Source organism: Lysinibacillus sp. NPDC093688 (genome assembly GCF_050280145.1).
GTDB classification, from domain to species: domain Bacteria; phylum Bacillota; class Bacilli; order Bacillales_A; family Planococcaceae; genus Lysinibacillus; species Lysinibacillus xylanilyticus_B.
Window position 1 is genome coordinate 1 of record NZ_JBNNUX010000023.1, and the last position, 57,671, is coordinate 57,671.

Here is a 57,671-nt window from a genome sequence, read left to right on the forward strand (position 1 = left end):
TCTATCCACGAATTGGGCGGGGCTATCCACGTCTTTGATGGTTCTATCCACGAATTGGGCGGGGCTATCCACGTCTTTGATGGTTCTATCCACGAATTGGGCGGGGCTATCCACGTCTTTGATGGTTCTATCCACGACTTTAGCTTCTCTATCCGTCGCTTTGACGATTCTTTCCGTCACTTCGACTATTCTATCCGTTGCTCTGACCATGCTTTCCGTCACTTCTGCCACTTTATCCGTCACTTCGACCGCTTTCCGTCGTTCTGACTAGGCCGAAATATTTCAAAACCATCACCAACTTTTTTCCCCTTCATATTCTATAGAATCAGAACGAATTTTGAGGGGGAAACGTATGGGGATTGAATTTACAGCTCTCCATTGGATTTACGTTGTTTTTATTGTCCTTATCATTGGATTTATGGTTAAACGTCGCGATACCACCCTCATTTGTGTACTAGGCATCTTTATGCTATCAATCTTTGCTACAGGCGATTTAACTGCATCCATTAGTGGTGTTTTTAACAGTTTTATTTATGCCATTACAGAACTGTTGTCGATCATTCTTATTATTTCTATTATCGTTGCCATGAGTCGGGTGATGATGACTTCTGGTATTAATGAGGTCATGATTGCTCCTTTTACAAAAATCATTAAAACACCTGCACTCGCTTATTGGACGATTGGTTTGTTAATGATGTTTATTTCGTGGTTCTTTTGGCCATCACCGGCTGTGGCACTGTTAGGGGCGGTTTTGTTACCTGTTGCTCTACGTGCAGGCTTACCGGCACTTGGAGTGGCGATGGCGATGAATTTATTTGGTCATGGAATTGCTCTGTCGAGTGATTTTGTTATACAAGGGGCTCCGAAGCTGACTGCTGACGCTGCTGGTATTCCAGTCGGTGAGGTAATGTCTGCTAGTATCCCTCTTGTGATTACAATGGGAGTTGTTACTACGTTGGCCGCCTATATTTTTTTACGACGTGATATGAAGCGTGGATCACTAAATCTATATGCTACAAACGATACAAATGAAGACGTAGAACAAGTAACTGCTGAAAACCTGCTGACACTCGGGCAAAAACGCTTTTTCGCAGTACTTATTCCAATCGCCTTTGTACTCGATGTCATTGCAATGTCTATATTAAAATTACAAGGTGGAGATGCAACAGCTTTAATCGGAGGGACATCTGTCTTTATCCTTCTGTTGCTTTGCGTTGTAGCCCACAAAAAACAAGGGCTTGAAAAAACAACAAGCTATTTAATTCAAGGATTCCAATTCGGTTTTAAAGTGTTCGGACCGGTTATTCCTATTGCAGCTTTTTTCTATCTAGGAGATTCCGGATTTACACAAATTATTGGTGATTACTTACCAGCCACTTCACATGGTATCGTCAACGATCTCGGCGTAGGTCTAGCTGCGGTAGTTCCATTAACGAAGGGAATTGCAGTCGTCACTTTAGCAGTAGTTGGCGCCATCACAGGCTTAGATGGCTCTGGCTTCTCAGGTATTTCCTTAGCAGGTTCCGTCGGTAGTTTGTTCGGTAATGCTATTGGTGGCGGTACTGCAACTTTAACGGCTTTAGGACAAATAACAGCGATCTGGGTTGGCGGAGGAACAATCATTCCCTGGGCGTTAATCCCGGCTGCTGCCATTTGTAATGTTAGCCCCTTCGAGCTTGCAAGGCGTAATTTATTGCCCGTAGCGATTGGTCTTATTGTTACAACCATTGTGGCGGTGTTTTTAATATAACATTGTAAAAGCAGGGAACTCTTTTAGTGGTTTCTTGCTTTTTCCTCTTCCACACAACTCCAATGGTATAATTTAACTATATCAATTTAAAAGGTAGGTGATTTCAATGAAAATTTCCTATTGGTGCGGAGATAAAATAAGGTTAAGAGCGCCCAAGCCAGAGGACATTCATATGTTTGAAAATTTAGATGATGATATACTAAAAAACCATGACTCCATCGCTTTTCCTCGGACAAATCAACAAATTGAAGAATGGATCAATGAAATATCAAAAGGGGCATCTACGGAGAGTGATGATTTTTACTGGATTGCGGAGGATACTTCGAACAATGTCGTGGGGACAATTGAGGTTTCTGGATGTGATGCAAAGAATGGGACCTTTGATTATGCTATAACGATATTTCCTTCATATAGAGGAAAAGGATATGCAAAAGATATGATTTTAACCATTTTAAAGCATTATTTCCTTGAACTTCGCTATCAGAAAGCAACCATTTGTGTTTACTCCTTTAACGCATCTTCTATAGCTTTACATAAAAAACTACGATTTGTGGAGGAAGGTCGCTTAAGAAATATGATTTATACAAATGGCACCTTTTACGATGAAGTTTATTTTGGAATGACTAAGGATGAGTTTACTAAAATACACTCTAATTAATAAGAGATGGCTTCTGTACATTGCAGCAGAAGTCATCTCTTTCTCTCTTAACGCTTACTATAATATTTAAGCAAATTTTCATGAAATATCTGTTGTAGTTGATGTTCGCTAATACCTAAAACATAAGCTTCACATATTATTTGTTCGACTTTTATAGAAATTTGTTGAAGGTCAATCCCCTTCGCTTCAGCGGATTTCTTAACAATTGCTTTTGAGTTAGGTTTTATAGCGAGTATTCCCTTCTTTTGAAGCTCCTTGTAGCTTTTATGAACGGTATGAAGATTGAGGTTTGTTTCAGCTGCTAAATCACGAATGGAAGGCAGTGGATCACCATTTTGCAAATTCCCTCTCGCTATTTCAAACAGTAGTTGCTGGGTTAATTGCTGATACAAAGGAATGTTACTCTTTGGATTTATTTTTACATTCAATTGTTTACGTATCCTTTCAAATTCTTTCCTTCAAAAAACATTTTATAGATTACTGTAATTGTACATAGAGTTACAATTACCAAAATAATTAGGGCTGTCATCGCTGGAGAAATATTAAGAGCAAGCAAGCTAAAATGGAGAAGTCCAACAATAATCAATAATGGTAATCCATATAGCAGGCTTATTAATACTGTAGGATTTGATTTTATTGCCTCTGATGGATTAGACCATTCAAGTAATGGGTGCTTTCTATCATAAAGCGGAGACAATAAATTATAAGTAATGACTAATAGTAATGTAATCAATAAATGCAGTCCCGTTATAAAATCGACTCTACCAAATAGCATGTAAATGATATAGCTTATTACAACCGTTATTGTGCCTATGCTTGATGAAGTCACAACTTTTGCCATATAAATCTTTTGTGGATCGAATGGTAATGTCATGCTAGATGCATAGTATTTCCCCTCTCTTGAATAGGGAGTTCCACTAATATTGTTCATACAACTCATGAACAAAACCATATAGACAAAAAGAAAAGATTCATTGTTAACAATCCATTCAGCCTTTAAAATATTCGACTGTACGAGAAAAATGATTGTACAAATTGGCGTTAGAATGATCCCTAAAATAGCTTGCATTTTAAAGTACGGTTCAGACTGAATAATCCAATATTCACGTTGCAAATAATTGACCAAGCTGCTTTGAATATCTCTCCCCCAAACTTTAGTCATTTTTTCTATTCTGCTGACAAGCAAGCCATGTTCATAATACTTAGACGCAATCATTTTTATAGTTGCTTTAAACAATAAATAACATAGTGCGAATAATAAGATAAAACTGATTGCCGTATTTAATGACAAAAGCGTCTCCACCACTGACTGTTGCATTGCAAAACGATAACCTATTTCTAGAAAATCAGAAATTGAAGCACTTAAGGATGATATTGTTGAAACATCTAATTTCACTAAAACAGTGCTGATTGCATGATAATTTTTTATTAGAAAGTACAGGATCGGGCTTATTCCAATACCTACTATAAGCGTCATCCTAACAAGCAAATATACGGATGTATTAATAAATACACTGCGAAAATGATTAAAAATGGACAACACAAATAGAAGGAACAATACAATTAAAACGTTCATGACAAGTAAAAATGCAAGTGATTTTATAGCAACACCTAGCTTAAACTCTATCAGGAATATGAAAAATGTAGGTATTGATAAAATACTTACCGCCATTATCGGTAAAGTTACCCCACTTATAATTTTTGACATTACAACCCGCTTCGCTGAAATGGGCAAATGAGCCAATATAGCAAAATCACTTTGACTAAACACTACCGAAATGGCAAAATACGAAATCAATAAATAGGTCACACCATTTGAAAGAAGAACATTGTAAAATAAATACTCCTCTGGGGTCGCCATGAAATAGATAATGAAGGTAAGTACAAAATACTGAACGGCTACATAAATAAATGCAATAATTAGGAGTACTTGAATTACTGGCTGCTTTGGCTTTGCATAAAAGGATGTTAAAAAGAATTTGATTAATTGCATATTATCCTTCATTAGCTTGTTTCTCCATAAAAATAGTCTCTAAGCTCCCATCGACTAGCAATTTCTCAACACGCTCATGTAAGACAATCTTTCCATCTTTTAAAAACGAAATGGATTGACAAATTTTCTCGGCAACATCTAATAAATGAGTGGAAAAGAGAACTGTCCCACCATTTCCAACGTACTCTTTCATACAATTTTTAAAAGCAACGACAGCAAGTGGATCCAATCCATTTAACGGCTCATCCATAATTAGGATAGGCGGACTAATTGTAAAAGCAGTAATCAATGCCATCTTATGAAGCATTCCATAAGAATACGTTCCCATCGGTTTATAAATACTTTTTTCCATCCCAAAGACGTTAATAAAGTTTTTTAGTCTTTCATCATCAGTCTTTTCATACAGCTTCAAAACAAAATGTATCCAATCATATGCAGCTATATTTTTAAATACATGAATCGTATCCGGTATAAAATAAAACTGCTTTTTATATTCGAATGACTGCGATTTCGCAACATTATTAATCATTATTTTTCCGTAATTTTGTTCTACTAATCCAGCAATACAATTTAATGTCGTTGTTTTACCTGCACCATTCCCACCAACAAACCCCAGTATATCTCCCTTTTCAATTTTTAAATCTACGCCCTTCAAAACCTCATGCTGCCCATACGATTGCTGTAAATTTTGTATCGATAACAATTTCTTCACCTTATTTCATTTAAAATTTCTTTTTCGCAATGAAACTTTGCATAGTAATGATCATCAATACAACTAACAGCAGCGTTACTACAATATTGATGCCAACCCAAGATCCCACATCACCCGACATTAGAATATTTGTTGCATACATACTATTACTAGCAGGATTAACAATGTCTAGTAATGGATGTAGTCCAGCGATAAAACGACAAATTAATAGGCTAACGATACTTATTAGTGCTATAAATGCAGGACTATTAAAAAATGTACTCATCATCGCAACAAACGTTATGATGAATAACAGCCAAACACAATAAAATGCAAAAGCCCACATGGCTTGCGTCATAGGAACAGTAGTAAATAAATACGCTGAATAGCCATAGGACACTGCATATCCAAGAGCCATACATATAACAGCCAAAATATAATGGATGATGATTTTACTATTTAAATAAGAAGATATCGATACTGGCCTTGTTAGGATAAATGCCATCATGCCATTTGCTTTTTCCCCTTGAATAATGCTCATAGTGGCTATGACCAAAATAATAATGCCAAGCTGATCAAACTGAGAATTTAATGTTGAGGCAAGTACCGCCTGTCCCTCCGGATTTGCCATCGTAGGATCAATTATTATACCTTCAATACCACCCGCTGATTGTAAAATAACAGGTAAATAATACATCATAATCGGCTGAGTTAGCCCTAGTAAAATAAATACGATTGGGAGCCAAAATATTTTAAATTCCCTGGCCATTTGCTGTACTTCTTTTTTGCTTAATGCAATAAAAGCACTCATTCTCTTACACCACCAATTCTAAAAATATTTCTTCTAGATTGTCTTGAATACCCACTTCAAATTTAGTAAACATCACTTTTGAATCCAGTCCGTGCTGTATTAGTCGATTAGCATCTGTTTCCAAATTTCCAACATGGATTTTGAAGCCATTTCCACAGCTTTCGATTTTCTTCACATAAGATAATTGTTCAAGCATTGTTAACCACTGAAAATCTGCCTTACGAATCATTAGGAAGATAGCTGATTCTTGATGGCGTTTAAGTAACTCTGACTTCGTAGCATCTTCTATTTTGTGACCATTTTTAATCATCACAAAACGCTCACAAATTTCCTCCGCATCGCTCAATATGTGCGTTGATATTAAAACTGTCGTTTCTTTTTTGATCTCTTTTAATAGATTTAACACTTCTCTTCTCCCTATTGGATCTAGCGCTGATACCGGTTCATCCATAATCATTAAAGCTGGCTTATGCAATAATGCTTGTGCGATGCCAAGGCGTTGCTTCATACCACCTGAAAATGTTCCGACATGAAAATGTGCTTCTTTCCCTAGGCCTACTTTTTCTAAAAGTAATGGAATTTCTTTCTGCAATTCACTTTTTGCTATGCCAGAAAGTGTTCCCATAAAGGACAATGTTTCAAATGCTGTCATCCATGAGAAAAAATTAGGATACTGAGGTAAGTAACCAATTTGATTTCTCATAGATGAAATCTTTTGACCATCAAGAAGAATTTCCCCTTTGTCTGCATTCAGAATGTCGGCAATGATTTGAATTAACGTGGATTTCCCCGCTCCATTTGGTCCAATTAATCCAACACACTCATTAGCATCAATAACCATTGAAAATTCATTCACAGCCGTTTTTTGTTTAAACTTTTTCGTAATATTATTAATTTCTAAGCGCACGTTTATTTACCTCCTTCCTACCAATAATGAAGTATAGAACAGAACCAATTGAATTAAAGAACAAAATAATAATTGTCCACATAAGTATGTTTTCTCGCGTATCTCGGTGCCGATATAAATCGAATAAAGCAACAATGATTAGAACAAATCCTACGAATATAAATGGCAAAATGATTGGAAGTATACTTGCCCAATCCAGTTGTTGTAAATCATCGAAACCATAGTGTAATTTCATTCCTATAACCTCCATTCATTATCATTATCAATAATGATAACAAAAGGCGGTAAAAATTGCATTACCTTTTTACTGTACATCTTAAAAAAATATCTTTAATATATTTTATGATAATGTTCTCACATTGATAACATTTAATTTCTTTCCTTGATACCATCTCATTTTTTTAATAGGAGGATCGGTTTATGCGTAATAAAGCAGAGGTATTAATGCACCCTGTGAGAATGAAAATTTTACAAGCTCTGATGCACGATAAAGAAGAAGGCTTAAGCACTTTGGAGATGATTTCTGTTATTAAGGATGTACCTCAAGCCACTTTGTATCGACACATCCAAATTTTAGTAGATGAAAACATCATAAAAATTGTGAAAGAGCGAAAAGTACGTTCTGTTACAGAAAAATTTTATGCAGTAAATGAAGGAGCAGCAAAACTTAGTAAGGAGGATTGGACACAACTAACTATCAAACAAAAATTAAATTACGTTTCCTACTATCAATTAGCTTTGCTATCCCAATATCAAAATTATTTAGATTCACTTGATGAAGAAGAAAGACTTGCAGATTTAGCAACTTTTTCGCTTATTGATTTTAAGTTAACGAAGGATCAATTTAAGCACTTTGAAAATGAATTAAACGATTTAATAAATAAATACTATAATATGGCCGACTCTAATAAAGAGATTGATACTGAGACAAAAACAATAGCTATAAATATTATTCCAAAACCTTAAGTATTATTTTACGTAAAGAAATGGAGAAGATTTATGAAAAGAAGAAAGTCAGTTGAAAACACAAGAAAATTTATCATGATTATAATTGGCGCCATCATCGCGGCATATGGACTAGAAGCGGTATTAATTCCGAATGATGTCATTGATGGTGGCGTGACGGGGCTTAGTATTATGGGCGCAACCCTCTTTGGTATTCCATTAGGCCTACTGCTCTTTGTATTAAACATTCCGTTTATTTTTATTGGCTACAAACAAGTAGGTAAAACTTTTGCATTGATGAGTACTGCTGGGATTGCAGCTCTATCTATTTCCACAGTGCTTATGCATGATGTTAAAACAATTTTAGGTCCGAATGATCCACTATTAATTGTTTTATCTGGTGGTATGCTACTAGGTGTTGGGATTGGGATTGTCTTACGTAACGGTGGCGCTTTGGATGGCTCTGAAATTTTAGCCGTGTTACTTTCACGTAAGGTTCCGTTTTCAGTCGGGGATATTATATTATTTATTAATGCCTTTATTTTCTTAGGGGCAAGCTTTATTTTTGGCTTAGAGAGCGCACTATACTCAGCTTTAACATACTTTATTGCGAAAAACGTTATCGATATTATCCAAGATGGTTTAGAAAAATCAAAAGATGTTCGTGTTGTCAGTGCAAAATCAGAGGAAATTGGTGATGCGATCCAAGCTCGTTTAGGACGTGGTGTTACATATACAAAAGGGCGTGGCGGTTTTTCCAATGAACCAACTGATATATTAAACTGTGTTATTAACCGTATGGAAGAAAATAAACTAGTATCGATTATTAAAGATATTGATGAAGGTGCCTTCATAGTTATTTCTGATGTTTCAGAGGTACGTGGTGGGAACTTCAAAAAGCGTGATATTCACTAAAGTCTACTACTCACTATCCAAATACAAAAACGCACATTGCTAAATGATTTTAGTAATGTGCGTTTTTATTTTGGCGAATGCTATTTTTTATTTTCTAGCCTTTCTTTTAAATCATTAAAGTCTTGGATTACATCTTCCATTGATAATTTTTTAACTAACGAAATTCCCTTTTGAATAGATTTAGATGCTTCTTCAAATTTATTTGCTTTGATTTGGGCATCTGCAAGGCAATACCAATAAAACCAGGCATCCATTTCTGAAATTTTTTCTTTATAAAACTTTTCGATTACCGGATAGTATTTAGAGTATAATTCTTCGTTATAGACCAACTTTTCACCATTCCATTTTAGTACATCCACTAAATAACTATCGCCAATATACATTTGCCAAATTGCTATACCAACTTTTTGTTTTCCATTCACAAAATCCATTTTATGATAAGGAACATCAGCAATCTTTTGGAATGAGTTATTGATCCATTGGAACACTTGAAGTTCGCTACCCATTGCTGCCCCAATTGTAACACCAAATAAATATTCTTTTGTGCCATCACCAGTAATATCTACCAATCCTGAAAAATCCAAATCGACTCCTTGCATTTTAGTTTCCCAAATCTTTCGCCAATTCGTATTGTGTTTTTTTAGCACTATTGATCCAAACTGAGAAGGGTAATCCTTTGCTTTAATTTTATAAGTAAAGATTATTTCTTTCTGTCCATCGTGGTTAAAGTCATAGAGTTGAATTGGCGGTGTGGAAGAAGGATTTTCAGGGCTTATAAGTGACGCATTCAATGGCATAAATCTGCTAACAATTTTCATTAAGTCTTCTTTCTTGTTCTCGTTAGCGTGAACAAATATTGGATTAAAGTTAACTGCAGAGAGTAGCAATAATGTAAGTAGAATTATTTTCTTCATCAATATGTCCCCTTTTTACAGCCAGATATAACTTCTAGTATTGACGTAATTAGAAAAGAAATTCTTGAATAAACTTGCATAGTGGTTTGATCATCTCAATGTAGAAAACACCTCTTTGAACGTAAATAAAGTTGAAAAAGCACTGGCACCTTCTACAGAATCATTGGCTTCGTTATTGCTGTGCTAGGTGTAACTTTATCCACGTGAATTCGCTCAAAGATATATGGATTCACAGTCATTGCCACTACACATACTAGCAACAACGCATGCTCAAATCCCGACTTAGTTTAATTATGCAATGACGAAGTACAATCAATTGCGTTAAAATATTTTCTAGAGACGATTGATGTATGTGATGAGGGTACTATCCACCATTTTGAGGATTCTAACCATCACTTTGACGATTCTATCCGTCACTTTGACGGTTCTATCCATCACTTTGACGATTCTATCCGTCACTATTAACATCATGATTTAAAAAAGGAGACATAAATGGACTTATTTATCGCAAGTAATCGTCAATTACCTATCCGTTATTACGTCAATGAAGCGATTTGGATTCGTCGCGGTTGCTTAAGTTTACTTCAATTAACGCTGCCCTTTTTTGTAGAAGTAGAAATAAAAGACCCACATCATTTATTGAAAATTACAGAATATGTTCAAGAAGTCCAACAACAATATCGATATACGGAAATTCAAATTGTTATTAAGGACAAAAATATTTTTATGCACTTACAAAAGAGCCTCCCCCACTCTAATGCCAATCATATTCTCACTATTGAGCAACTCATTCACCCATAAAAAAGGTAGCATTGCTTTAATGCTACCTTTCTATTTTTTATAAAGCTGTAACAGGAAGTTCGATGATGAACTGCAGCATACCATCCTTATACTGCGCGTCAATTTTGCCACCATGTAGTTCTACAATGTTCTTAGCAATAGCAAGTCCAAGTCCTGAACCTTCCGCTACATTTGTTCTAGATTGATCTTTTTTATAAAATCGCTCAAATAAGCTCGTTAGCTCTTCGGATGTAAATTCATTACTTTCATTTGCAACACAGATTTGAACCGTATCTTCTTTTCTTTCAAGAGAAACAAAAATCTCGCCGTCACCTGTACTATATTTAATGGCATTCATTAATAAATTATCAAAGACCCTGACAATTTTTTCAGAATCTACTGTAGCGAAGATCCGTTCCTCCGTGAAATTTTTATTGAATGTACGATTGTTTTCCTCTGCTTGCGGAATCAACTCCTCAGTTAACTGATCGAGAAGTTCATTAATACACACCTCTTGTTTCTCAAGGACAATGCTTTCATTCGTTAGCTTCGTATATTCAAATAAATCATCAATTAGGTTTTTTAACTGTTCGGATTTTGAAAAAGCAATCTTTAAATACTCATTATATTGCTCCTTCGTGTCGTACCTTTCATCTCTTAGCAATCGTAAATAGCCCATAATTGAGGTAAGTGGTGTTCGTAGGTCGTGTGATACATTTGTAATTAATTCATTTTTTTGTTTTTCAATCCTTCGTTCCATTTCTATATTTGTCATAATTGCTTCAGCCATATGATTGACGTTCTCTGTTAATAAAGCTATTTCATCTATCCCCTTTTTTTCAATTCGATAAGTTAAATCCCCTTTTGCGATTTCCTTGACCCCCTTTGCTACAGACTCAATTTGTTTCATCTTTCGTTTTGTTAAATAAAAGAATGAAAGGGTAAAAACTGCAATTCCAATTAATAAAGGAACAGGCCCCTCCATGCTTTTAATAAGTATGCCTGTTGGAATACCACTGACAAACAAATATAAATTTTTATCTTCTATAGTTATTGGATAAAAGGCAATAATTTCTTTACGCGATTGCTTGGCTGTAGGTATATCATAATTAAAATTATAGAGTGGATGATTGATTGCAAAATCCATTACCTGACGAATCTTATTATGTACATCAATTTGTTCCTCTTCCGCTTGCTTTGTTTTATACAGAACTTTCCCGTGCTCATCGGTAACTAACACTTTCAGCGCTCGCTCTGTCGATTTCAGTTTTTCATTTTCTGCTTCAATCATTTGCAGTATAGTTTCGACACTATTTTCACTAACAGCTAAATCTGCTGCTTGCTGTGTTTGAAAATTTATTTGCTGCATATCTCCACTGTAGTCAATGGTAGGTGTTGGATTCCCAACATACGGTAGAGTAAATCGTGCAGCAAGTAAACCGAGAAATGCACAAAGAATAAAAGTCGTTAAAAGTTGAATTCTGATACTTTGTCGAACTTTTGTAATGGTATTTACGATAAGTATTTTTAGTTTACATAGTAAGTATTTAAATGGCTTAATGATCTTTCTCAATTTTATAACCTACTCCCCATACGGTTTTAATATATTGAGGATTTCTTGGATTTGTCTCAATTCTTTCTCGAATTTTACGAATATGTACCATTACCGTGTTTTCAGACTGAATAGCCTCTTCCTTCCAAACCTTTTCATAAATTTGCTCAGCGCTCATGACTATGCCTTGATTTCTTGCAAGTAATTCAAGAATTGAAAACTCCCTTGGCGTAAGCTTTACTTTTTCATTGTTGACGATTACTTCATGTGTGTCTGTACTGATTCGCAGATCACCAATTTCTATGTCATTTTCGTTCATCCTATCTAGTCGATTCATTTTGATATATCTACGAAGCTGAGATTTTATGCGCGCAATTAGCTCTAAAGGGTTAAAGGGCTTTGTTACATAATCATCTGCCCCTAATGACAATCCAACGATTTTATCCATATCCTGAGACTTTGCTGACAGCATAATAATTGGCATCTCGGCTATTTCCCTTACCTTCACACACATTTCAATGCCATCCACGTTCGGCATCATAATATCTAGGACAATTAAATGTACTTTATGTTTCTTTAAAAGACTTAAGCCCTCCTCTCCATCACTTGCTTCTAGAACATCGTAGCCTTCATTTTTTAAATAAATAGCAATAAGATTTCTAATCTCTTTTTCATCATCAACGATCAGTATTGTTTCTTTCGTCATCTAATCCCACCAAATTTCAAATTATATTAAAATATCAGATATATTAATCTGAACCATAACGAGGGGTTGATTTCCGTTCCAACTGGGCGCTTTGTTGCTGACGCTTCGCTTTCGCACAGAGCAAAGCTTCCTGGGGGCGTCCGATGAGCCGCTTCGCTGCGCTTCAGGGTCTCGGGCCAACACGATGTTGGTCACGAAGGCGTTATCACAGGATGTGATGGTTTTAGCCTTCGTTCCTCTATCGCTGATCCCCAAGGAGTCGCCCAGTCTCCACTCCAATCAACCTATTTCTATAATATACTTCCTATCAATAATTACACTTCCTAATTTTAACTATTTTTTTATTTTTCGTATATAAAAATAATAAAACCATTTTACGATACCGACTTTAATTTTCGTGTATAAAAATAATAAAAACACCCTGCAATACCGACGAAAGCGCCAAAATATATACCATATTTCGTTGCTAGCATAGAAATATTTTCAATGTGTTTTCCAAAGAACAAACCAAGTGTAAAGTAAATCAATGTCCAAACAAAACCTGCTGTGTAGTAATACAAAGCGTATTTTTTAAACGACATGTTATTCATACCTACTAAGTAAGGAAGTATATGTCTCACTATTGGTATGAAATAGCTTATAACTAAAGCAAAATGACCATACCTATCTATTAGCTCTTTTGACTGTAATAAATATTTAGCCTTTTTCTTTTTCACCAATTTATCAAGTATTTTATGGCCAAACACTTTTCCAAGGACAAATCCTAAGGAAAGTCCTGAAACTGCGCCAAGATAAGTTAGTACAAAAGCTTTCAACACACTCATTTTTCCTAACGATGATAAAAATCCACCACTCATAACAATCATCTCATCAGGAAGGGGCATACCCACGATTCCTAGCCATAAGCTGAAAAATAAAGCAAAATAACCGTATTGCTCAATATATGATAAAAGATCTTGTAATCCCATTAACTAGCCCTCACATTTCCAAGTTTGCAGCTGAGTACATAGGCAGGTGGAAGGTTAATCCATACTCTTTCATGTGAAATATCCTCAAAATAATTTTGAATAAAGGATTTCCTAATAAGTGAATATTGGAATGTAATAAATTCTCCGTCCTCTAAGCATTCCTTTACATTTTGTAAAATACGTGATGAAATGGCAGGATTCAATGATGTAAAAGGTAATCCAGATACGACATAATCAATTTTCTTGATATTTAATGCTGACATATATATGCATAAATTCTCAGCTGATCCATGTATTACGATTATACTCGGCTCATGTTGAAATTGTTCACGAAGCTTGTCACAAAAAACTTCATTATTTTCAATAAGAATTAACTTTGTTGACTGCTCTTTTCTTTTCACTAATTCTTTCGTAAATGAACCCGTACCCGGTCCTAGCTCAACAATACATCGGGCATTTTCAAAACAAATTTGGTCGACCATCTTTTTTGCTAATTTTTTAGAACTAGGTGAAATCGCACCTATCGTTTTTGGATGTTTTATAAATTCAGTAAGGAACGTTAACATACATTTTCTCCCCGATCAAAGTATTATTTGAATACTTTTAATATAAAGAGCATTTCTTAAAGATTTCCGAGGAGATTTCTTAAATTTTTCTTAAGAAACTTTAATCAGTGGGGTTTTCTTTCTTCACCAATCGGGCTTTTCGGACAGTTAACCTCCCACCTCGTTGCTTTAATTTTTTTGTGGAAGTCATGTAGCTGACGCTTTGCCTCGGTATAGATAACCGCTAAAGCGGAGAAAAGGTTTTTAGGTCATTTGTTCTAATAATTATTTCCTTTACAAAATAGTCATACAATTGCTTCCAGTGGAATAGAAACCTATATAGGGAACAATTGATACGGAAAAATAAAGTGGGGTGTAAATGGATGCTTAAACTAAATAATGCAAAAGAATTGGTACTCGGAATGGTACAACATGACCCATTGTTTGTCGTAATACAAAAAAATAAGCCATTAGAAGAAATACTCTACAATGACGACTATTTAGCGCATATTGAGGAAACAAATTATTATTCTACTTCAGAGGTCGCTAGCTGGTTTGAAATAACGGAAGCGAAGCTTCGCTATTACATTAAACCATTCGAACAGTATATTTTTGAAAATGTTACGAATAGCCCAAACACTAATATTCGTTTGAACCTTTCTGCCATCTTACGACTTCGCATGATTTTACTGCTAAAAGATGAGCTCCGTGTCAAAGGCTTAAAACTTTTATTAGGAATTGATGACAATGGTCAACTCATCAAACATCAAATAACTGCAACAACTATGGGTACTGATGATTTAGCTAATAAGGTTGATGTTCTTGGAAATGTTCTTCAGCAAATGATACAAACTGGGCTTTTTAATTTTCTTCCCGATGAAGAACATGGAGCCATGCAAGTGACGATCAATCAAGACTTTCTCGCACAAAAAATTCAATTAATATCCTCGGAATCGAATCTTCAAGTAGAAGAAATTCAAAAAGAAACAGCTGAACTTAAACTAGAAAATGAAAATTTAAAAAAACAAATTTCCGAACTTCAAGAGGAGCATAGCGTAAAGGATATTGTTCAAAAAATTCGTGAGCGTCATATTGAAAATGAAATTTTGTCGACATTACGGACAGAAGCATTACAGCAATTTTCAATAGACAATAAGGCAGGTTATTTCAGAAAAATTTTTCGTTCCCCTCAAATTGAGATGGAAAAGGAGCAATTTGTGTTGACCTATATTTTGAAGCACCTAGAAGAACGTTTAGAAGTAGCACTGAATAATTATTATGGAGAATAAATATCTTCAAGCTATTGTTACATGTAAAATTGTCATCACTTGGCGGAGAACATGAAGGAGTCTTTTTAAAGAAGCCATTCATGTTCTTTTTTTATATCGCATTAGCCATTAGCCCCCACTGATTAGAGTTGCATTGTATAGTAATTTATTTTTTGAAAATTAGCCTTATAATCATTATAAAGAACAGTCGAAGGGGTGAAATGTATGGCAATGATCGAGGTCAATAATTTAACTAAAAAGTTTGGAGATTTTTATAGTGTACAAAATGTGGACTTACAAATCGAAAAAGGTGAAGTGTTCGGATTTTTAGGTCCCAATGGTGCAGGTAAATCTACAACAATTCGGCATTTAATGGGCTTCTTACAGCCTACACAAGGACAGTGTTTTATTAAAGGGTTAGATTGTCGCCAATCTACGGCTGACATTCAAAAATTTGTAGGCTATTTACCTGGAGAAATTGCGTTTATCGATAAAATGACTGGACAACAATTTATTAAATTTATTGCCCAAATGCGAGGGTTAAATGATTTAACAAGAGCTCATGAACTCATGCAATACTTTGAATTAAATGCCACTGGGCTTATTAAGAAAATGTCAAAGGGTATGAAGCAAAAAGTAGGTCTCATTTGCGCATTTATGCATAACCCAGAGATAGTCATTCTTGATGAACCGACAAGTGGATTAGATCCTCTTATACAAACAAAGTTTATCGATTTTATTTTAGCTGAAAAAGAAAAAGGAACGACAATATTCATGTCCTCTCATATGATTGAAGAAATCGAAAAAACTTGTGACCGTGTAGCAATCATTAATGCTGGGAAAATTGTTGCAACGGAAACAATTGCTGACTTAAAAAAACGAAAATCTAAAAAGTTTTTAATTGAATTTCAAAGCGAGCAAGAGCTATCTCGTTTTTTAAGCGAGCAACATACTATAGAACAAATTGGGCCAACACAAGCAATTATAAAAGTTCAGGGTAATGTCCAAACATTACTTCATACATTAGCAGATTATAAAATTATCGACCTCGATATCATTTCACAATCACTTGAAGATATATTCATGCATTACTACGAAAGTGGAGGTGAAGAATCATGAACTTTACTTTGCTCAAACATGAGATGCAAGCTACTATTAAACTTTTTAGTATTATTCTCGCTGTATTAATGCTCTATATCATTAGTATTGTCTATATGTATAACCCTGAAATGAGCAATACTCTTAATAAGCTTACCGAAACAATGCCAGAATTGATGTCAGCATTTGGTATGAGTAACATAGGTAATTCGTTAATTGAATTTCTATCTACCTATTTGTATGGATTTTTATTACTAGTTCTGCCGTTAGTCTTCATTATTATGTTGGCAAATAAACTAGTGATGGGCTATATCGATAATGGTTCTATGGCATACTTAATTGCAACACCGAATACACGTTTTAAAATTGTCTTCACGCAAGCATTTTTTTTAGTTGCTAGTATCTTGATACTGCTCACGGTAACAACTTTGATAGCCATCATATTTTCAGGAATTCTATTTCCAAATGAATTGGATTTACGTGCTTTTTTGACATTAAATATCGGTCTTTTTTCCTTACATTTTGCCATTAGTGGCTACTGCTTTTTAGTATCCTGCAGTAGCAAGGATTTAAGAACCTCTTATGCGTATAGTACAGGAATTCCTATTCTTTTTTATTTAATTCAAGCGCTTAGTAATATGGGTGGTTCTTTAGAAAAGCTTAAGTACTTCACGATTTACTCATTGTTTGCACCTGAAAAATTAATGACTCAAGATAGCTCGTCTCTTTGGATGCTAGGGGCATTGTTTGTAATTGGGATGCTATGCTATATGCTGGCTATTCGTGTTTTTGTTAAACGTGATTTATATTTATAAATGCTAAAGGTAAAAATCTGCTTGCTTTCTTAGAGCAAGCAGATTCTTAGATTTAGAAATATAAAACTTTGTTAAAACTCATTGCTGCAAAGATGCCAAATTACCAAGGAAGCGCAATAACCTAAAATGAATCATGGCTAACTCGTCCACGTTTAAATTCTCATCTCCACTATCTAACCATTCTTGAATAACACCTAAAATCGCGGAAGTTAAAAATGCTTCAAAATATTGCTGAAATTCTGGATCAAGCCCTTCCCCTTGCATAACAGTGATTCTGTCCAAAATATGATTACTAAAGACTTTCTTCATTCTCTTGCTGAAGGCGGGACTCCCCTGCTCCCCTAAAATAATTCGAAAGGCTGTAGCATGCTCTTTAATATATTTAAACACAGCTATAAATGGCTGATAAAGTTGGCCTATTTTTATCGTATGAAAGGCTTCTAGTGGTTGAACGTTTTTTACATAGCTTTCTAGATCATTTAATAATTCTTGCTGCAAATCCTCCATCACTTCAAATTTATCCTTATAATGTAGATAAAAAGTTCCTCGATTAATGTTTGCAGTAATAGCTAAATTTTTTACTGTTACTCTTTCAAAACCTACTTCCTCTATTTGTACAAGTAATGCATGTTTTATAGCTCGTTTTGTTTCAAAATTCATTATATCGTGAATAGACATTTAGAACCCCCATTGTATTATCACTTTATGCCGATTAGTATTTAGCGATGTTGATCAATTATGCCTCGGCATAATTGCGTCTGGAATCGGCTTTGTGCTTAGTCCTGCACGAGGGCCGACACGATGTCGGTCATTTCGGTAATGCCACAGGACGTGGCGTTTTTACCGATGCAGGTCAGTTAGCAGTTATCGCATGGATGCGATGATTTTAGGCTAACATCCTATATTGAACTCCTTTTCGATTCCGTGACATCCGCCAGAGGCTTTGGGCCAACACGATGTTGGTCACTCAGTCGTTGCCATAAGACGTGGCGTTCTTAGACTGAGTTACTCTATTTCAGCGGGTGTTTTGCCACCTGCTGAAAGAAGTTATTTGGTTACCTCAATGATCACACCAATGTAAAATAGTGTTTGTAATTACAGTATTACCTTATTTATCGGCATTCTTCTTTATTTATGTATTGGTCAGTCTTTTTGACTTAGGCTGTCTGATTTCCTCTAGCTCGAAAACGTAAAAATCCAAAATCGCTTAACACTTTTTAGTTATCTGTTTATTGTAATTCCCAATTCACTGCCTTAAAATTTCAGGTATCAACACTGTGTTTAGTAAAGGAGAGATGGTTAGATGGGAAACAATGCAATTTCACTAAACTCCATTGAAAAAAAGTTTCATCAAAAACAAGTAATTGCCCCGCTTTCCTTAGAAATTCCAAAGGGACAGCTAATTGGCTTACTTGGCCCTTCAGGCTGTGGGAAAACGACATTAATTAAAATGATTATGGGAATGATCAAGCCCGATAATGGTCATATTCAAGTATTAAATCATACAGTCCCCCATAAGCAATTACTGACGGATATCGGCTATATGGCACAATCTGATGCACTGTATTTGGATTTAACCGGTGAAGAGAATCTTCATTTTTTTGCTAAGCTTTATCGATTATCAAAAAAAGAGCGTGCGGAACGTGTAAATTATGCTGCAAGCCTTGTTCATTTAACGGATGATTTAAAAATTAAGGTGTTGAATTATTCTGGGGGGATGAAACGAAGATTATCCCTTGCAATTGCCCTTATCCAAAATCCAAAGTTGTTGATTTTAGATGAGCCAACTGTTGGTATCGATCCCGTATTAAAAAAAGAAATTTGGCAGGAGTTAATTCGTTTAAAAAACGATGAGCATAAAACAATTTTAGTAACGACACATGCAATGGATGAAGCAGAGCGCTGTGACCAGTTGGCTATGCTACGTAATGGTCAGATCATTGCACATGGAACACCACATGATTTGAAAGCTCATTATCAGGCTAAGGATTTTGATGAAGTGTTTTTAAAGGCTGGAGGTGAAGCACTATGAGAATCGGCGCAATAGTCACAAGAATAATGCAGCAAATGATACGCGATAAACGTACACTTGCCTTATTATTTTTTGCCCCTCTTCTTGTGCTTTCATTAATGTATTTTGTTTTTAATAGTAATGAACCTGACATGACACTTGTCGTATCAAATGGTCCTGCATCACTAATTGAAAAACTCGAAGAGGCAGATTTTCATGTTATCGAAAAAAATGACTTTTCTATTGCCAGTCTAAAAGATGAAAAATATGATGGCTGGTTAGCTTTTCAGCAAAGTCAATTGAAGCTCACATTATTAAATGATGATCCGTCAACAGCCAAGGCTTTAAAGATGAAACTTTCTCAGGTTTTACAGCCTGAACAATATGCAATGATGAAGTTGACGACTGATTATGTATATGGCGATGAAAATACCGCTATTTTCGATATTTTTAGCCCGATGCTAACAGGCTTCTTTGTTTTCTTTTTCGTCTTTTTAATTACAGGTATAGCGTTGTTAAAAGAACGAACTTCAGGGACTTTGGAGCGCTTACTGGCTACACCGATTAAACGTTCTGAAATTGTTGCTGGTTATATGATTGGCTATGGATTGTTTGCTTTTATTCAAACGACTATTATTGTTCTATTCGGGGTTTATGTCCTTGATATTGTACACGTTGGCTCCATTTGGCTTGTGCTGCTAATCAATATTGTCGTTGCACTTGTTTCATTATCATTAGGAGCTCTGTTATCAAGTTTTGCTGGATCAGAGTTTCAAATGATGCAATTTATCCCGCTTGTCATTGTGCCGCAAATTTTCTTCTCAGGTATTTTCCCACTGGATAATATGGTGGATTGGCTGCAAAATATTGGTCGAATTATGCCACTATACTATGCCGCTGACGCGTTGAATGGGGTTATGTATAAGGGATATTCCTTTAGTGAAATTCTAGTAGACTTAGTGATTCTTGCTTCTTTCGCTCTTGTATTTATGACATTAAATATTGTAAGTCTAAAAAAATATCGATCATTATAATGAAAAGGTTCTGCTCAAAAAAATTGGGCAGAACCTTTTCTTTATAAATTAGGACCATCAGCATAATGTGGGGGTGATTTCCGTTCCGGCTGGGCGCTTTGTCGCTGACGCTTCGCTTTCGCACAGAAAACATTTGTCGCTGACGCTTCGCTTTCGCGCAGAGCAGAGCTTCCTGGGGGCGTCCGATGAGCCGCTTGGGCCAACACGATGTTGGTCACGAAGGTGTTATCACAGGATGTGATGCTCTTAGCCTTCGTTCTCCTATCTGCTCGCTCCAGGGTCTCGGGCCAACAGATGTTTTTTGCGCGAAAGCGAAGCGGCAGCAGCACCGATGTTGGTCACGAAGGCGTTATCACAGGATGTGATGGTTTTAGCCTTCGTTCCCCTATCGCTGATCCCCCAGGAGTCGCCCAGCCTCCACTCTGATATACATTTACAGAAATATCATCTTCACCTTCCCATGTTTTCTCCAAAAATAAATAAATCAGGTAAATTACACCAACATTCTATTAGCAAAAGTACTAATATTCATCTATACTATTTTACAGATAATGGTCTTGAATTTCGTAAGTACGGACATATAGAAACAAAAATGACTTACAAAAAAAGCCTAAAAAAGGTGTGTAAAGATGAATACAATTATGGAAATACAAAACATCTCTAAACAGTATAGAGGTAAGAAAATCTTAGAAAATGCTACATTTTCTATTTACGCTAATCAAATTATAGCTATTGTAGGCAAGAATGGGGCAGGTAAAAGTACCCTTCTAAAAATTATTGCGGAATTAGTTGACGCTGACAGTGGTTCTATTGTGAAACATCGACAATCATTAAAAATTGGCTATGTGCCAGAAGTGACCCCTTCACATATTTTATTTACGCCTGAAGAATATCTTTATCATATGGGCAGGATTCGAGGTATGACCAAAAAACAACTACAGCAAAAAATAAATGATTTACTCGAATTATTTCATTTACAGGAAGCTCGGAACATTCGGATTGTTAACTTTTCTAAAGGTATGAAGCAAAAGGTTATGATTATGCAGGCAATGCTTGAAGACACTGATCTACTAATCTTAGATGAGCCATTATCAGGACTTGATCCTAAAGCCCAAAGTGATTTAGAAGAAACCCTTTCGATATTAAAGGCCAAAGGGTTATGTATCGTTTTAACATGTCACGAACCAAAATTACTTCAACATCTTGTTGATACCGTTCTTGTTATTCAAAATAATAGGGTCATTCAAGTGGAATCATTCAATAAAAATGATAGTCCGAAAAATAAATTGATTTTCGAAATTTCAAGCGCGAAATTATTAGATGATCTATTCCCTTTTCTTGAAATTCAACAACAATGTCTTTTAAACAATGGTTGTCATGAGGTAATTGCCGTTATGAAGAACGAAGATACAGATCAAGTATTATTGAATCTCCTACACAAAAAAGCTTCTATCAAGCAATTAACCCCTATCAATCAGAAGGAGGAACAATTTTATACCCATTTTTAAGGAGGATTAGACGTTGTTATGACAAGTTTATTGCGCTATCAATTTTTCAATTATGTAAGGACCTATCAATATGTTCCACCTTTTTCAATTTTCATTTTATGCCTTGTTGTAAATTATTCCTTTGTACCAAATCCAATATTAGATAGTTATTCGTTTACAGCTATTATTCTATTTTTTCTAATGGGATGGTTTACAATTACACTATTTCACGCTGAAGATGAAGGCCAAAAAGTAATTACAACACTTCATGCCAAAAGTCGAACGCACTATAATTTAGGAATTTTTATGATTTGTGTACTAATTGGTTTTTTCTTAAGCTGTGTATCAGTAGTCTACCCTACTCTTATTGGCGCCTTTGGAGAAAAACCAAGATTTATACATCAATTACTAGGATTCCTCTCACATTTTAGTCTATCTGTACTAGCGATTGCACTTTCAGCTATATTTACGAGAGAACTCGTTAAAAACAAGCAAAATACTTGGTGGGGTGTACTTGGCATCTTAATTATTTCTGTCGTGATTGCTACTTTAAAAGAAACAATTCTTCAGATTAAGGGACTCATTTGGCTACTTCCCCCTGTCCGTTTTTCATTGGAAATGATGGGCTCAGAAGATTCTATAAAATCAATACCAAACAGTTTTTATTGGCAATTCGCTTGGATTTTCGTCTATTCGACCTTTGTCATCATGTTATTCTTCCTCCTTTCGAATCGAAAAAGGAGATAAATTTCTAAAGAAGGAGAGTTCTTATGGTTAATAAAACAAGGGTGCTAATTATAGAAGATGAAGGTGATATTGCAAATATCATAAAGGACTATTTAAGCGTCAACCATTTTGATCCCCATATCGCTAGAACTGGTCATGAGGCAATCCATTATATGATAGAAATCTCTCCCGACTTTATCATTCTTGACCTTTCTCTCCCTGATTGCGATGGAATCGAATTATGTCGCCAAATTCGTGAAAATAGTAATGTTGCTATACTAATTTTAAGTGCTCGGAACAGTGACACTGATAAAGTTCTTGGTTTAGGATTCGGAGCGGATGATTATATGACAAAGCCTTTTTCTTTAAGTGAGCTTGTGGCAAGAATAAATGCCCATTTACGGAAACAGGATAGATGGCTGCAGGACAATGTGAGCCAGATGGATATTATTCGAATCGATCATATGGAAATCAATAAAAATGAGTATACTTTTTCCTGTGATAATAAGCATGTTCCTCTATCTGCAAAAGAATTTGAGCTACTATTTTTTCTAATGAAAAATCGTCATCAGGTTTTCTCCAAAAATCAGTTACTCGATGCTGTTTGGGGCTATGACGCATATGGTGATGAAAATACGATAACCGTTTACATTAGACGTCTACGCGAAAAAGTTGAAATCGATCCATCTTGTCCTGTTTATATTCAAACAGTTTGGGGCGTTGGCTATAAATTTACTACTCAAAACCATTCGTAGGAGAGCACAATGTATTTAAAAAATTGGATGAAGAGATGGTTATGGATGATACTAATCTGTGTTTTAGTGTTGTTTATTTGTTTTCTAACACTATTTTTCACAAATTTAAATCGCAATGACAAACCACAAAATGAATACGTGATCAATCAAATTCGTTTAACAGTAAATGAATTATTATTGTACATAGAAGACCATTATACAAGTCTCGAACAGAATTCAAATTTACACAGTTCCCTCCAAGAAATGAGCAATAGCGAAGGAATAGATATTACAGTTGTTCAATTAGATGGGAAAGTAATTTTTAATTCAATCGAGGGAGACCCTTCACAATTCATCAACTTAGAAAAGGATTTACATTATGATTTATTTACGTCTCAACAACAACCGGGGATCATTAAAATTGCCTTTCCTATAATTAATGAGACGAATGAACAACTAGGTAACGCTATTTTCACCATTGATGAAGATGTACTCTTACCCGTAGAACATTCTAGTCTTAGCAATTTTATAATTTTATTCATAAGTGGTTTATTATGTTTTTTAATCATAGGACTTTCCTTGTACATTGTACGGAAGTCCAAAAAGGAAATTTTACTTCCTTTAAATCATTTGAAAAAAAATACCGAAGAAATTGTCAAAGGTAATTATGAACAAAATATTATATATTCGCGTTCAGATGAAATCGGTGAATTGTATGCAGTGTTTGATCAAATGCGCTTGGAAATAAAAAATCTTACTATACAACGTGATGAACAAGAACAAAATCAAAAAAAGCTTATTTCTAGTATTTCGCATGAAGTAAGGACACCTCTAACAACAATAAAAGCTTATTTAGATGCTATTTCTGAGGGAATTTGTCCTGATATGGATTCGCTTATGTCATATATTCAAATTATGCAGACAAATACTGAAAAAATGTCCCGATTAATTGATGATTTATTTATTCACACTTTAAAGGAGCTTGGGCATATTCCGGTTAACTTAACAGAGCGATATAGCAAAGAAGTTTTTACAGATATTTTGCTTCCAATTCGTCATTATGTTCAAACGACCGGCATTCATTTTATCGAACCAGAGTCTATCCCTAATGTACTTATCCAAGTAGATGAGTCTCGACTAGAACAAGTACTTTCAAACCTTATTACGAACGCACTAAAGCATACTACTAAAGGCGATTCCATAACCGTTTCTATTAATATTGAAAGCCAATTACTATACATTAATATCATAGATACTGGTAATGGAATGCTACCTGAGGATATGCCTTTTATTTTCGAACGCTATTTCAGAGGTATTCAAGCTACAGGTGAGACTGCTGTTAAAAATGAAGGAGCAGGACTCGGATTGTCTATTTGCAAATATATTATGGAAGCGCATAATGGTTCCATTTCATTTAAAAGTAAGCAAAATGAAGGAACAACATTTACGCTAACTCTTCCTATTATTTGAATTTCGCAAGGAAAGAGCAGCTTTTATGGAGCCTCCGTTTAATATCTTTGCTCCAAAAGCACCCAAATTAAAGGATAATTTCAAAAAATTAAGAATATAAGGAATGGAAGGCAGAAAAAATTGGAGCGTGAAGACATGATTCATGAAATAAAGGAATATGTAAAATATTTAGATGGAGTTCATAAACGTACGATGCAATATGTGAAGGCAATACCTGAAGAACTTTTAGATTGGAAACCTTCTGAAGATAAATTTTCTATAGGTGATTTATTGCGACATATTGCATCAGCTCGTTTGATGTTTCTTGGTATATTTGAACATGGTTCTTGGACGTACGGTGGACATGATACTAGTAAGGGGTCTTCTCTTGAGGATATTTCAAATTATTTAGAGTCATGTCAAATTAAATTAACAGAGGGTCTATTGAAACTTGGCAACGATATGTTGTCAAAAAAGGTTTTAACCCTACATGGTCATGAAGTTAGTGCTTGGAGAATACTTATGTCCATTCCCGAACATGAAATCCATCATCGTGGACAAATCTCTTCATATTTACAAATGAACGAGATTGAACCGCCTCAAATTTTCGGATTAAAAATTGAGCAAGTTACAACATTATAATTTTATGAAAGAGCTTTGGACATCCTCTCATATCCAAAGCTTATTTTTGTCTTTATATTATAGAGAGAAACTTTAATCAGTTATGGTTTTCTTCATCGAGGCAGTTCAACAAAGGGCCTTTTTATTTCGATAATCTGAATTGTTTTTGATGATATGTTATGACTAAAGAAATGGTTAGTAAACTTCCAAAAAATGAATCTATGATACGTACAACCATTATTCCATAGCTGCTAATCGATACCCTATCGATCATGCACCAAAGACATACATATAGTAACGTTAAAATAAATATTAAAGCCCAAAAATAGAGTTTCTTTTTAGCGCCAATTTTCGGAGTATCTTTATTCTTATTTTGTGATGCTCTGTAATACATATAGCCGATAATTAGCGAAATCCCCAAAAGTGTACTGCCGTGTTGCAAAAATTTATAAATGGGTATTTGATAGCCATACACATTAAAAGTATGCGTAAGAATTGGAAAATTCACTACCATAAATCCATGTTTATGTGTAAAAGAATCCCATACTACATGAGTTAACATTCCAAATAACGCTGAGTAACAAAAAACGACTGTCTTCCATTTTTTACTTCCTTCCACTTTGTAGCTAGATGTATCCTGTAGAAAGTTCGGTAAATGGTGGACTACATTCAAACGAATAATTTGATGATAAATAAAGTAAATCATTACTACTAAAGGGAGATTGAATAGAAAAAAACCCGTGAAGGTATGCCCTATTTCCCCTATTGGTTGGCCCCGTAAAAAATATTCAAAGTCAGGAGCCATACTACCTAAAACCATTGCGGAAAAATCAATATTTTTACTTTTTCTGGAGAAAGGTAATACTGCCGCCGGATGGGCAAATGTTAATGGCATAATAATCACCCTCCTCTTTAACAACATCTTTATTACAACGTTTTTCATATCTTAAGGTTCTTAGAATGAAAGAGCTACCTGAATTTATCAACAAATTTTTCTGTTGTAATAATTTATTAATAATTTAATAAGGACCTTATAATATTTCCCCCTTACACTAATAGAAATAAATTCAAATGAAGGAGGTATTCTCGTGGAAAAAGAGGTACTTATTCGGGCCCAAAATCTATGTAAGACATATTCCACAGGAAGTGAGCAATTTCATGCAATAAAAAATATTAATATCGAAATATATAAAGGAGATTTTACTGTCATTATGGGGAATTCCGGTTCGGGTAAATCGACATTGCTTTATCTTTTAAGTGGTCTTGATTCTATTACGGCTGGAGAAGTTTATTTTCATGGAGATAGGCTGGATACATTTACTGAACAGCAGTTAGCTACATTTCGCTCTAAAAAAATTGGTTATGTCTATCAAAGTAGTAATCTCGTTCCGGATATGACATTGCTAGAAAATATCACCCTCCCAGGGCATATTGCAAAATATCCTAGAAAAGATGTGATACAAAAAGCGGAGATGCTATTGAATAAAATGGGACTCGAAGAGCAACGAAATCGTTTACCTTCGCAAACCTCTGGTGGGCAGCAACAAAGAGCTGCTATTGCTAGAGCATTAGTAAATGACCCAGAGATTCTGTTTGCAGATGAACCAACGGGTAGTTTAAATTACGATCAAGGTGTAGCTGTCTTAGACATTTTAACGAATTTGAACAAAAAGGGTCAGTCGGTAGTAATGATTACACATGATATAAAAGCAGCCTGTCGTGCTAATCGGCTTATTATCATTCAGGATGGAAAAATTGGAGGCATTTTAAACTTCGATCAATACGATGATACTAGTATTCAAGAGCGTGAACATATTATCTTTTCTTATGTTGCGGGAAAGGAGTAAAAAATGTACGCAATTATTACACTTTGCTTTGCACATATCAAAAAAAGAAAAATCCAAAATGTACTATTAGCAATCCTAATTATGCTATCTACCCTTTTATTAGCTACCTCTGTAACGATTATTATGAATACAAACAATATATTTGAAAAAACACATCATGATTCCAATGGGGCTCATCAAATTTTAACGATGGGCAAAGATATTCATAACCCTATCACTGTAAACAATTGGTGGCAAGAGCAACAAGGAGTTACTGCCTCGAATATTATTCCTTATAGAAAGTTATCTCGCCCCAAAGCGAATGGTGTAGAAACGCCAAATCTTTACCCGTATATGATGAACACACCAAAAACGCCCTTTGTTATTGATCAATTACTATTTTCAGAGGGTGAAAATCAGGACTATCCTACGGAGGGAACGATTTGGATTCCCACATCGATGGCTACTACTTCGAATATTTCACTTGGAGATGCTATTGAATTTAACACCGGGGAAAAAGCTTTTACATTAAGCGTTTCTGGTATAGTTGTAGATTTGCCATATGGTGGACCCTTTACAAATAATGCTCGTATTTGGATGAACGAGTCTGACTACCATAAACAATTTGATACGTTGATAGGGTCTGAACAATATATGATGGCTCTTCGCTTTGATGATTATCAACAGAGTGCAAACTATTGGATGGAATTCGAAAAGTTTCTAAAAGGTCCATACCTTGAATCAAAGATGGAATACGAGCAGATCGCTTCGTTCTATTTAATTATTAATAAAATAATCGGCTTCCTCATGATAGCTTTTGGTGTAGCAATGTTATTCATTTCATTATTTATAATTGGCTTTAGTATTTCAGATGCCATTTTAACCAACTACAAAACGATTGGTGTCATTAAATCTCTCGGACTTACTTCTCGAAAAATTAGTGCGACCTATGTCTTACAATTTCTTTTATTGTCCGTGGTCTCGATTATTCCTGGCCTTATTGCCAGTACAATCCTTTCCAGAGTGATAATAGAAAGCTCTTTATCTTATTTAAAGGTCGGAAAGCATTTAACGATTATTCAAGATTTTAGAATCACCACGCTACTTGCAGGAATGATACTTGTCATTGTTATCCTTACTGCGTTCATTTACTCAAACAAAGCGCGCCACGTCGAACCAGTACAGGCAATTAAATACGGTATGTCAGAATTTGCAAACAGCAAGTTGAATCGGCGTTTAAACAACTCTAATCGACTTTCTAATTTAATTCAATTACCTATCCAACTTCAAATTGGCATTAAAAACATCACCAAAAATATGAAAAGTTCCATTCTTATTATTGTTCTAACAGCCATTACTTCTGCTATTTTAGTGTTTAGTGCAGTCATTCTTAATAGCTTTATTTCCATCAAACAAAACACATCAGCAATGGGCTACGATTCTTCACATGTTGTAGTAACGGTTAATAATGAGGCAACATTTTCAAAACAACAGTTTGAACAATTTTTACGCTCAGATGAACGCATTAAAAATCACGCTTGGCTAGATCAATTTACAGGGGTACTCCCTAATGAACCAAATCAACCGCTAAATATTAATGTCGATACTCTTGAAGGTAGTTTTGAAGATGCTGGATACGAGACAATTTCTGGCCGAAATCCTGTATATAAAAATGAAATAGCCATTGGCATTAATGTCGCGAAGGCTTTACACAAAAATTTAGGGGATATTGTAGGAGTATATATCGAAGGCAAGCAGCATCATTTGATTGTTACTGGTATTTATCAATCCATAGCAAATATGTCATATTCAGCGAGAATTACCGCTGATGTTATCAAAGTTTATAATGCTACCTATTCTGCTTCAAAACAAAGTATGATCAATTTGGTAGATGAAACATTATCAGCTCAAATCGTTGATGATTTAAACAATAACTTTAACAGTTCTGTCTCAGCTGACACACAACAAACATTATTAGATGATGTCTTTAAAGTAGTGGTCGCTGTTTTTATACTCCCATTATCTGTTATCGGAATTTTATTTATCGCTGTTACATTCATCATTATTTTTAGTGTTTCTAGAATAAACGTAAGAAAAGAAAGCGGAACTTACGGAATTTTTAAATCTATTGGTATGACCTCAAATACTATTCGATGGTTGATTACATCAGGAATTCTGTTTCTTTCAGCACTAGGGACTATATTCGGGATTTTTATCGGAGTTAAAGTAATACCAGTAGCTTTACAAAGTATTATTTTAGAATATGGCTTACTGGAGTTACCCCTTGTGATAAATTGGCCAATAACCATCGGATTATCTCTCTTAAGTGTTGTGGCAGCCTGTCTTGGTTGCTGGGTATCTACGAAAATCATCGCCAAAACCTCACCGAGAATTTTGCTTGTTGACTAAAAAATGCCCCCATCTGCCTAGGTAGTGGGGGCATTCATTTTCATATAAGGATTGTCATTAATCAAGTTAGTCTTTTAATTTAATCAATTTCTTATAGATTAACACCTTTGATTCTAAAAAAGCCGCTGATTAAAGAAGCGACAAACAATACAAATGATTAAATTATTAGATATCTGTGAAAAAATCTTCTTCAGAAAAGACCGCAATATTGTTTCTTCTAAGCAGGGAGGTTGTTACGCCCATGCCAACTAATTTTGTACCATTGAAATCCCCATTGTAAATCATTGCACTACCACATGATGGACTATATTCTTTTAAAATAACTTTAGTCGCACCTAGTTCGAGTGCTTTATGTAATGTTGCATATGCGCCCTTTACATAGAGCTCCGTTACATCATTGCCGGATTTTTCAACCACTCTCGCTTTTCCATCAAGAACGTCTTCACCATCTCCACCAACAATTTCAGCGGGCTCACGAGGCGTCGAAAAACCTCCCATAAGTTCAGGGCATACAGTCACCGCCTTATTTTCTAACACAAGCTTTTGAATTCTTTCATCTAAACTATCTGTTCCGTTATATCGTACCTTTAATCCCGCTAAGCAAGAACTTATTAAAATCATATGCGCACCTCATTTTTTCGTAATATTGTATAAGTAAAACTTTAGCTCATTAAAAGAGTCTGTCAACAGCTATTACATAACTTGCTTACTTGACCTACTCTATTCTCTTTCTAATGAACAACCGATGCAGGTCAGTTAGCCGTTATCGTCATGGATGCGATGATTTTAGGCTAACATCCTATGTGAACTCCTTTCCGATTCCACATCGATTACTATAATAACAAACGGATTAAGCAAAAATTGACTGGCTTAAGTCCCGTATAAATCCCGAACTCAAAACAGCCAATTCTCTACATCATCAAAACTCAAACTTTAAGGGTTTACTACCTCATGATTATGACCCTCTAAGTCTATCCTGTAATTCCCAAAAGTTTCTTTTCTTTCATCTGAGCTTAAATTTCCAAATCTATTATAACCAAAAATGTAGATGCCGTTATCATCTATTTTCCAGTTATATGGATTAGCTAAAGTATCAAAACCATAGTAAAATCCAGGCTTGCCTAAATAATCAGAAACCCACTGCCCATTTTTAAGTGTTGCATACTTTAAATTACTCGTTTCATGAGCATTTACTACACCACGCTCATACCTTGTTAGGAAATATACATTATTCTGATAAGTTTTCACAGCCTTAATCGGTGCTTTTTCAATGGCTACTCTAGAAATGTCTTGTCCATCCACATAATATAAAATAAATTCTCCCGTAGTGGCATAAGCGTAGTCCATATAAAAATTGCCTCTATCTGTTTTAAACCATAAATCCCCTAACTTAACCACATTTTTATCCTCTACAAACTCCTGATAAACAAAAGGTTTGAAATAAGAAAAATCATTGCTATAGAATAATTGACCTTTTTCTTTAATCACTGCCATAAAACGATCACTATAGACGACTGATTTTCCTTGATATAGCAATTCACAGAGGCGTACTAGATTAAGATTTTCAAGCGCTGTAGCATTTACATCCCTTATAATAATCAAACTATAAGGTTGTATGTTTTCATTCTTTAAATATACTACTTTTTTATCAAAAGCCTCACCAATATATCTTAAAGGGATATAGGTTGAATTATGATAAAGGTTTGCAGCAACGTCCATTTGAATATGTTTCCCATTAACAGCAAGAGCCTTGTCCCCTATTTTCAAGGCTATTGATTTACCTGAATGCTTAATAGTTATGGTATTACTTTTAGCGTTAAAATCTACTTTCGCACCAAAGCCTTCAGAAATAAAGCGAAGTGGCACTAAAGTTCTTCCATCTTTTACAATTGGTTGTACAGCGGAAACCATGTTACCATCTATAAATGCTTTTGAGCTTTGAGGTGACATAATGATACTGTTTTTAAGATCATTTTCTGTAATATCAAAATACTGTTTACTAAGATTTGCTGCTTGAGCAGTTTGACTAAAAGGCAAGATCAATGAAAAAGTTAATAATATTATGATGATTTTTATCCTCATTCTTTTCTCCTCTCCTAAACGATGATTTGCTTATTTTAGAGATGCATATACGTCAGCATTACCAATATAAGATTTATCTACATTATATACCTTTTCCATCAGGAATTTCCACGACCGATAACCATTCCTCAGTAGTTACTTTACTTTCCGTTGTAAAAGAAACCTATGTATTCGAGCTGTTTTTATATTCCTGAAAAAAACAATACAATAAATATTTTTTGGGAGATGATTATTTGAAACAAGCCTATATTCATGCGTTACTACTACCCCATTAGCACAAACATTTACTGTCTAGATAATACAAAAACTCGTAAACGCGACAGTGCGTTTACGAGGCATAAATTATTTTCTTGGGTGTGTAAATCTCATTTTGCACATCGACCAGTTAAATAGGCCGCAGCTTGACTAATTGGAACCTGTGAAATTGCCACTATTTTTTCTGTTGTGCTTGCTAATCCTTTGGTAAGCATCTCTATCATTTTTGAATTATAGTAAAAAACGTGCAGGTTCCTCTAAATAGCCTGCTACACTACGCATAAATGCATTTACTGGCTCGCCATCAATAACACGATGATCAAATGTGCAAGACAGTGTCATTGTATGGCCAATTTGTATTGTATCTTCTACTACGATTGGCTCTTTCACAATTTTATGAGTGCCCAAGATTGCTACTTCAGGATAATTAGTAATCGGCGTCGCAAATGTCGCCCCGTCCTTTCCTGTACTAGAAATCGTAAAAGTACTACCTGTTAAATCTTCTACCGTTGCTTTTTTAGAAAGAGCCTTTGCCATTAAGCTTTCTAGCTCCTCTGCAATTTCAAAAATACTTTTTTTATTTGCATGCTTTATCACTGGCACAAGTAGACCGTCTGAAGTAGCAACTGCAACGCCAATATGAATATAAGGTAAAATCACAAGTGCTTTTTGATCTTCATCTACCTTGGCATTAAACTGCTCATGTTCCTGTAAAGCTGTAGCAACTGCCTTGATAAAAAAAGGTAAGTAAGTTATTTTTTTATCCTTCATTTCCGGCAGCTGTTGAATACTTTTTCTAAAATCCACTAATTTCGTTACATTAATTTTTTCCATTCCGGTACATAATACTGCTTTAGAAACGGCTTTTTGCATATTTTCAAAGATTGCTTTGCGCAAGCCACGAATAGGGATGATTTTATTTTCATTAACTTCATCTTCACTACGTTTTGACTTGTTTTGCACTAGTGCTATCGGGGACGATGATTGTTTAGCATGTCTATCTAAATCACATCGCAACACCCGTCCGTTTGGTCCACTGCCCTGTATTTCTTCAATGTTAATGTCCATAGTGCGCGCTGCTTTTCTAACTGAAGGGGCTGCCTTCACTCTTCCTAATACTGAAAATTCAATCTTCTCTTTCGGGATACTCTCCTCTTTTTTCTCTCCAAGTGGCTGTGTTTGCTGGGGTAGTGACGAATCTGAGGTTTTACTAAATTGACAAAGCAGACTACCTACCGTAATGGTATTTCCCTGCTCGCCTCCAAGCTTCTCAATCACCCCTGTAATTGGAGCTGTAATTTCTACAACGGCTTTATCGGTTTGAACCTCAACTAACGGCTCATTAATCGCTACTTTTTGCCCTTGCTTTACAAACCAGCCAACAATTTCTGCTTCATGTAAACCTTCCCCTATATCAGGGAGTAAAAAATCATACATTACTATTCCTCCCTATTCTTTCATGACATTTTGTACTGCACTTACAACGCGCGCTACGGTTGGCATCCATTCTGCCTCAATGCTCGATACTGGGAACGGTGTATCATAACCTGTGACACGTAAAATCGGTGCGTGCATAGCATACATACAGTTTTCTGCAATAACTGCTGCGATTTCCGCCCCTACACCGCCTGTTTTTGCCGCTTCATGAACAACGACTAGTCTGCCAGTTTTATCTACCGACTGAATGATGGTTTCATAGTCAATAGGTGCGATTGTTCGTAAATCAATGATTTCCACAGACACACCCTGCCCTTGTAATTGCGCTACTGCCTGTTTAACGGTTACGACACTTGGACCATATGTAACGATAGTCACATGCTCCCCTTCTTGAACAATCGACGCCTTACCAATAGGCACTTCATAATATTCTTCTTGTACTTCCTCTTTTATCGTACGGTATAGCTTCAACGGCTCTAAGAACAATACTGGGTCTGGATCTTTAATCGCCGCTGCGAGTAACCCTTTAGCATCGGAAGGCGTACTTGGCATGACTACCTTTAAACCTGGTGAATGTAAAAACAATGCTTCTAAACTATCTGAATGTAATTCAGGTGCATGAATCCCTCCTCCGTACGGTGCTCTAACAACTAGTGGCACGGTAACTGTACCTTCCGTTCGAGAGCGAAGGCGTGCGGCCTGTCCTACCATTTGATCCATCGCCTCATAAATAAACCCTAAAAACTGTATCTCTGCTATTGGTTTAAGTCCTCTAGTGGCTAAACCTACTGCAGCTCCGATAATTGCAGACTCAGCAATCGGTGTATCAACTACACGCCTTTCTCCAAAACGTTCCATGAGCCCATCCGTCACACGGAAAACTCCACCATTTTTTCCGATATCCTCACCGAGACAGAGGATTGTTTCATCATTTTCCATTGCTTGGGTTAAGCATGTATTGATTGCCTGTACTATTGTCATCTCCATCATTACACCTCTCCTCTTTGTTGCAATTGTCTTACTAAGTTTTGAGGCATTGTTTCATACGTTGCTCTAAGTACTTTTGGAATCGTTGTCTTTTCGATTGTAAGTGCCTTTTCATAGGCTTTTAAAACGATTTCTTCGCAGTCATTTAACAGCTCCTCCTCTTGCCTCTCATCCCATAGCCCAGTAGTAATAATAAATTTTTTCATTCTTTCTATAGGGTCATTTGTCAGCCATTGCTCAACTTCAGCTTGGTCTCTATATTTCGTCGGATCGTCTGCAGTTGTATGCGGTCCTTGGCGGAATGTAACAGCTTCAATCAGCACAGGCTCTCCATTTTTAGCTTTTTCTATAGCAAGCTTCGTTGCCTCATAAACTGCTAATACGTCATTGCCGTCTACTCTAATTCCTGTAATTCCATAAGCCAACGCCTTCTGTGCGATTGAGTGGCTAGCGGTTTGTTTATGAATTGGATTACTAATTGCCCATTGATTGTTTTGAATAAAGAAAACCACTGGTAATTTATATACACCTGCAAAATTTAATGCTTCATGGAAATCGCCCTCAGAGGTACCTCCATCACCCATATAAGCAACCGAAACACTATCTTCCCCTTTATATTTACTAGCCCATGCCCCACCTACCGCATGTAAAAATTGCGCTCCAATAACGATTTGAATAGGAAAAATAGATAAATCAGTTAAATGCTGCCCAGCCATCTTACCCATTGTGTAACAAAAGAACTTATCGATAGGCATCCCGTGAACAAATGAAGCCGCAATATCTCGGTAACTAGGATAAATCCAATCATTCGAATTCAATGCGTAAGCGCTTCCAACCTGTGCCGCTTCTTGCCCTCTAATTGGCGGATATGTTTTTATTTTACCTTGGCGTTGAAATTTCAATGCAATCCCATCAAAGATTCTTCCTTGTACCATATGTTTATACATTTCGATACATTGCTCATCAGTGGCAGTTCTTTTAAAGAAAGTTTCCGAAAGCGAACAATCTTCCTTCAAAACTGACGCGGTGTCAATTTTTAAACATGATTGATTTAACCACATTTCAACTCCGCCCTCTAAACATGACTGATTTAACCACATTTCAATTCCTCCCTTTATAACGTTATTTTAATTATAAATAAGAAATAGACGCCGCGTCATTAGCTAATTTTGTTATTATTTAGCATTTCTTCGCTTTAAACAGAATTATTTAAACAAGCCAAATGTATACATCGTTGCCACATCACGCGCAATTTCCTCAATTGGAATGTCTGTTTTGTCCAAAATAATTTTCCATAAATACCGCTCTGCAATGTAATACAACGAACTCGCAATAACCTCCGCATGATAATTTTCATTGCGGATCAGCCCCAGCTGTCGAACAATTTCTACGTTGGCAGACACCCTTCTAATAAATTGATCCGTGATTGATTCCCATTTATCCCCAATTAACGGTGACACACCTTTTGCTTCATGTATCAATCTAAATATTTCCTTATTTTCAACTGCCAAGGATAAATAATTATATATATTTTTAAACGTAAAATTAAAAGCCTCTTGCTTATTTTTCGGCGTATAATTTAGTTCTACAATTTTATAGAATGGGCTCATGACATCTTCCACTAAAGTTGCCAAAACTTCCTCTTTCCCTAAGTTAAAATGAGAATAAATCGTCCCGTAACCTAGCCCTGCTTCCTTGGCAATTAACTTAATCGTCGTATCCTTATATCCATTTGCTAAAAAAACATTTTTGGCCGCTACTAATATTTGTGCTCTTGTTCGCTCACGCTTATCCACCTAATATCCTCCTCCCAAACTTCTTTTAACTAAACATAATAAATAATTTCTTTTATAGTCAACTTTTAGCTAGTGTTCATCCAAAGCCATCTATTTTACTATCCTTTCAACATAAAAAAACCGGTGAGGTAATTGCTTACCTGAATTATTTCTGACTTATTGAGATTATCTCGTATTTTTGGCATATTACTAGTTTAATCAAATATCGCTGATGTACTACTCATCTTTTGCCCCCATACTGGATTAGCTAATCGAGCTTTTTTAGTTCCTTTATATATGATCAACCATAAGATTTAAAAAAACTCATCAATAGTTAAATTCAACTCTCTATTTTTCATAAAACTAAATCTATCATTTGAATTCTAAATTAGCACAATTCTACATCTTCCAATAATGAAAAAATGGCTGGATTAAATAATACTCCAAGGCGAATACCACCATTCTTTCCACTCTATTTCCTCATTTCTTCATAAATATAATTTTTTAGCAATAACGATAAATCAAAAGTAATTTTATTAGTAGCGCAACCGTTATCTGGTTTGTGCTACTATTTTTTTATCTACAGTTTTTTTGGATAAGTAGCAATGGCAATTACGTTCAAATGCTTGAAGTTTTTATTTTCACATTAAAAGGAGGAAAAAGCTTGGTTGAATTTACAATTTGTTTTCTTAAGAAGGGTGACCAAATATTATTGCTAAATAGAGACTTCCCAGAATGGATGGGAGCTTGGAATGGTGTAGGTGGAAAGATAGAGAAAAATGAAACGCCACTAGTTGGTGCCTTACGAGAAATTAAGGAAGAAACGGGTATCGCACTGCTGGATATTACATTCAAAGGAAAAATAACGTGGACTGATGGAACGACCGACTATGGCTGTATGTATGCTTTTATTGCTGAATTACCAGAGTCCTATCATTATATGACACCGATTAAAGTTGCAGAAGGCATTTTAGATTGGAAAGATCTATCATGGATTTTCCATCCTAAAAATGTAGGAATAGCGGATTTAAAATATTACTTACCAAAAATGCTGGATGAAACCATAAACTATGAATACATATTTACATATGAAGATAATAAATTGATTGATATTACGAGTACCCCATTAGTACAAACATTTACTGTCTAAATATATCAAGCCTCGTAAACAGGACAGTAGCGTTTACGAGGCTTGGCTAATTATTTTCTTGGTTGCGCAAATCGCATTCTGCACATCGACCAATTCAATGTTGTTTTCTGAATATCATCATAGATGTTCCACAGGCTATCAACTACCCGTATTTCAACATTATGTTTAAACATTTCCTCAAATAAATTTTTCACTTCAAATTTAGCAATAGGATATTGTTTTGTTTCACTCGTATAATAACCAGCATTTTTATCTTGTAGCGTAAATCCATTAGTTTTGAGTTCTTCATCGTCTCAAACCAATTGCTTTCAATTACGACAACATGTGAACATGATTCTGATGCTATAAAGGCTCGTTTATCCTGTCGGTTGTATTGGCACCAATATGATAGCAAACTCTTGGACAATTTCTAGGGGTTAATTAGGCAAACATGTATCGTTAATTGCCCATACTAGCCCTTTCTCTGGATCTAAATCTAGTCGATCAGGTAATCGGGGATGGAATACGGTAATATCGCTTTCCTCACTCACATGAAATATACGCACATGCTCCCCTCCTTTATTTTCTTAATTTAAATACGATAAAATTTGCACAATGCAAATCTTCCTCGAATTGTGGATACTTTATTAGCATCTCTTTTGAAGGCATCGGTTCGATAACGTCCTCTATAGAAAAGCCTGCTTGCATAATTGCTTTCATATAGCTCGTTAATGTTCGGTGATAAAATACAATTTTTTCATCGGAATCTAGCGGTAGCTTTTGATCATATACCCCTTCATAAAAATAACGCTGGACCTTCCAATACTGTTGGTCAAGCCGTTCATTTCTTATCCACCCACTATTCGGCGTAACAAAGCACGGGTGAAGAATTGAAAAGATGAGAGTACTATTAGGTTTTAAAAGACGATACATTTCACTCAAAGCTGCCTTATAATCCTCTAGATCTTGAAGGACCATATTGGAAACAATACCATCAAACTGTTCGTCTACTAAAAAATCTAGTTTTTCGCAATTTCCATGTTTATATTGTATAGGAACTTCCTCATGTGTTCTTTCTCTAGCAATTTCTAGCATCTTTTCTGAATAATCAACTGCTGTGACAATAGCCCCTTTTTGAGCAAGTATTCTACTTAAATACCCTTCTCCGCAGCCTGCATCTAGTAGCCTTTTTCCTTTCACCTCTTCTAATAATGAAAAAACGGCTGGATTTAATAATACTTCACGGTGTATGCCACCATGTTCATCGTAGTTTGCTGTAAACCTTTCTGCATGTTGATCCCATCGTTTAATCGCCTCTTCTGTCGGTACTGTTCTTGCCATATAATTCCCTCATCTCTTTATAGAATCGTAACGTTACGTCCCTTATGCACATTACTATTTTTTCATATACACCCAAAAAGTTATAGACTTTTATTTTATTTTTTTATATCATTTAGATTGAGGCACGCCATCTTTAAGTAAAAATATAAACCAGAAATTCCCAATAAGATTTCTGGCTTTTCTTATTTAAGAACTGGATTGAGTTTTGATAGGCAAGACATTGTCTAAAGCGGCCTGCTGTTTAACCGTGATCCATCTTCCACATAACATGACAATCAATGCAAAAAATACAATGACTCCTGCAAAGACAAGCGCTGCCTTATAGCTACTATAAACCGCCACAAGCTGGCCCGCGATGATCGGTCCGATAATTTGTCCAAAAGCATAAAACGTTGTTAACAATGATACGACTGGACCGCTTTGCGTTGGGAATAGCTGACGTGCATAAGAGGTCGTTAACGTCACAATGCCTACAAATGTTAAGCCGAATAAAAATGACGATAATAATACGCTCCATACTGTTTGAGAAAATACTGGTAATAAGATGCCTACTACTTGCAATACATATGCGACAAACAAAATTTTGATGGCAGAGAATTTTTCTAATAATACAGTCCAAACAGGTGCTGATGGAATAGCCGCTACCCCAACAATAACCCAGCTATAGGAAGAGTATGCTTGTAGTGAAGGAATATTATGAATGATATCAACTAAAAAAGTACCTGTAATAATATAGCCTAACCCCTCAAAGCCATATGCGACGATTAGCCATGGCATAAAGCCCTTTGTCATTTTTGTATCAGAGGTTTTTGCTGATTTCACACTATCTTGTACATGTAAACCTCTCCAAAGTATATATGTCGTTACTAAAAAAACTGCAGATAAAATCCCTAAGCCTATCCATGTACCTTGCCAAGCAAAACGTGCTTCAATAGCAGGGACTAATAAACCTGAAATAGCAATTCCTAATCCGATACCACCAAATAAATAGCCTGACCATCGTGTAAGTGAATGCTTTGCTAAATAATCCATAACAATACTACATGTTAATACAAAAATAAGTCCCCCTGTAATGCCCGCAATCAGACGAAGCACAAGCCAAACACTATATATTCCAATTATTCCCATAAGAACAACAGAAAGGACATTCAAAACAACACTTAACAATAAAAAGTTCTTTTTTTGGCGATTGATAAATCCTGCCCACAAAGCGCCAATGAAATAGCCAATATAATTACTCGATGCTAAAAATCCTGCAACTTCAAACGAAAACCCGACATCATGACGCATAAATGGCAAAATTGGCGTAAATGCAAACCGGCTAATCCCCATAGCCACTACAAGTAATAGCACCCCACCAAATAAAATTCCGATATGTTGTCGATTCATTTTGTCCCCACCCCCAAAAACTTGTTGTAATTAAAAGGATACAGAGTGAAAATTAATAAATCTAATATATAATTTATATAAAAGGATAAAAAATTTTTATATAAGGTGGGATACATAATGAATTTACATGCTCTTAGATTATTCACAAAAGTAGCTGAGCTCAATAGTGTTTCGAAGGCAGCGCAAGCTCTAATGATTAGTCAACCTGCCGTAACCATTCAAATGCGAAATCTGGAAAAGGAACTAGGCTTAACTCTTTTAGAATCGAAAGGTAGAGGAATTACCTTAACACAAAACGGTGAATTTTTATTTAAACAGGCCCAGCGATTATTTGATTTAGAATTGGACATTGAAAACAAACTAGAACAATTAAAAAACACAGGTAATGAAGAATTACAAATTGCTTCTACCCATGTTCCATCCCATTTTTTATTACCAAAATGGCTCGCAAAATATAAACAAGCCTATCCGACAACTAATATCCACATAAAAACGGCTAATTCCCAGCAGGTTATTGAAGAATTGCTTCACTATAAGGTTGACATGGCTTTTATCGTAAAAGAGGATGGCCATCATCCAGATATTAATTATCAATTTCTCATGAATCTCGATTATTGGTTTATCGTCCCATTTGACCATCCGCTGGCAGATCAGAAAGTGACATTAGCGGAATTAATGCAGCAGCCATTTGTTTCACGAGAAGATGGTAGCTCTACAAAAGAATATTTAAATGCTTTATGTAAAGTTCATAAAATTCCACCACCTAGAGTAGGGCTACAACTGGACGGTATCAATGAATCCATTCACGCCATTGCAGCTGGATATGGTACGATGTTAGCTCCGTCCATAGCGGCTTCTAGCTTTATTCAACGACAGCAAGTAGCGCGAGTTTTTATAAAAGACGTCGACATTCAGCGTCCTATTTATCTTTGCACAAGAAAAAATGAACAAAATACCTCGTCGACCTTTAATACTTTTATTAACATCATCAATGACTCAATTTCATAACAATTATTTTTCAAAAGTTTGAACTACACAAAATTTGTACAATAACGAATTAATGTGTAGTTCTTTTATTTATTAAAATTTGTAATCTACTTTATCTCATCACCATGGGATTGATTTCCTTTTCGGCTGGGCGCTTTCCGCCCAGCCGAAAAGGAAATCAACTATATTAGTATACGTTTTACAAATGTCATCCCAACTTTTGGCGATAATTCATCTCAATGCTTGTAAAAGCTGTAAAAAAATAGCGAAATCCGTTTAAAAATTCTGCGACAATCCTATTAATATTCGTTTTTTTATAGACGAAACAGTTTAAATGACCTATAATAATCCATACATTCATCAATACACGAACATTAAGGTGGTTTTTATGACTGAATATACGTCAATTTTCAAAGGGACAGCTTTTTCAAGTAAGTCTCCTACTGAAGTACAAATTTTAAAGGATTATTTATTCTTCATTAATGCTGATGGGATAATTGCGAAAATAGTAGCTCCTGAGCATGCGGATTATCAAAATCTACTAACTACATATCAACACAAAGAAAATTTTCATCAATTAGCCAGTGGACAATACTTCTTACCAGGCTTTGTCGATTTGCATGTACATGCACCGCAATGGGCACAAGCTGGAACTGCATTAGATATTCCACTTTATGATTGGCTGAACACATACACCTTCCCTATCGAATCCAAATTCTCCGATTTAGAGTTTGCACAAGAGGTCTATGAAGATTTAGTAAGTACTCTTCTTGCCAATGGAACTACTACATCGCTTTATTTTGCAACTGTCCATAAAGAAGCAAGCCTGCTATTAGCGAAAATTTGTGCTGAAAAAGGTCAACGCGGTCTAGTTGGGAAGGTTGTAATGGATGATCCTGAACAAAATCCAGACTATTATCGAGATGCAAATACTCAAACTGCACTTAAAGATACAGAAGAATTTATTTTAGCTGTGAAGGAATTAGCCAAATCAACGAAACAAGGTGTTTATCCAGTTGTAACACCACGCTTTATCCCAAGCTGCACAGACGATGCTTTAAAAGGTTTAGGAGAATTAGCTGCAAAATATGATACACATATTCAATCTCACTGTAGTGAAAGTGATTGGGAGCATGGTTACGTAAAGGAACGTTTTAAGAAAAATGATGCCTTTGCCTTACATGACTTTGGTCTCTTAGGCGATAAATCTGTGATGGCACATTGTAATTTCTTAAATGATGATGATGCACAGTTATTTGCTGAAACAGGCACAGCAATTGGCCATTGTCCAATTTCTAATGCTTATTTTGCAAATAGCGTCATTCCAATTGCCCGTTTCCATGCAAAAGGCATTGATATCGGATTAGGGTCAGATATTTCTGGCGGTTTCTCACCTAGCCTATTCGATAATGCTAGACAAGCAGTCATGTCATCTAGAATGCTAGAAGACGGTGTCGATACCTCTCTTCCTGCTGAAAAACGTGGTGTCCCAAATTCACGTATTACGATTAATGAAGCATTTTATTTAGCAACAGCAGGTGGCGGAGAAAGCTTGAGTCTACCAATTGGTCGATTACAAGAAAGCTACACGTGGGATGTACAAATCATCGATACTAACATACCTTCTGCAAAACTTCCTATTTTTGATAGCAAGGAAGATTTACAGGATATCTTCCAAAAAATTATGTATCTTGTGCGCCCTGAAAATATCCGTGAAGTATGGGTACAAGGAAATAAGGTTCACGCTAGAGCATAAATAAAAATTCTAAATTTACAATTTTGAGGTGTACATCTTAGTGGAAACGCAACATAACAAATTAGCTAACGATAAAAAGAAAACTCAGCAGTTAACAGTTTTACCAGATGAAAAGGTATCACTCGGTCAATCCGCACTACTTGGTTTACAGCACGTCATGGCGATGGATGTCTACGTAGTTCCTTTCTTAATTGCTATGTTAATCGGTTTACAATCAGGTCAATCAAGCGCATTGATACAATCGACCTTCATTGCGGCAGGGATTGCAACGATTATTCAAACTCACTTTTGCATGAAGTTACCGATAGCACAAGGTCCTTCATATGTTCCAATCGGTGCAATTGTAGGTATTTATGCAGCGAGTGGTAGTGGAGATCTTGGTTGGAGTACTGTGCTAGGAGCAAGTTTAGTCGGCGCCATCTTAGTTATTATTTTAGGTTTTACAGGTATATTCAATAAAATCGTGAAAACTTTCATTCCGCCAATTGTCGGTGGGACAATTATCTTTGTAGTAGGTCTTTCATTAATGCCTGTAGGTTTAAGTAATAACATTTTTAATGCTGCAGGAGCATCCATTAACCAAAACATCTATTTAGCTCTAATTTCAGCTAGCGTTCTAATCCTTTGTGTTATGCTAGGTTCTGTTTTTAATAAAAAAGGCCGCGTATTTCGTATTACATCAGTAATTATCGCTTTAGTCGCAGGTTGTATTGCGGCAAATATTATGGGTGTTTTAGATTTATCAGCAGTGTCACAAGCAAAATGGTTTAGTATGCCTCAAATTCCAATCGCAGATTTTAGCTTCACGTTTAATTTTTCAGCTATCATTACAATGGTCATTATTTATATCGTCCTAATGGCAGAAACAACAGGTACATGGTTTGCCGTGAGTAACGTCATCGATAAACCATTAACTGATAAACAAATTAATCGCGGGGTTATCGGCGAAGGAATTGGTTGTTTCATCGCATCATTACTAGGCTCAACTCCTGTCACTGGCTATTCAACAAATGCAGGTGTGATATCGATTACAGGTATCGCAAGTCGCCGTGTTTTTATTGCCGCAGGTTTTTGGTTTATTCTATTCGGCTTCTCTGGTAAACTAGCTGCTCTTATTTCTGCCATTCCATCAGCAGTTATCGGTGGTGTATTTGTTATCGTTTGTGGCATTATTGCAATCAGTGGTTTACAAGTAATGAAAAATGAAAACATTGGTGAAAAGGAAATGTATGTAATCGCAGTACCAGTGATTTTAACATTAGCTCTAACATTACTTCCTAAAGATTTCTTATACTCATTACCAACAACAGTTCAATACTTATTCGGCTCTCCAATAGCAACAGCTGCTATAGTAGCCATCGTATTAAATAAAATATTACCTAGTGTGAAATAGCTTTTTAACTAAAATGCCCAATACTCCTACTCTGTTAGGAGATTGGGCATTTTCTTATTTAAATTATTTTCTGAAATTTCTGTCCCACCCCCTTTTATTTTGTTATACTTTAGCAAAAAGGTAGGGATTAATATGGTTTACGACGTAATTATAATTGGTGCAGGATCGATGGGTATGGCGGCGGGCTATCATTTAGCGAAAGCAGGAAAAAATGTCTTGATGCTTGATGCCTTTAATCCTCCTCACGAAGAAGGTAGCCATCACGGAGAAACTCGAATTATTCGCTTTGCGTATGGTGAAGGCGCTAGCTATGTCCCTTTTGTCAAAAGAGCGGGTGAATTATGGAAGGAGCTTGAAACGTTAACCGATGAAGCTTTATTTTTACAAACAGGGGTAATGAATGTCGGTGAAGAGACCCATCCTTTTATTCAAAATGTAAAAACTAGTGCTAAACTCTACGATTTATCATTAGAGCAGTATTCAGCATCTGAGGCAATGAAAAAATGGCCTGGATTATCCTTACCAGAAAACTTTGTTGCTTGTTTTGAGCCTACTGCTGGTGTCCTTCGTGTAGAAGACTGCATTATCGCTTATAAAAAATTAGCGATCGAGGCGGGAGCAACCTTACATACAAATGAAAAAGTGCAGAACATCAAAGCTGGTGATATTGTACGTGTTCAAACGGCAAACACTATTTACGAAGCAAAACATTTAGTCGTAACAGCCGGTGCTTGGGCGACTGAGTTACTACAAACAATGGGCATCACGATCCCTGTAACACCGACGCGAAAAACATTTGCATGGTTTGAGGCAGAGGAGCAACTGTATCGTGAAGTTGTTTTCCCGGCCTATTGTTTTGAATTTGCAGATTCCATGTACTACGGTTTTCCAAGTATTAATGGAACCGGCCTAAAGCTTGGCAGACATGATGGCGGTGAGGCTATCAATCCAAACGATCCGCTTCGCCCATTCGACGAACAGGATGCAATAGATTTAGAAAACTTTATCAATCGTTTTATGCCTCAGCACGGTGCACTGAAATTCGGAAAAACATGTAAATATTCGATGACACCAGATGAGGATTTCATTATTGATTTTTTACCTGAACATCGAAATATTGTTATTGCAGCAGGTTTTTCAGGTCATGGCTTTAAATTTAGTAGCGCGGTTGGTGAAGTATTAGCTGATCTTACTCTACATGGAAAGAGTCAGCTAGACTTATCTCTCTTTAAACTAAAACGATTTGTGAAATAAAAACAACCATAGGAATTTGTTTCAAAAGTTAGTTGAGACAAATTCCTTTCTATATGAAGACGAAATAAAACAGATATTAATGTCCTATCCTGTTTTTTCAACTTTGGAGATTAATGCTTTATAGGTAAATCATCGTTTTCTAATTTTAAATAATGTTCACGTAGGCTATTCTTGTTAGTCCCAACTAAAAAGTTTAAAAAGCTTGATTCTTCCTGCATACTTAAGAACTTTCTCTATCATCTACAAATTGCACACTCTTCTCTTTTCAGTCACCTTGAAGTAATTTGCCTTTCGTTTTAAAAAACTTTCCCCTATTAATTATGCCTCGGCATAATTGCGACCGGAGACTTTGGGCCAACGTGAAGTTAAATCTATTTTTGGATTGTATCCCTTTCCAGAGCGAAATTAGGTATAATGCATTATAATTAACGATTTCAAAATAATAGTCCATTTTCATCAAAGGAGGTAAGGGATTGGTAAGTATTTTAGTAGTAGATAACCATAAAGCTGTTGGTGAAGGTATAAAATTATTGTTAGAACAAGAAGGCAATTTCCATGTCACGGTTGTAAGGACTAATGAGGAATCTTTGAATGCTCTCTCACAACAAACATTTGATATATTTTTATTTGATATAAGCATGCCATTTTTAAAGGATCCAGGATTATTAAAAATATTAAATTATGATGTAATTAAAATTATCTACACGGGTTACGACATTGAACCTTTCTTCGATATATTAGTAGAATCAGGTGTTTCTAGCTTTGTTAGCAAAACAGCCTCTACAGAAAATCTTATTGCGGCAATACGCTCCGCTCTAGATGGGAATGCCATGATGCCAGTGCAATTATTACAACAATTAAAAGTAGTAGATAACCAAAAGAACAAAATGGAACTAATGAATCAGTTAATCCAATATGACCTTCAAAAAAATGAACTTGCCTTGCTACAATTAGTGGCCGCTGGCAAAACAAATAAAAAAATAGCAGAAAATTTATTTGTCAGTTTACGCACAGTCGAATATCGTTTAACAAAGATTTTCAAAAAACTACAAGTACATTCTAGAATAGAAGCTGTTGAAAAAATTAGGGACATTGGATTGTTATAAAAAACCGCAAATGAGGGGAATTTTTCTAATTAAAAACTGCAAAAAATAAAGGGGAACCGAGAAAAATATTGCGGTCAAATCGTGGTTTATTTGTGGTCATACAGTTACGATACCATGAAAAAAATGATTATAAGTCGTTAGTAAAATATTTAAAATTCAAGTTTATAGTAGGCTCATCACCAAAAGTTGTGGATGACATTTGTTTAAGATCACGCCATATATATAAGTAGATTGGAGTGGAGGCTGGGCGACTCCATGGGGATTAGCAGTAGAGGAACGAAGGCTAAAAGCATCACATCCTGTGATAACGCCTTCGTGACCAACATCGGTGCTGTTGTTGCTGTCGCTTCGCTTTCGTACAGTTAAAACCGTGTTGCTGTCGCTTCGCTTTCGCACAGACAAAACCCTTTGCTGCCGCTTCGCTTTCGCGCAAAAAACATCTGTTGGCCCGAGATCCTGGAGCGAGCAATATGGGAAGCGCACAGTCAGAACGGAAATCAACCACACGTTATGGTGATAATCCTTTAACCCTTATATTAATACTTACATTGACTATTTTATAAATAATATACCACCAATATTAGTTTGGGGTGATAAAGTTTTGTAATGCTTATAGAAACAATAATACTGAAAGGTGTGTGATATTATTGCTCCGTAACCTTTTAATAATTGGATTAGCTATGTTTCTTACATTGGTGATTCAAAAAACTCTAAGTAATATAGGAATATTAAACAACTACTCTTTAACTTTAGATTTTTTAATCTATGTAGTAATATTTTTCATAGTTTATGCATTACTCGACATTAAAAATTTATATACCCTTATTTTGCAGAGAGAGTAGTGTAAACTACTCTCTTATTTATGATTAAAGTTATAATTAACACTTGATCTAATTGCACAAGAACATTATGTTTTCTTTTTGTATAAAGTTAATACCTCGAGCAAATGCCCCAGATTTTTTTAAGGTATTGCGTACAATTTAAGAAAAATCTGGGTCATTACACCGAGGCATATGTGACGTATATTTTTTTGTCTTCTATTTTAAATTTCTTACACGATTAACTTTTTATTCGCTTTTCGTGCCAATCGTAATGGTTTTAAACGTTGTAAAGAACTCTTTCGCCGCCTGCCCCTGCTCACGGGCACCCGTACTTGAGTTTTTCACTCCTCCAAAAGGTGCTTGAGGCTCTGCTCCACCCGTTTCATCATTAACCTGTACAAGTCCAACTTCACTACGGTTAATAAAATCAAATGCTTTCGGAATGTTATTTGTATAAATAGAAGCACTCAATCCAAAATTAGAATCATTCGATAATCGAATCGCTTCTTCATAATCCTTTACTTTGATGACGGCTAAAACTGGTCCAAAAATCTCTTCATGGGCAATCGACATCTCGTGTGTTACATTCGTAAAAATTGTTGGATCAATATAGTATCCATCTACCATACCTTTTGTAGGACCTCCGCCAAATACAAGCTCCGCACCCTCAACTTTTGCTTTTTCGATGGCGGATAAAATAGAATCATATTGCCCTTTGGATGACACTGGCCCCATCGTGACACCAACTTCAATTTTTTTAGCTTCTTCGATTAACTGCTCTAATACCTTTTCATAAACTGCTTCCTCGATGTAGACTCGACTAGTTGCTGTACAACGTTGTCCCGTTTGCTTCATCGCACCTTCAATCGTTAATTTTGCAGCTTGGTTTATATTGGCATCAGCTAAAATGATTGCTGCATTTTTGCCTCCAAGTTCGAGCTGAATTTTTTTATTAGTAGATCCAGCAGTATCTAAAATACTTTGACCCACACCATTTGAACCTGTAAATGTAATTGCCTTTACCTCAGGTGCCTCCAATAATACCTGCCCCACTTTTGAACCACGGCCTTGCACAACATTTAACACTTTTTTCGGTAATCCTGCCTGCTCAAATAATTCTCCTATTAATTTGCCGGTTAAAGCGCTTTCAATAGAAGGCTTCCAAACTACTGTATTGCCGTACACTAATGCAGGCGCAATTTTCCATAGAGGGATAGCGACAGGGAAATTCCAAGGAGTTATGGCAGCAACGACACCAAGTGGTACCCGCATTGTGTATAATAGTTTCGCTTCATTGGCAGAAGGTAACACCTCACCTTTTGCCCGCATCCCTTCTTGTGCAAAATAACGTAAAATGGAAGCGCCACGTTTCACTTCACCAAGCATTTCATTTTTCGTTTTACCCATTTCACTCGAAGCTATTTCAGCTACTTTATCAATATTTTTCTCAAGCAAGTCTGCTGTCACACGTAAAATTTCTCCACGTGCAACAGAAGACGTATTTTTCCAACCTTCAAATGCTTCCTGAGCTGCAACGATAACTTCTTTCGTTTCATCTATTGTCAAAAGCTCAACTTGACCTATACATTGAGATGGTTTCGCCGGATTAAATTGTTCACGTATTTCTCTAACGATAGTTGTCATAAAACTCCTCCTTCAAATAATGATCGTTTACAACTACATCAATTATGCCTCGGCATAATTGCATCCGGAATCGGCCGGAGGCTTTGGGCCAACAAGATGTTGGTCACTCAGTCGTTGCCACAGGACGTGGCGTTCTTAGACTGAGTTCCTCTTTTCAGAGGATGTTTGACACCCACTTAAAAGAAGGGACTTAAAACAGCATTCATCTCACCATCTATAGAGGTGGGAGACTTCTGTACCTGTCGCTACGCTTTCGGTACAAAAGACATTTGCAGCTGACGCTTTGCTTTACCAAAACACTTGACTGAAAGAAGTTAAATATTTTTTTCAACAATTGTTTTACGTATATGGTCAAATGTCTCGTCTAAAATACGTAACATTTCATCTAGCTCTACTTTTGATAGAATGAGAGGTGGAGAAAAAACAACTGTATCTTGATCATACGTGACCGTTCGTAGGATCAATCCTCGTTTCATCGTCTCTTGTACAAAGATTGGACTAAGAGCAGTCTCAAACAATTCACCCGTCTCACGGCTCTTCACTAATTCAATGGCTCCAAGTAATCCAAGCGTACGCACACGGCCGATAAAGCTATATTTTTCTTGCAGTGCTCGGAATCCTTCTAACAAGGCTTCCCCCATGTTTGCAGCATTTTCAACGAGATTTTCTTGCTCAATGATTTCTATGTTTTTCAATCCAACTTGGCAAGCGAGTGCATGACCGCTGTAAGTATATCCGTGCATGAATGTCCCTTTTGAAAGTTCACATAAATCTTGATGAATTGTTTCGGAGATCGCCACACCACCAAGTTGAACATAACCACTTGATACGCCTTTAGCGAAAGACATCATATCTGGCACTACCCCGTAATGTTCCATACCAAAGAATTTCCCTGTACGACCAAATCCGGTAATAACTTCATCTGCAATGAATAAAATACCGTACTCATCACAAATTTTTCGCACTTCTTTAAAGTAATCTTTTTGTGGAATATTAACTCCCCCTGCCCCTTGTACAGGCTCAGAAATAAATGCCGCCACAGTTTCAGGACCTAATGCTTCAATCGTTTCACGTAAATTACGTGCGGATTCGCTGTAAACATAGTGGAAATCAGGGGCGTGTGAATTGGTAAAGTCACGAAATGCTTGTAAGCCTGTCGCACTTGTAGCCCCCATAGCTACACCATGGTATGAATGTGTACGAGAAATAATTTTTTGACGCTCTGGCTGCCCTTTTAGTAACCAGTAATGACGTGCTATTTTAATCGCTGTATCATTCGACTCTGAGCCGCCTGAAGTGAAAAATACAGTATTTAAGTCTCCCGGAGTTAAGGATGCGATTTTCGTCGCTAAACGAATGGCTGGTTCATTGCTAAATGATCCGAAGCAGGAACTAAATGCTAATGTAGAAATTTGCTCCTTCGCCACTTCAGCAATTTCTTTACGGCCATGCCCGATATTTACATTCCATAAAGAAGACATGCCATCAATGTATATATTTCCTTCTATATCTTTTAAGTAAATGCCATTTCCCTCTGTAAAAATGGCTGCTGGACCTTGTGTTTGCTGTTGCTCAATCGACGTTGTTGGGTGTAGAAAATGTTTTTGATCTAACGTTTTTAACTCTTCTTTTAGTTGAATTGTCATAAATGCCAACCTCTTTTCGTTTATAATTTCATACATTTTTTTAATAGCAATTCTCATGCCAACTAATGAAAAAATTCTTTAATGCGTTGTAATCTTTTTGACTCATTTCTAAAAGAAAGGAATGATTTTGTTAAAATGTATGCCAATATTATAAGTTGATTGGAGTGGAGGCTGGGCGACTCCTCGGGGATCAGCGTCACAGATGAGACCCTGGAGCGAGCATCGCGAGTGAAGCGGCTCATCGGACGCCCCCAGGAAAGCGCCCAGCCGGAACGGAAATCAACCCCCACGTTATGAAATGTAAACAAAATGAAAAAGAGACACTTTCTTGTTTGAAAATGCCCCTTTCCCTCTAATTCAATTAACAAATTAATGATGCATCTCAGCATTTTCCTCGTATTAATTAGCAAATATTGCGATATTACATCTTATTGTGCATGAATGAAATTTTGATGCAAAAATACATCATTAGTCCTTATATGAAATTTGTTTCGTTAATTGCAACTTTTGTATTTTACGTACCAATGTTGATTGATCACAGCCAAGTGATTTAGCAGCCTGCCGGATACTCGGAAATTTAGATAGAGCTTCCTTAATAATCTGCTTTTCAAACGCGACTACTTGCTCCTTTAACGTACCGCTAAACTTCGGTGTTACAATTTGTTCCTGGATGTTTTGTATTTCTAGAGGATTTTCTAAATCACGTATAATAATTGGGTTACTATCTAACTCTTGTTGCACAATATACGCTGTTATTTCTGGCTGCGTTGCTAGCAAGCAAATACGCTCCACCATATTTTTAAGTTGACGTACATTTCCTGGCCAATCATAACCCTCTAATATTTTCATTGCAGATGATTCGATTGTTCGATGGATACCATATTTTTCTTCAATAACAGCTAAAAAATGGTAGACTAGTGGGATGATATCTTGACGACGATATCTTAAAGGAGGAATTTCAATCGGGATAATATTTAAACGATAGTATAAATCCTCACGAAAATGACCTTGCCTCACCATTTCAGCTAAATTTCGATTTGTCGCAGCAATTATGCGTACATCAATTGGGATAGGCTTTCCACTGCCTAAACGCTGAACCTCAGATTCTTGGAGGACACGTAATAATTTCGCCTGAAGTAGTAAGGGCATCTCTCCAATTTCATCTAAAAACACTGTACCACCAGACGCAATCTCAAATAACCCTGCCTTACCACCTTTTGCTGCACCCGTAAATGCTCCCGCCTCATAGCCAAAAAGTTCAGATTCTAATAAATTCTCAGGGATTGCACTACAGTTAATCGTTAATATTTGCTTATCGTTACGCCGGCTATTTGCATGAATAAGCTTTGTAATCTCTTCTTTACCAACGCCCGATTCGCCACCAATTAATACAGTTGAGTCTACCTCTGCAACTCTCATAACCCGCTTTACAACCTGCATCATTTCTGAAGACACAGCGATTAAACTACTTTTTGTTGTTTCTTTATTATGTAGGGCATGCAGCTTATTTTTAAAATTCTCATTTTGAACTTCTAATTTTTTCACTTCTTTCTCTAACAGTTTTAATTGTGTCATATCACGTGTAATTGCTACTACGTATTGTAATTCACCGTATTCATCAAATATTGGCTTACCAGAAACTAAGAAACATTTTCCATTAATAAACGTCTGCAAAATCGTTACTTTTTCTTTTGATTCAATTACTTTCATCGAAATGGAATCACTCATTAATCCTTCAGCGATAACGTCTTTTGCATATCTCCCCATTAAATCAATGCCAACAATTTCAATATCAATATCATTTTGAAATAAAATTTTGCCTTCGCTATCGCATACTGTAACCCCATCGGATATGGAGTTTAATACTTTTATGGACAATGGGTTCATAAAATCTATATAGCTATACTGCATGAATGGTTTTGCATAAAATAAGGTACCTTGCGAAGTTTCTAAAACATGAATAAAATAGTCTTCTACCTCAAAGGTTTCCGCCCCTTTACTATATTTTTTTATTATTTTTTCAAGAAGCTCTATTTGGATATCACTTTTAATCATTACCTCATCATTTTTCACAATAAAAAAATGCTCATCTTTATGTAGTTGAGTTATCGACATCTAGATCACTCCCTCTCGAACTTTAAATCTTTATCGATTAACAGTTGTACTGGTTTTATAAACCCTTTTTCCTAATTAACACACCTTATCCATTCATACAAAAAAATCCGCTCTTTCTACGGGGCATCTATACGCCGCGAAAGAACTTAAAGCATCCTTTAAGTTCTTTCGCGGCCTGATATCTCGCAGGAATATCGCGAATTTTTTGTATTTTATAGAATTCTACTCTGAGGCTAGCTTTTCCTCTATTTGCTCCGTAGGTCTTGTCGACAGCTTTCGCATTATCATGAACAACACAATTGAGCCAATCAATACTAATGTACTTAAATAAAATTGTGAACGTAAAGATTCGATGAGAGCCTGGCAGAAATAAACGACTGTTAAAATACCAATCGTGACATACGATAGATATGGAAATAGCCACATTCTAATCGATAATGCCTCATCTGAAACTTTGTCATAATGACGTCGGAAACGAATTTGTGAAATAGCAATGAAAATATAAACTGCAATCATTAATCCTCCAACGCAATTCCCCAAAAAGTAGAAAATAACTTCAGGTGAAATGAAGTATAACATCGCACAAATATACGCAACTACCGTACTACCAATAACAGCTGGAACAGGCACACCTCGATGATTTTTAATTTGTGAAAATATTTTTGGTGCATCACCTTGACGCGACATTTCTAGTAACATACGTGAGCTTGTATAAAGAGCGGAATTTAAAACAGAAATTAATGAAATAAAAATGACTATTTGAATAAGTTGAGCAGCAATTGGAAGCCCTGCCATTGTTAAAATATTTGCATAAGGCGCTGCCAACATTTTTGTATCATTCCAAGGTATAAGTAAAACCATAATAGCTACTGAGCCTACAAAAAATAAACCTAATCGAAAGACAACATTACGAATGGCACGGACAATATTTTTCGCTGGATTTTCTGACTCTGCTGCAGCGATGGCTGCAACCTCAGCACCACATATCGAGAATATAACAAAGACAATTGACGTAAAAATCGGGACAATGCCATTTGGTGCAAATCCACCAAATTCCGTTAAAATACCTAATCCCTTCGGTTCAGAATTTGGCCAAATCCCTAAAATCATGGCTATACCAACAATTAAAAATACAACAATAGCCGTAACTTTAACAAAGGAAAGCCAATATTCAAATTCACCAAATGATTTTACTGAATAAATATTAACGATTGTCATCAATAACGTTACGCCTACGCTTCCAAGCCATGTTGGTATCATCGGAAACCAATTATGCAGCATTCCCCCTATGAGTGCTGCTTCCAACCCCACAATAAATACCCAGCTTGCCCAATAAAGCCAACCTACTGTAAACCCTGCCCATGGACCAATATACTTCCCTGCATATGAAGCAAATGAACCTAACTCTGCCGAACCTCCTGATTTCTTCCCTAATACAATTTCTCCAGCTGCCATTTCCCCAACCATTTGCATGATCAGCACTATGAGTAAGCACGCAATTGCATATGAAACCACCGCTGCAGGACCGGTACTTAAAATATTTTTTCCTGTCCCTACGAAAAGCCCTGTACCAATAACCCCACCAATGGAAATCATTGTAATATGTCGTGTTTTCAGTGATTTTTGCAAAGTTCCCATTAAACCACCCCTTTGTGTTTTATGTAGACATTTACTAGCCCCTTTTCTCTACTTTAATGTCTACAGTTTAATGAGCAATTCTGATGCCAAACTTATTCAATTATTAAAAATTTCAAAAAATATTTGTCTGTAAATCTATTGTTCATAGGTTTTTCTAATCCAGTAATTTTAAGGCTCATAAGCAAAGCGTGAGGTTGATTTCCGTTCCGGCTGGGCGCTTTCCTGGGGGCGTCCGATGAGCCGCTTCGCTTCGCTGCAGGGTCTCATCTGTGACGCTGATCCCCAAGGAGTCGCCCAGCCTCCACTCCAATCAACTCATATATGGCATACGTTTTAACTTCTTTTCAGCGGTTGTCTAAACATCCTCATCTCATAATTTTGGTGAAAAGATATTTTTCAGCACCAAATGTTTGCTGTGCGAAAGCGTAGCGACAGCAACAACAAATCTTTTCATATGCGATTTTCAAGTTTTGATGCAAAAATACATCAATGACTATTCTTTTACATCATCTTTCCTATCCATATACCCGATTAAAGGAACTCATAATATTCATTTCTTCCCTATACTTCGCTACTGTTCGTCTGGATATTTGAATACCTTCCACACTCAAAGTATTTTTAATTTGCTGATCAGTTAAAGGCTTTTGTTTATCCTCTCCCTCGATCAACTGTTTGAGCCGCTTTTTAATATACATAATTGAATCCATTTTTCCAGAAATATTCATTACTCCTTTTGTAAATAACGATTGTAAAGCATACACACCATGAGAGGTTTTTATATATTTCCCACGCACTGCTCGGCTAATCGTTGATACATGTAGACTTAAATTATCCGCTACATCTTTTAACCGCATAGGCTTCAATGCCTCCATACCTTTATGGAAAAAATCTTCTTGCAATTCCACTAGCAATCTAGCTAATTCGTACAGTGTTTTATCACGTTGTTCAATTCCTTGTAATAATAAAAGTGCATCTTTCATTGTATCTTTGAAATATGCTTTACAATTCGGATCATTTTTTAGTATTTCAACATACTGTTTATCGATAGAAACGATTGGTAAATATCCACGATTTAATTTAATCAGCCATTCCTCTCCTAACCTTTCTACTTCGACTTCTGGCATGACATATGGTATCGCTTCGAATTGATTTCCTATCATCACTGGATTTAAATTCTTTATATAGTCGACCGTTTTCTTCACTTCATGTAGAGACGTTTTATACTTTTTACTTAACTGTTTAATAGCCTGTGCAGCCACTAGCTCTAAATCCGTTTCGATAAATCGAGAGGCCAATTTTGGTGCAAGCCCATCACTGTCTACCTGAATGAGTAAAAACTCCTTATAATTACGTGCCCCTACTCCTACTGGCTCGAAAGTTTGAAGTAAGTCCACTAATGCCTCTACATGCATAACATCCGTTTTACATCTATTAGCGACAACTTCTAAATCAACATCTAAAAATAGACGTTCATCTAAGGATTGAATTAAAAACGTTAAGATTTTTAAATCTATAGAAGATAGATTTTTATGCATAGGTACTTGTTCCAATAAAAACTGCTCATAGCTTTCTTTTACAGCAAACTTCATCTCAATCGGGTCAAATGAATGATGTTGAGACGCATAATATTGCGCAGAATAACTCTTATCAGAATAGCTTGCTAATTGCATAATTTCCTCATAATGCATTTTCACCTTTGCATCCGTGACAGTTAACAGTGGATTTTCGTTAGCCTTTTCATAAATATACTGTTCTAGCTCATTCGTAGTATATTGTAGTATTTCCAAATGCTGTACTAATTGTGGTGATAAAACTTGCATTATTTTTTGGGAAGTTTCGATAGCCATTTGCATACCCCACACCTCCAAAACAGAATTTTCTACATAGTAACATGTTTATTCTGTATTTTCCCATTTTTTAATCAAATTTTTATTTTTTATACATAAAAAGCCCGGGATGATATTTGTTAAAATGTATATCATTTTACAAGTTAATTGAAGTGAAGACTGGACGCCCCCAGGAATGCGCCCACTCGGAACGAAAATATCAACCTCATGCTTTGATGATAAGCATTCAAGTGGAAATTTCTAACAGATTTTACCCTATCACCGAAAGTTTTGGGATGACATTTTGCTAAACCGTATGCAGTATATATAAGTTGATTGGAGTGGAGGCTGGCCGACTCCTCGGGGATCAGCGTCACAGATGAGACCCTGCAGCGAAGCGAAGCGGCTCATCGGACGCCCCCAGGAAAGCGCCCAGCCAGAACGGAAATCAACCTCACGCTTTGGTAGTAAGACTTAAATCTTCATCACTCCCCTGTAAAATTTTCTAATAATTCCAAAAAAGTAATTGACTACACTTGTAAGTGAACATAAAATACACATATACGGTAATAGTTACCACATTACGGTAAAACTTAAGGAGTGATCAAATGTTTCATTTACCAACTGTGCAGTTTACACAAGAACAGGAGCAATTTCGCTTAGATGTTCGAACGTTTTTACAGGATGAATTAGCAAAAGGAACCTTCACGCCTAAATGTGATTCTTGGCTTAGTGGAGATGATCCTGAATTCTCTAAATTAATCGGTCAAAAAGGTTGGATCGGCTTAACTTGGCCTAAAAAATATGGCGGCCAAGAGAGAAGTACTATCGATCGATACATTTTAACAGAGGAATTTTTAGCCGTTGGTGCTCCAGTTGCTGCACATTGGTTTGCCGATCGCCAAACAGGACCCCTTCTTTTACGTTATGGAACAGAAGAGCAACGTGACTATTTCTTACCTAAGATTGTGAAAGGTGAATGCTACTTCGGCATAGGTTTGAGTGAACCGAATAGTGGTTCTGACCTCGCTTCGGTCAGCACACGTGCTGAAAAAGTAGATGGTGGATGGATTGTCAACGGTCAGAAAATATGGACGAGTAATGCACACCTATGCCATTATATGGTCACTTTAGTGCGCACAAGTCCTTTTGATGGAAAAAGTAAACATGCCGGGCTCAGTCAGTTGATTGTCGATCTACATGCGGAAGGTGTAACTGTTGTTCCCATCAAATTTTTAACTGGTGAACATCATTACAACGAAGTGTTCTTTGACAATGTTTTTGTACCTGACAATATGGTTGTTGGAGAGGTCGGTAACGGCTGGGCTCAAGGATTAGCAGAGCTTGCCTTTGAACGCAGTGGTCCAGAGCGAATATTGAGTACTTTCCCATTAATCGATGAGCTTATTCAAGAGTTAAAGCGCCAAAATAATTTAGATGGGTTACAGCAAGCGTCTAAAATAGTAGCTCGTCTTTG

Annotated in this window: 54 protein-coding genes and 1 pseudogene (1 of these 55 running past the window's edge); 25 read left to right on the forward strand and 30 right to left on the reverse strand. The window is 36.1% G+C overall.

Annotated features, from left to right (window positions below):
• Positions 1–243 (reverse strand): hypothetical protein (locus ACQKN2_RS16940; protein ID WP_427415978.1); only part of this gene is annotated, 243 nt, incomplete at its 3' end.
• 109 nt (positions 244–352) lie between these two features.
• Here ACQKN2_RS16940 and ACQKN2_RS16945 point away from each other — a divergent pair.
• Together ACQKN2_RS16945 and ACQKN2_RS16950 are read left to right on the forward strand one after the other, a co-directional pair.
• Positions 353–1,750: a hypothetical protein gene (locus ACQKN2_RS16945; RefSeq protein WP_427415979.1), complete on the forward strand. Its 1,398-nt coding sequence runs from the start codon at positions 353–355 to the stop codon at positions 1,748–1,750.
• A gap of 106 nt (positions 1,751–1,856) precedes the next feature.
• On the forward strand, positions 1,857–2,408 hold the full coding sequence (locus ACQKN2_RS16950) for a GNAT family N-acetyltransferase (protein WP_427415980.1): 552 nt from the start codon (positions 1,857–1,859) through the stop codon (positions 2,406–2,408).
• A 47-nt stretch (positions 2,409–2,455) separates the two neighbouring features.
• Here the strand turns inward: ACQKN2_RS16950 and ACQKN2_RS16955 are convergent, their stop codons facing one another.
• The 6 genes from ACQKN2_RS16955 to ACQKN2_RS16980 are packed head-to-tail and all read right to left on the reverse strand — an operon-like array spanning position 2,456 to position 7,045.
• Complete coding sequence (locus ACQKN2_RS16955; protein ID WP_427415981.1) at positions 2,456–2,836, reverse strand: GntR family transcriptional regulator; 381 nt, start codon at positions 2,834–2,836, stop codon at positions 2,456–2,458.
• A complete protein-coding gene (locus tag ACQKN2_RS16960; protein WP_427415982.1) occupies positions 2,833–4,413 on the reverse strand; it encodes a hypothetical protein in 1,581 nt (526 codons plus the stop codon). Before ACQKN2_RS16960 ends, ACQKN2_RS16955 begins: the two co-directional genes overlap by 4 nt.
• On the reverse strand, positions 4,403–5,104 hold the full coding sequence (locus tag ACQKN2_RS16965; protein ID WP_427415983.1) for an ABC transporter ATP-binding protein: 702 nt from the start codon (positions 5,102–5,104) through the stop codon (positions 4,403–4,405). The genes ACQKN2_RS16960 and ACQKN2_RS16965 overlap by 11 nt, the downstream gene beginning before the upstream one ends.
• Positions 5,105–5,123: 19 nt before the next feature.
• Positions 5,124–5,903: an ABC transporter permease gene (locus tag ACQKN2_RS16970; protein ID WP_427415984.1), complete on the reverse strand. Its 780-nt coding sequence runs from the start codon at positions 5,901–5,903 to the stop codon at positions 5,124–5,126.
• A 4-nt stretch (positions 5,904–5,907) separates the two neighbouring features.
• Positions 5,908–6,810 carry an ATP-binding cassette domain-containing protein gene (locus ACQKN2_RS16975; RefSeq protein ID WP_427415985.1) on the reverse strand — a complete coding sequence of 301 codons (903 nt, stop codon included), beginning with the start codon at positions 6,808–6,810 and terminating at the stop codon, positions 5,908–5,910.
• Positions 6,794–7,045, reverse strand: coding sequence for a PLD nuclease N-terminal domain-containing protein (locus tag ACQKN2_RS16980; protein ID WP_427415986.1), 252 nt, complete (start codon positions 7,043–7,045; stop codon positions 6,794–6,796). Before ACQKN2_RS16980 ends, ACQKN2_RS16975 begins: the two co-directional genes overlap by 17 nt.
• Positions 7,046–7,230: 185 nt before the next feature.
• Here ACQKN2_RS16980 and ACQKN2_RS16985 point away from each other — a divergent pair, with 185 nt between their 5' ends.
• Both ACQKN2_RS16985 and ACQKN2_RS16990 read left to right on the forward strand, forming a co-directional pair.
• A complete protein-coding gene (locus ACQKN2_RS16985; RefSeq protein ID WP_323650523.1) occupies positions 7,231–7,776 on the forward strand; it encodes a helix-turn-helix domain-containing protein in 546 nt (181 codons plus the stop codon).
• A 33-nt stretch (positions 7,777–7,809) separates the two neighbouring features.
• Entirely contained in the window at positions 7,810–8,670 is an 861-nt protein-coding gene (locus ACQKN2_RS16990) for a YitT family protein (RefSeq protein ID WP_427415987.1), read from the forward strand.
• An 80-nt stretch (positions 8,671–8,750) separates the two neighbouring features.
• On the opposite strand, the gene ACQKN2_RS16995 is transcribed toward ACQKN2_RS16990, so the two are convergent.
• Positions 8,751–9,584: a hypothetical protein gene (locus ACQKN2_RS16995; RefSeq protein WP_427415988.1), complete on the reverse strand. Its 834-nt coding sequence runs from the start codon at positions 9,582–9,584 to the stop codon at positions 8,751–8,753.
• Positions 9,585–9,917: 333 nt separating this feature from the next.
• Complete coding sequence (locus ACQKN2_RS17000) at positions 9,918–10,043, reverse strand: hypothetical protein (RefSeq protein ID WP_427415989.1); 126 nt, start codon at positions 10,041–10,043, stop codon at positions 9,918–9,920.
• Positions 10,044–10,076: 33 nt separating this feature from the next.
• On the opposite strand from ACQKN2_RS17000, the gene ACQKN2_RS17005 reads away from it, so the two are divergent.
• Complete coding sequence (locus ACQKN2_RS17005) at positions 10,077–10,385, forward strand: hypothetical protein (protein WP_427415990.1); 309 nt, start codon at positions 10,077–10,079, stop codon at positions 10,383–10,385.
• Positions 10,386–10,422: 37 nt separating this feature from the next.
• Here ACQKN2_RS17005 and ACQKN2_RS17010 read toward each other — a convergent pair whose 3' ends face one another.
• From ACQKN2_RS17010 to ACQKN2_RS17025, 4 genes are all read right to left on the reverse strand, one after another.
• Positions 10,423–11,937 (reverse strand): ATP-binding protein, encoded by a 1,515-nt coding sequence (locus tag ACQKN2_RS17010; RefSeq protein WP_427415991.1) that lies wholly within the window; start codon positions 11,935–11,937, stop codon positions 10,423–10,425.
• Positions 11,921–12,622 carry a response regulator transcription factor gene (locus ACQKN2_RS17015; RefSeq protein WP_427415992.1) on the reverse strand — a complete coding sequence of 234 codons (702 nt, stop codon included), beginning with the start codon at positions 12,620–12,622 and terminating at the stop codon, positions 11,921–11,923. Before ACQKN2_RS17015 ends, ACQKN2_RS17010 begins: the two co-directional genes overlap by 17 nt.
• Before the next feature lie 374 nt (positions 12,623–12,996).
• On the reverse strand, positions 12,997–13,590 hold the full coding sequence (locus tag ACQKN2_RS17020; protein WP_427415993.1) for a DedA family protein: 594 nt from the start codon (positions 13,588–13,590) through the stop codon (positions 12,997–12,999).
• Entirely contained in the window at positions 13,590–14,156 is a 567-nt protein-coding gene (locus ACQKN2_RS17025; RefSeq protein ID WP_427415994.1) for a class I SAM-dependent methyltransferase, read from the reverse strand. The genes ACQKN2_RS17020 and ACQKN2_RS17025 overlap by 1 nt, the downstream gene beginning before the upstream one ends.
• 362 nt (positions 14,157–14,518) lie before the next feature.
• On the opposite strand from ACQKN2_RS17025, the gene ACQKN2_RS17030 reads away from it, so the two are divergent.
• From ACQKN2_RS17030 to ACQKN2_RS17040, 3 genes are all read left to right on the forward strand, one after another.
• Complete coding sequence (locus ACQKN2_RS17030) at positions 14,519–15,424, forward strand: hypothetical protein (protein ID WP_427415995.1); 906 nt, start codon at positions 14,519–14,521, stop codon at positions 15,422–15,424.
• 210 nt (positions 15,425–15,634) lie between these two features.
• Positions 15,635–16,522 carry an ABC transporter ATP-binding protein gene (locus tag ACQKN2_RS17035; protein WP_427416049.1) on the forward strand — a complete coding sequence of 296 codons (888 nt, stop codon included), beginning with the start codon at positions 15,635–15,637 and terminating at the stop codon, positions 16,520–16,522.
• Positions 16,519–17,316 carry an ABC transporter permease subunit gene (locus ACQKN2_RS17040; RefSeq protein ID WP_427415996.1) on the forward strand — a complete coding sequence of 266 codons (798 nt, stop codon included), beginning with the start codon at positions 16,519–16,521 and terminating at the stop codon, positions 17,314–17,316. The genes ACQKN2_RS17035 and ACQKN2_RS17040 overlap by 4 nt, the downstream gene beginning before the upstream one ends.
• A 78-nt stretch (positions 17,317–17,394) precedes the next feature.
• On the opposite strand, the gene ACQKN2_RS17045 is transcribed toward ACQKN2_RS17040, so the two are convergent.
• Entirely contained in the window at positions 17,395–17,994 is a 600-nt protein-coding gene (locus ACQKN2_RS17045; RefSeq protein ID WP_427415997.1) for a TetR/AcrR family transcriptional regulator, read from the reverse strand.
• 625 nt (positions 17,995–18,619) lie between these two features.
• Here ACQKN2_RS17045 and ACQKN2_RS17050 point away from each other — a divergent pair.
• From ACQKN2_RS17050 to ACQKN2_RS17080, 7 genes are all read left to right on the forward strand, one after another.
• Entirely contained in the window at positions 18,620–19,348 is a 729-nt protein-coding gene (locus tag ACQKN2_RS17050; protein WP_427415998.1) for an ABC transporter ATP-binding protein, read from the forward strand.
• Positions 19,345–20,361: an ABC transporter permease gene (locus ACQKN2_RS17055; protein ID WP_427415999.1), complete on the forward strand. Its 1,017-nt coding sequence runs from the start codon at positions 19,345–19,347 to the stop codon at positions 20,359–20,361. The genes ACQKN2_RS17050 and ACQKN2_RS17055 overlap by 4 nt, the downstream gene beginning before the upstream one ends.
• A gap of 629 nt (positions 20,362–20,990) precedes the next feature.
• On the forward strand, positions 20,991–21,869 hold the full coding sequence (locus tag ACQKN2_RS17060; RefSeq protein WP_427416000.1) for an ABC transporter ATP-binding protein: 879 nt from the start codon (positions 20,991–20,993) through the stop codon (positions 21,867–21,869).
• An 18-nt stretch (positions 21,870–21,887) separates the two neighbouring features.
• Entirely contained in the window at positions 21,888–22,595 is a 708-nt protein-coding gene (locus tag ACQKN2_RS17065; RefSeq protein WP_427416001.1) for an ABC transporter permease, read from the forward strand.
• A gap of 23 nt (positions 22,596–22,618) precedes the next feature.
• A complete protein-coding gene (locus ACQKN2_RS17070; RefSeq protein ID WP_427416002.1) occupies positions 22,619–23,329 on the forward strand; it encodes a response regulator transcription factor in 711 nt (236 codons plus the stop codon).
• Positions 23,330–23,338: 9 nt separating this feature from the next.
• Entirely contained in the window at positions 23,339–24,778 is a 1,440-nt protein-coding gene (locus ACQKN2_RS17075) for a sensor histidine kinase (protein WP_427416003.1), read from the forward strand.
• Between the two features lie 135 nt (positions 24,779–24,913).
• Complete coding sequence (locus ACQKN2_RS17080; RefSeq protein WP_427416004.1) at positions 24,914–25,399, forward strand: DinB family protein; 486 nt, start codon at positions 24,914–24,916, stop codon at positions 25,397–25,399.
• A gap of 121 nt (positions 25,400–25,520) precedes the next feature.
• Here the strand turns inward: ACQKN2_RS17080 and ACQKN2_RS17085 are convergent, their stop codons facing one another.
• Positions 25,521–26,273 carry a DUF4184 family protein gene (locus tag ACQKN2_RS17085; protein ID WP_427416005.1) on the reverse strand — a complete coding sequence of 251 codons (753 nt, stop codon included), beginning with the start codon at positions 26,271–26,273 and terminating at the stop codon, positions 25,521–25,523.
• Between the two features lie 193 nt (positions 26,274–26,466).
• Here ACQKN2_RS17085 and ACQKN2_RS17090 point away from each other — a divergent pair, with 193 nt between their 5' ends.
• On the forward strand, positions 26,467–27,225 hold the full coding sequence (locus ACQKN2_RS17090) for an ABC transporter ATP-binding protein (RefSeq protein WP_427416006.1): 759 nt from the start codon (positions 26,467–26,469) through the stop codon (positions 27,223–27,225).
• Between the two features lie 3 nt (positions 27,226–27,228).
• A complete protein-coding gene (locus ACQKN2_RS17095; RefSeq protein WP_427416007.1) occupies positions 27,229–29,613 on the forward strand; it encodes an FtsX-like permease family protein in 2,385 nt (794 codons plus the stop codon).
• 165 nt (positions 29,614–29,778) lie between these two features.
• Here ACQKN2_RS17095 and ACQKN2_RS17100 read toward each other — a convergent pair whose 3' ends face one another.
• On the reverse strand, positions 29,779–30,234 hold the full coding sequence (locus tag ACQKN2_RS17100; RefSeq protein ID WP_427416008.1) for a DUF523 domain-containing protein: 456 nt from the start codon (positions 30,232–30,234) through the stop codon (positions 29,779–29,781).
• 204 nt (positions 30,235–30,438) lie between these two features.
• Between ACQKN2_RS17100 and ACQKN2_RS17105 the strand changes: the two genes are divergently transcribed.
• On the forward strand, positions 30,439–30,498 hold the full coding sequence (locus tag ACQKN2_RS17105; RefSeq protein WP_427416050.1) for an IS3 family transposase: 60 nt from the start codon (positions 30,439–30,441) through the stop codon (positions 30,496–30,498).
• Positions 30,499–30,546: 48 nt separating this feature from the next.
• On the opposite strand, the gene ACQKN2_RS17110 is transcribed toward ACQKN2_RS17105, so the two are convergent.
• From ACQKN2_RS17110 to ACQKN2_RS17130, 5 genes are all read right to left on the reverse strand, one after another.
• Entirely contained in the window at positions 30,547–31,695 is a 1,149-nt protein-coding gene (locus ACQKN2_RS17110) for a copper amine oxidase N-terminal domain-containing protein (protein WP_427416009.1), read from the reverse strand.
• A gap of 486 nt (positions 31,696–32,181) precedes the next feature.
• The gene (locus tag ACQKN2_RS17115) at positions 32,182–33,387 is read right to left on the reverse strand and encodes a dihydrolipoamide acetyltransferase family protein (protein WP_427416010.1); all 1,206 of its coding nucleotides are present in this window, start codon (positions 33,385–33,387) and stop codon (positions 32,182–32,184) included.
• Between the two features lie 12 nt (positions 33,388–33,399).
• The gene (locus ACQKN2_RS17120; protein WP_427416011.1) at positions 33,400–34,377 is read right to left on the reverse strand and encodes an alpha-ketoacid dehydrogenase subunit beta; all 978 of its coding nucleotides are present in this window, start codon (positions 34,375–34,377) and stop codon (positions 33,400–33,402) included.
• Entirely contained in the window at positions 34,377–35,474 is a 1,098-nt protein-coding gene (pdhA, locus tag ACQKN2_RS17125; RefSeq protein ID WP_427416012.1) for a pyruvate dehydrogenase (acetyl-transferring) E1 component subunit alpha, read from the reverse strand. The genes ACQKN2_RS17120 and pdhA overlap by 1 nt, the downstream gene beginning before the upstream one ends.
• 105 nt (positions 35,475–35,579) lie before the next feature.
• Entirely contained in the window at positions 35,580–36,170 is a 591-nt protein-coding gene (locus ACQKN2_RS17130; RefSeq protein WP_427416013.1) for a TetR/AcrR family transcriptional regulator, read from the reverse strand.
• Positions 36,171–36,813: 643 nt separating this feature from the next.
• On the opposite strand from ACQKN2_RS17130, the gene ACQKN2_RS17135 reads away from it, so the two are divergent.
• Positions 36,814–37,299 (forward strand): NUDIX hydrolase, encoded by a 486-nt coding sequence (locus ACQKN2_RS17135; protein ID WP_427416014.1) that lies wholly within the window; start codon positions 36,814–36,816, stop codon positions 37,297–37,299.
• A gap of 50 nt (positions 37,300–37,349) precedes the next feature.
• Here the strand turns inward: ACQKN2_RS17135 and ACQKN2_RS17140 are convergent.
• The 4 genes and pseudogenes from ACQKN2_RS17140 to ACQKN2_RS17155 all read right to left on the reverse strand — a co-directional run.
• Positions 37,350–37,571 (reverse strand): annotated as a pseudogene (locus ACQKN2_RS17140) (DUF6886 family protein); the annotation flags it as partial.
• A 144-nt stretch (positions 37,572–37,715) separates the two neighbouring features.
• Positions 37,716–37,844: a DUF6886 family protein gene (locus ACQKN2_RS17145; RefSeq protein WP_427416015.1), complete on the reverse strand. Its 129-nt coding sequence runs from the start codon at positions 37,842–37,844 to the stop codon at positions 37,716–37,718.
• A gap of 13 nt (positions 37,845–37,857) precedes the next feature.
• Positions 37,858–38,619, reverse strand: coding sequence for a class I SAM-dependent methyltransferase (locus ACQKN2_RS17150; RefSeq protein ID WP_427416016.1), 762 nt, complete (start codon positions 38,617–38,619; stop codon positions 37,858–37,860).
• 186 nt (positions 38,620–38,805) lie between these two features.
• A complete protein-coding gene (locus tag ACQKN2_RS17155) occupies positions 38,806–40,008 on the reverse strand; it encodes a YbfB/YjiJ family MFS transporter (RefSeq protein WP_427416017.1) in 1,203 nt (400 codons plus the stop codon).
• 117 nt (positions 40,009–40,125) lie between these two features.
• On the opposite strand from ACQKN2_RS17155, the gene ACQKN2_RS17160 reads away from it, so the two are divergent.
• The 5 genes from ACQKN2_RS17160 (at position 40,126) to ACQKN2_RS17180 (ending at position 46,504) form a co-directional block, all read left to right on the forward strand.
• Entirely contained in the window at positions 40,126–41,016 is an 891-nt protein-coding gene (locus ACQKN2_RS17160; protein WP_427416018.1) for a LysR family transcriptional regulator, read from the forward strand.
• A 367-nt stretch (positions 41,017–41,383) separates the two neighbouring features.
• Positions 41,384–42,751 (forward strand): guanine deaminase, encoded by a 1,368-nt coding sequence (gene guaD, locus ACQKN2_RS17165; RefSeq protein WP_427416019.1) that lies wholly within the window; start codon positions 41,384–41,386, stop codon positions 42,749–42,751.
• 40 nt (positions 42,752–42,791) lie between these two features.
• Complete coding sequence (locus ACQKN2_RS17170) at positions 42,792–44,144, forward strand: uracil-xanthine permease family protein (RefSeq protein WP_427416020.1); 1,353 nt, start codon at positions 42,792–42,794, stop codon at positions 44,142–44,144.
• 132 nt (positions 44,145–44,276) lie between these two features.
• Positions 44,277–45,398, forward strand: a complete 1,122-nt coding sequence (gene solA / locus ACQKN2_RS17175; RefSeq protein ID WP_427416021.1) for an N-methyl-L-tryptophan oxidase — start codon at positions 44,277–44,279, stop codon at positions 45,396–45,398.
• A gap of 473 nt (positions 45,399–45,871) precedes the next feature.
• On the forward strand, positions 45,872–46,504 hold the full coding sequence (locus tag ACQKN2_RS17180; protein WP_427416022.1) for a response regulator transcription factor: 633 nt from the start codon (positions 45,872–45,874) through the stop codon (positions 46,502–46,504).
• Positions 46,505–47,571: 1,067 nt separating this feature from the next.
• Here the strand turns inward: ACQKN2_RS17180 and ACQKN2_RS17185 are convergent.
• The 5 genes from ACQKN2_RS17185 to rpoN form a co-directional block, all read right to left on the reverse strand.
• Positions 47,572–48,969: an aldehyde dehydrogenase family protein gene (locus ACQKN2_RS17185; RefSeq protein ID WP_427416023.1), complete on the reverse strand. Its 1,398-nt coding sequence runs from the start codon at positions 48,967–48,969 to the stop codon at positions 47,572–47,574.
• A gap of 314 nt (positions 48,970–49,283) precedes the next feature.
• Positions 49,284–50,615, reverse strand: a complete 1,332-nt coding sequence (locus tag ACQKN2_RS17190) for an aspartate aminotransferase family protein (RefSeq protein ID WP_427416024.1) — start codon at positions 50,613–50,615, stop codon at positions 49,284–49,286.
• A 468-nt stretch (positions 50,616–51,083) separates the two neighbouring features.
• The gene (locus tag ACQKN2_RS17195; protein ID WP_427416025.1) at positions 51,084–52,730 is read right to left on the reverse strand and encodes a sigma-54 interaction domain-containing protein; all 1,647 of its coding nucleotides are present in this window, start codon (positions 52,728–52,730) and stop codon (positions 51,084–51,086) included.
• 222 nt (positions 52,731–52,952) lie between these two features.
• Entirely contained in the window at positions 52,953–54,368 is a 1,416-nt protein-coding gene (locus ACQKN2_RS17200; RefSeq protein WP_427416026.1) for an amino acid permease, read from the reverse strand.
• A 515-nt stretch (positions 54,369–54,883) separates the two neighbouring features.
• Positions 54,884–56,221 carry an RNA polymerase factor sigma-54 gene (gene rpoN / locus ACQKN2_RS17205; RefSeq protein ID WP_427416027.1) on the reverse strand — a complete coding sequence of 446 codons (1,338 nt, stop codon included), beginning with the start codon at positions 56,219–56,221 and terminating at the stop codon, positions 54,884–54,886.
• A gap of 581 nt (positions 56,222–56,802) precedes the next feature.
• Here rpoN and ACQKN2_RS17210 point away from each other — a divergent pair.
• On the forward strand, positions 56,803–57,671 hold the 5' portion of the coding sequence (locus ACQKN2_RS17210; RefSeq protein WP_323650443.1) for an acyl-CoA dehydrogenase family protein. 286 nt of this gene lie beyond the right edge of the window; only the first 869 of its 1,155 coding nucleotides appear in the window; its start codon is at positions 56,803–56,805; the stop codon falls past the right edge of the window.

What these genes read in the sequence shown, in the direction of transcription:
- ACQKN2_RS16985 (WP_323650523.1), top strand. Translation starts at nt 7,231, where the DNA reads ATGCGTAATAAAGCAGAGGTATTAATGCACCCTGTGAGAATGAAAATT.
- ACQKN2_RS17065 (WP_427416001.1), top strand. Translation starts at nt 21,888, where the DNA reads ATGACAAGTTTATTGCGCTATCAATTTTTCAATTATGTAAGGACCTAT.
- ACQKN2_RS16995 (WP_427415988.1), bottom strand. Translation starts at nt 9,584, where the DNA reads ATGAAGAAAATAATTCTACTTACATTATTGCTACTCTCTGCAGTTAAC.
- ACQKN2_RS17095 (WP_427416007.1), top strand. Translation starts at nt 27,229, where the DNA reads ATGTACGCAATTATTACACTTTGCTTTGCACATATCAAAAAAAGAAAA.
- ACQKN2_RS17085 (WP_427416005.1), bottom strand. Translation starts at nt 26,273, where the DNA reads ATGCCATTAACATTTGCCCATCCGGCGGCAGTATTACCTTTCTCCAGA.
- ACQKN2_RS17025 (WP_427415994.1), bottom strand. Translation starts at nt 14,156, where the DNA reads ATGTTAACGTTCCTTACTGAATTTATAAAACATCCAAAAACGATAGGT.
- ACQKN2_RS17115 (WP_427416010.1), bottom strand. Translation starts at nt 33,387, where the DNA reads ATGTATGATTTTTTACTCCCTGATATAGGGGAAGGTTTACATGAAGCA.
- rpoN (WP_427416027.1), bottom strand. Translation starts at nt 56,221, where the DNA reads ATGCAAATGGCTATCGAAACTTCCCAAAAAATAATGCAAGTTTTATCA.
- ACQKN2_RS16990 (WP_427415987.1), top strand. Translation starts at nt 7,810, where the DNA reads ATGAAAAGAAGAAAGTCAGTTGAAAACACAAGAAAATTTATCATGATT.
- ACQKN2_RS16960 (WP_427415982.1), bottom strand. Translation starts at nt 4,413, where the DNA reads ATGAAGGATAATATGCAATTAATCAAATTCTTTTTAACATCCTTTTAT.
- ACQKN2_RS17110 (WP_427416009.1), bottom strand. Translation starts at nt 31,695, where the DNA reads ATGAGGATAAAAATCATCATAATATTATTAACTTTTTCATTGATCTTG.
- ACQKN2_RS17195 (WP_427416025.1), bottom strand. Translation starts at nt 52,730, where the DNA reads ATGTCGATAACTCAACTACATAAAGATGAGCATTTTTTTATTGTGAAA.
- ACQKN2_RS17120 (WP_427416011.1), bottom strand. Translation starts at nt 34,377, where the DNA reads ATGATGGAGATGACAATAGTACAGGCAATCAATACATGCTTAACCCAA.
- ACQKN2_RS17190 (WP_427416024.1), bottom strand. Translation starts at nt 50,615, where the DNA reads ATGACAATTCAACTAAAAGAAGAGTTAAAAACGTTAGATCAAAAACAT.
- guaD (WP_427416019.1), top strand. Translation starts at nt 41,384, where the DNA reads ATGACTGAATATACGTCAATTTTCAAAGGGACAGCTTTTTCAAGTAAG.
- ACQKN2_RS17055 (WP_427415999.1), top strand. Translation starts at nt 19,345, where the DNA reads ATGAGAATCGGCGCAATAGTCACAAGAATAATGCAGCAAATGATACGC.
- ACQKN2_RS17040 (WP_427415996.1), top strand. Translation starts at nt 16,519, where the DNA reads ATGAACTTTACTTTGCTCAAACATGAGATGCAAGCTACTATTAAACTT.
- ACQKN2_RS16950 (WP_427415980.1), top strand. Translation starts at nt 1,857, where the DNA reads ATGAAAATTTCCTATTGGTGCGGAGATAAAATAAGGTTAAGAGCGCCC.
- pdhA (WP_427416012.1), bottom strand. Translation starts at nt 35,474, where the DNA reads ATGTGGTTAAATCAGTCATGTTTAGAGGGCGGAGTTGAAATGTGGTTA.
- ACQKN2_RS17080 (WP_427416004.1), top strand. Translation starts at nt 24,914, where the DNA reads ATGATTCATGAAATAAAGGAATATGTAAAATATTTAGATGGAGTTCAT.
- ACQKN2_RS17160 (WP_427416018.1), top strand. Translation starts at nt 40,126, where the DNA reads ATGAATTTACATGCTCTTAGATTATTCACAAAAGTAGCTGAGCTCAAT.
- ACQKN2_RS17020 (WP_427415993.1), bottom strand. Translation starts at nt 13,590, where the DNA reads ATGGGATTACAAGATCTTTTATCATATATTGAGCAATACGGTTATTTT.
- ACQKN2_RS16980 (WP_427415986.1), bottom strand. Translation starts at nt 7,045, where the DNA reads ATGAAATTACACTATGGTTTCGATGATTTACAACAACTGGATTGGGCA.
- ACQKN2_RS17035 (WP_427416049.1), top strand. Translation starts at nt 15,635, where the DNA reads ATGATCGAGGTCAATAATTTAACTAAAAAGTTTGGAGATTTTTATAGT.
- ACQKN2_RS16945 (WP_427415979.1), top strand. Translation starts at nt 353, where the DNA reads ATGGGGATTGAATTTACAGCTCTCCATTGGATTTACGTTGTTTTTATT.
- ACQKN2_RS17100 (WP_427416008.1), bottom strand. Translation starts at nt 30,234, where the DNA reads ATGATTTTAATAAGTTCTTGCTTAGCGGGATTAAAGGTACGATATAAC.
- ACQKN2_RS16970 (WP_427415984.1), bottom strand. Translation starts at nt 5,903, where the DNA reads ATGAGTGCTTTTATTGCATTAAGCAAAAAAGAAGTACAGCAAATGGCC.
- ACQKN2_RS17060 (WP_427416000.1), top strand. Translation starts at nt 20,991, where the DNA reads ATGAATACAATTATGGAAATACAAAACATCTCTAAACAGTATAGAGGT.
- ACQKN2_RS17030 (WP_427415995.1), top strand. Translation starts at nt 14,519, where the DNA reads ATGCTTAAACTAAATAATGCAAAAGAATTGGTACTCGGAATGGTACAA.
- ACQKN2_RS17050 (WP_427415998.1), top strand. Translation starts at nt 18,620, where the DNA reads ATGGGAAACAATGCAATTTCACTAAACTCCATTGAAAAAAAGTTTCAT.
- ACQKN2_RS17200 (WP_427416026.1), bottom strand. Translation starts at nt 54,368, where the DNA reads ATGGGAACTTTGCAAAAATCACTGAAAACACGACATATTACAATGATT.
- solA (WP_427416021.1), top strand. Translation starts at nt 44,277, where the DNA reads ATGGTTTACGACGTAATTATAATTGGTGCAGGATCGATGGGTATGGCG.
- ACQKN2_RS17045 (WP_427415997.1), bottom strand. Translation starts at nt 17,994, where the DNA reads ATGTCTATTCACGATATAATGAATTTTGAAACAAAACGAGCTATAAAA.
- ACQKN2_RS17015 (WP_427415992.1), bottom strand. Translation starts at nt 12,622, where the DNA reads ATGACGAAAGAAACAATACTGATCGTTGATGATGAAAAAGAGATTAGA.
- ACQKN2_RS17070 (WP_427416002.1), top strand. Translation starts at nt 22,619, where the DNA reads ATGGTTAATAAAACAAGGGTGCTAATTATAGAAGATGAAGGTGATATT.
- ACQKN2_RS17075 (WP_427416003.1), top strand. Translation starts at nt 23,339, where the DNA reads ATGTATTTAAAAAATTGGATGAAGAGATGGTTATGGATGATACTAATC.
- ACQKN2_RS17005 (WP_427415990.1), top strand. Translation starts at nt 10,077, where the DNA reads ATGGACTTATTTATCGCAAGTAATCGTCAATTACCTATCCGTTATTAC.
- ACQKN2_RS17155 (WP_427416017.1), bottom strand. Translation starts at nt 40,008, where the DNA reads ATGAATCGACAACATATCGGAATTTTATTTGGTGGGGTGCTATTACTT.
- ACQKN2_RS17150 (WP_427416016.1), bottom strand. Translation starts at nt 38,619, where the DNA reads ATGGCAAGAACAGTACCGACAGAAGAGGCGATTAAACGATGGGATCAA.
- ACQKN2_RS17185 (WP_427416023.1), bottom strand. Translation starts at nt 48,969, where the DNA reads ATGACAACTATCGTTAGAGAAATACGTGAACAATTTAATCCGGCGAAA.